This is a genomic window from Pseudomonas sp. IT-P395 (assembly GCF_949767675.1).
Taxonomy (GTDB): Bacteria; Pseudomonadota; Gammaproteobacteria; order Pseudomonadales; family Pseudomonadaceae; genus Aquipseudomonas.
The window spans coordinates 110617-166989 of the sequence record NZ_CATKPW010000033.1 but is presented as its reverse complement, the minus strand read 5'-3'; the positions used below and the strand labels follow the sequence as shown (position 1 = coordinate 166989).

General features: G+C 58.8%; 57 protein-coding genes (2 of these 57 cut by a window edge). 52 read left to right on the top strand and 5 right to left on the bottom strand.

Translation table 11 applies throughout. The features are described from left to right. A protein-coding gene (locus tag ACM6IN_RS19500) for a [protein-PII] uridylyltransferase (RefSeq protein WP_007908858.1) crosses the window boundary here: on the bottom strand, positions 1-700 show its start. Its footprint begins 2003 nt before the window's first position; 700 of the gene's 2703 nt are visible here — the first part of the coding sequence; its start codon is at positions 698-700; its stop codon lies off the left edge, out of view. Between the two features lie 41 nt (positions 701-741). Continuing rightward, positions 742-1524: a type I methionyl aminopeptidase gene (gene map, locus ACM6IN_RS19495; protein WP_007908857.1), complete on the bottom strand. Its 783-nt coding sequence runs from the start codon at positions 1522-1524 to the stop codon at positions 742-744. Positions 1525-1897: 373 nt separating this feature from the next. Between map and rpsB the strand changes: the two genes are divergently transcribed. From rpsB to ispD, 23 genes are all read left to right on the top strand, one after another. Continuing rightward, positions 1898-2635 (top strand): 30S ribosomal protein S2, encoded by a 738-nt coding sequence (rpsB, locus tag ACM6IN_RS19490; protein ID WP_003222119.1) that lies wholly within the window; start codon positions 1898-1900, stop codon positions 2633-2635. Positions 2636-2827: 192 nt separating this feature from the next. Next, positions 2828-3691 carry a translation elongation factor Ts gene (gene tsf, locus ACM6IN_RS19485; protein WP_007908856.1) on the top strand — a complete coding sequence of 288 codons (864 nt, stop codon included), beginning with the start codon at positions 2828-2830 and terminating at the stop codon, positions 3689-3691. Positions 3692-3900: 209 nt separating this feature from the next. Next, positions 3901-4644, top strand: a complete 744-nt coding sequence (pyrH, locus tag ACM6IN_RS19480) for a UMP kinase (RefSeq protein WP_003222124.1) — start codon at positions 3901-3903, stop codon at positions 4642-4644. Continuing rightward, the gene (gene frr, locus ACM6IN_RS19475; protein ID WP_007908855.1) at positions 4641-5198 is read left to right on the top strand and encodes a ribosome recycling factor; all 558 of its coding nucleotides are present in this window, start codon (positions 4641-4643) and stop codon (positions 5196-5198) included. The genes pyrH and frr overlap by 4 nt, the downstream gene beginning before the upstream one ends. A 14-nt stretch (positions 5199-5212) precedes the next feature. Then, complete coding sequence (gene uppS / locus ACM6IN_RS19470) at positions 5213-5968, top strand: polyprenyl diphosphate synthase (RefSeq protein ID WP_007908854.1); 756 nt, start codon at positions 5213-5215, stop codon at positions 5966-5968. Beyond that, complete coding sequence (locus ACM6IN_RS19465; RefSeq protein ID WP_095112516.1) at positions 5968-6774, top strand: phosphatidate cytidylyltransferase; 807 nt, start codon at positions 5968-5970, stop codon at positions 6772-6774. Before uppS ends, ACM6IN_RS19465 begins: the two co-directional genes overlap by 1 nt. Further along, on the top strand, positions 6771-7961 hold the full coding sequence (gene ispC / locus ACM6IN_RS19460) for a 1-deoxy-D-xylulose-5-phosphate reductoisomerase (RefSeq protein WP_007908852.1): 1191 nt from the start codon (positions 6771-6773) through the stop codon (positions 7959-7961). Before ACM6IN_RS19465 ends, ispC begins: the two co-directional genes overlap by 4 nt. Positions 7962-8015: 54 nt before the next feature. Then, positions 8016-9368, top strand: coding sequence for a sigma E protease regulator RseP (gene rseP / locus ACM6IN_RS19455; RefSeq protein WP_095112514.1), 1353 nt, complete (start codon positions 8016-8018; stop codon positions 9366-9368). Positions 9369-9442: 74 nt separating this feature from the next. After that, positions 9443-11818 carry an outer membrane protein assembly factor BamA gene (bamA, locus tag ACM6IN_RS19450; RefSeq protein ID WP_007908850.1) on the top strand — a complete coding sequence of 792 codons (2376 nt, stop codon included), beginning with the start codon at positions 9443-9445 and terminating at the stop codon, positions 11816-11818. Between the two features lie 45 nt (positions 11819-11863). Continuing rightward, a complete protein-coding gene (locus tag ACM6IN_RS19445) occupies positions 11864-12367 on the top strand; it encodes an OmpH family outer membrane protein (protein ID WP_007908849.1) in 504 nt (167 codons plus the stop codon). Positions 12368-12370: 3 nt separating this feature from the next. Then, on the top strand, positions 12371-13426 hold the full coding sequence (lpxD, locus tag ACM6IN_RS19440) for a UDP-3-O-(3-hydroxymyristoyl)glucosamine N-acyltransferase (protein WP_414916546.1): 1056 nt from the start codon (positions 12371-12373) through the stop codon (positions 13424-13426). Positions 13427-13532: 106 nt separating this feature from the next. Continuing rightward, entirely contained in the window at positions 13533-13973 is a 441-nt protein-coding gene (gene fabZ / locus ACM6IN_RS19435; protein ID WP_003222142.1) for a 3-hydroxyacyl-ACP dehydratase FabZ, read from the top strand. Continuing rightward, positions 13970-14746 carry an acyl-ACP--UDP-N-acetylglucosamine O-acyltransferase gene (gene lpxA, locus ACM6IN_RS19430; protein ID WP_007908847.1) on the top strand — a complete coding sequence of 259 codons (777 nt, stop codon included), beginning with the start codon at positions 13970-13972 and terminating at the stop codon, positions 14744-14746. Before fabZ ends, lpxA begins: the two co-directional genes overlap by 4 nt. 2 nt (positions 14747-14748) lie before the next feature. After that, entirely contained in the window at positions 14749-15879 is a 1131-nt protein-coding gene (gene lpxB / locus ACM6IN_RS19425) for a lipid-A-disaccharide synthase (RefSeq protein WP_123374595.1), read from the top strand. Positions 15880-15890: 11 nt separating this feature from the next. Continuing rightward, positions 15891-16517: a ribonuclease HII gene (rnhB, locus tag ACM6IN_RS19420; protein WP_007908845.1), complete on the top strand. Its 627-nt coding sequence runs from the start codon at positions 15891-15893 to the stop codon at positions 16515-16517. Between the two features lie 76 nt (positions 16518-16593). Further along, a complete protein-coding gene (gene dnaE / locus ACM6IN_RS19415) occupies positions 16594-20115 on the top strand; it encodes a DNA polymerase III subunit alpha (protein ID WP_007908844.1) in 3522 nt (1173 codons plus the stop codon). Positions 20116-20254: 139 nt separating this feature from the next. Then, complete coding sequence (locus ACM6IN_RS19410; RefSeq protein ID WP_007908843.1) at positions 20255-21202, top strand: acetyl-CoA carboxylase carboxyltransferase subunit alpha; 948 nt, start codon at positions 20255-20257, stop codon at positions 21200-21202. A gap of 132 nt (positions 21203-21334) precedes the next feature. Then, positions 21335-22663 carry a tRNA lysidine(34) synthetase TilS gene (gene tilS, locus ACM6IN_RS19405; protein ID WP_414916545.1) on the top strand — a complete coding sequence of 443 codons (1329 nt, stop codon included), beginning with the start codon at positions 21335-21337 and terminating at the stop codon, positions 22661-22663. A gap of 274 nt (positions 22664-22937) precedes the next feature. Then, the gene (locus tag ACM6IN_RS19400) at positions 22938-24569 is read left to right on the top strand and encodes a CTP synthase (RefSeq protein ID WP_007908841.1); all 1632 of its coding nucleotides are present in this window, start codon (positions 22938-22940) and stop codon (positions 24567-24569) included. 5 nt (positions 24570-24574) lie between these two features. Continuing rightward, positions 24575-25420, top strand: a complete 846-nt coding sequence (kdsA, locus tag ACM6IN_RS19395) for a 3-deoxy-8-phosphooctulonate synthase (protein ID WP_007908840.1) — start codon at positions 24575-24577, stop codon at positions 25418-25420. 157 nt (positions 25421-25577) lie between these two features. Then, complete coding sequence (gene eno / locus ACM6IN_RS19390; RefSeq protein WP_007908839.1) at positions 25578-26867, top strand: phosphopyruvate hydratase; 1290 nt, start codon at positions 25578-25580, stop codon at positions 26865-26867. 171 nt (positions 26868-27038) lie between these two features. Then, positions 27039-27317: a cell division protein FtsB gene (ftsB, locus tag ACM6IN_RS19385; protein ID WP_007908838.1), complete on the top strand. Its 279-nt coding sequence runs from the start codon at positions 27039-27041 to the stop codon at positions 27315-27317. Continuing rightward, positions 27314-28021: a 2-C-methyl-D-erythritol 4-phosphate cytidylyltransferase gene (gene ispD, locus ACM6IN_RS19380; protein ID WP_007908837.1), complete on the top strand. Its 708-nt coding sequence runs from the start codon at positions 27314-27316 to the stop codon at positions 28019-28021. The genes ftsB and ispD overlap by 4 nt, the downstream gene beginning before the upstream one ends. 87 nt (positions 28022-28108) lie before the next feature. On the opposite strand, the gene ACM6IN_RS19375 is transcribed toward ispD, so the two are convergent. Continuing rightward, the gene (locus tag ACM6IN_RS19375) at positions 28109-29005 is read right to left on the bottom strand and encodes a LysR substrate-binding domain-containing protein (protein WP_007908836.1); all 897 of its coding nucleotides are present in this window, start codon (positions 29003-29005) and stop codon (positions 28109-28111) included. 116 nt (positions 29006-29121) lie between these two features. On the opposite strand from ACM6IN_RS19375, the gene ACM6IN_RS19370 reads away from it, so the two are divergent. The 8 genes from ACM6IN_RS19370 to rpoS all read left to right on the top strand — a co-directional run bounded on the left by ACM6IN_RS19370 (position 29122) and on the right by rpoS (position 36340). Next, entirely contained in the window at positions 29122-30234 is a 1113-nt protein-coding gene (locus tag ACM6IN_RS19370; protein WP_007908835.1) for an S-(hydroxymethyl)glutathione dehydrogenase/class III alcohol dehydrogenase, read from the top strand. A 65-nt stretch (positions 30235-30299) separates the two neighbouring features. Further along, complete coding sequence (fghA, locus tag ACM6IN_RS19365) at positions 30300-31145, top strand: S-formylglutathione hydrolase (RefSeq protein ID WP_095112506.1); 846 nt, start codon at positions 30300-30302, stop codon at positions 31143-31145. Between the two features lie 44 nt (positions 31146-31189). Beyond that, on the top strand, positions 31190-31663 hold the full coding sequence (gene ispF, locus ACM6IN_RS19360) for a 2-C-methyl-D-erythritol 2,4-cyclodiphosphate synthase (protein WP_034149878.1): 474 nt from the start codon (positions 31190-31192) through the stop codon (positions 31661-31663). Beyond that, complete coding sequence (gene truD / locus ACM6IN_RS19355) at positions 31660-32718, top strand: tRNA pseudouridine(13) synthase TruD (protein WP_007908832.1); 1059 nt, start codon at positions 31660-31662, stop codon at positions 32716-32718. Before ispF ends, truD begins: the two co-directional genes overlap by 4 nt. Continuing rightward, on the top strand, positions 32706-33455 hold the full coding sequence (gene surE, locus ACM6IN_RS19350; RefSeq protein WP_007908831.1) for a 5'/3'-nucleotidase SurE: 750 nt from the start codon (positions 32706-32708) through the stop codon (positions 33453-33455). Before truD ends, surE begins: the two co-directional genes overlap by 13 nt. Positions 33456-33496: 41 nt before the next feature. Further along, entirely contained in the window at positions 33497-34132 is a 636-nt protein-coding gene (locus ACM6IN_RS19345) for a protein-L-isoaspartate(D-aspartate) O-methyltransferase (protein WP_171057346.1), read from the top strand. Between the two features lie 212 nt (positions 34133-34344). Then, the gene (locus ACM6IN_RS19340; RefSeq protein WP_007908829.1) at positions 34345-35226 is read left to right on the top strand and encodes a peptidoglycan DD-metalloendopeptidase family protein; all 882 of its coding nucleotides are present in this window, start codon (positions 34345-34347) and stop codon (positions 35224-35226) included. Between the two features lie 106 nt (positions 35227-35332). Further along, positions 35333-36340: an RNA polymerase sigma factor RpoS gene (gene rpoS / locus ACM6IN_RS19335; RefSeq protein WP_007908828.1), complete on the top strand. Its 1008-nt coding sequence runs from the start codon at positions 35333-35335 to the stop codon at positions 36338-36340. A 527-nt stretch (positions 36341-36867) separates the two neighbouring features. On the opposite strand, the gene fdxA is transcribed toward rpoS, so the two are convergent. Both fdxA and mutS read right to left on the bottom strand, forming a co-directional pair. Beyond that, complete coding sequence (fdxA, locus tag ACM6IN_RS19330) at positions 36868-37191, bottom strand: ferredoxin FdxA (RefSeq protein ID WP_007908827.1); 324 nt, start codon at positions 37189-37191, stop codon at positions 36868-36870. Positions 37192-37354: 163 nt separating this feature from the next. After that, positions 37355-39937 (bottom strand): DNA mismatch repair protein MutS, encoded by a 2583-nt coding sequence (mutS, locus tag ACM6IN_RS19325; RefSeq protein WP_405122229.1) that lies wholly within the window; start codon positions 39935-39937, stop codon positions 37355-37357. Positions 39938-40148: 211 nt separating this feature from the next. On the opposite strand from mutS, the gene ACM6IN_RS19320 reads away from it, so the two are divergent. The 21 genes from ACM6IN_RS19320 to ACM6IN_RS19220 form a co-directional block, all read left to right on the top strand. Next, the gene (locus tag ACM6IN_RS19320) at positions 40149-40883 is read left to right on the top strand and encodes an XRE family transcriptional regulator (protein ID WP_007908821.1); all 735 of its coding nucleotides are present in this window, start codon (positions 40149-40151) and stop codon (positions 40881-40883) included. 527 nt (positions 40884-41410) lie between these two features. Further along, complete coding sequence (locus ACM6IN_RS19315) at positions 41411-41839, top strand: tail fiber assembly protein (protein WP_093436539.1); 429 nt, start codon at positions 41411-41413, stop codon at positions 41837-41839. A 133-nt stretch (positions 41840-41972) separates the two neighbouring features. Then, a complete protein-coding gene (locus ACM6IN_RS19310; protein WP_038357950.1) occupies positions 41973-42311 on the top strand; it encodes a phage holin family protein in 339 nt (112 codons plus the stop codon). Between the two features lie 70 nt (positions 42312-42381). Then, a complete protein-coding gene (locus ACM6IN_RS19305) occupies positions 42382-42903 on the top strand; it encodes a hypothetical protein (protein ID WP_414916544.1) in 522 nt (173 codons plus the stop codon). Between the two features lie 3 nt (positions 42904-42906). Then, positions 42907-43515 carry a phage baseplate assembly protein V gene (locus ACM6IN_RS19300; RefSeq protein WP_007908815.1) on the top strand — a complete coding sequence of 203 codons (609 nt, stop codon included), beginning with the start codon at positions 42907-42909 and terminating at the stop codon, positions 43513-43515. A 14-nt stretch (positions 43516-43529) separates the two neighbouring features. Then, positions 43530-43862 carry a phage baseplate protein gene (locus ACM6IN_RS19295; protein ID WP_095112497.1) on the top strand — a complete coding sequence of 111 codons (333 nt, stop codon included), beginning with the start codon at positions 43530-43532 and terminating at the stop codon, positions 43860-43862. Further along, positions 43859-44854: a baseplate J/gp47 family protein gene (locus tag ACM6IN_RS19290; protein WP_007908813.1), complete on the top strand. Its 996-nt coding sequence runs from the start codon at positions 43859-43861 to the stop codon at positions 44852-44854. Before ACM6IN_RS19295 ends, ACM6IN_RS19290 begins: the two co-directional genes overlap by 4 nt. Continuing rightward, positions 44851-45486 carry a phage tail protein I gene (locus ACM6IN_RS19285; RefSeq protein ID WP_007908812.1) on the top strand — a complete coding sequence of 212 codons (636 nt, stop codon included), beginning with the start codon at positions 44851-44853 and terminating at the stop codon, positions 45484-45486. Before ACM6IN_RS19290 ends, ACM6IN_RS19285 begins: the two co-directional genes overlap by 4 nt. Continuing rightward, a complete protein-coding gene (locus ACM6IN_RS19280) occupies positions 45487-47103 on the top strand; it encodes a phage tail protein (protein WP_414916543.1) in 1617 nt (538 codons plus the stop codon). A gap of 9 nt (positions 47104-47112) precedes the next feature. Next, a complete protein-coding gene (locus tag ACM6IN_RS19275) occupies positions 47113-47691 on the top strand; it encodes a hypothetical protein (RefSeq protein ID WP_414916542.1) in 579 nt (192 codons plus the stop codon). Positions 47692-47849: 158 nt separating this feature from the next. After that, positions 47850-48035, top strand: a complete 186-nt coding sequence (locus tag ACM6IN_RS19270; protein ID WP_414916541.1) for a hypothetical protein — start codon at positions 47850-47852, stop codon at positions 48033-48035. A gap of 2 nt (positions 48036-48037) precedes the next feature. Next, positions 48038-49204, top strand: coding sequence for a tail protein (locus ACM6IN_RS19265; RefSeq protein ID WP_034154903.1), 1167 nt, complete (start codon positions 48038-48040; stop codon positions 49202-49204). Then, positions 49204-49710: a phage major tail tube protein gene (locus ACM6IN_RS19260; protein ID WP_007908799.1), complete on the top strand. Its 507-nt coding sequence runs from the start codon at positions 49204-49206 to the stop codon at positions 49708-49710. The genes ACM6IN_RS19265 and ACM6IN_RS19260 overlap by 1 nt, the downstream gene beginning before the upstream one ends. A 153-nt stretch (positions 49711-49863) precedes the next feature. Then, positions 49864-50445: a phage tail assembly protein gene (locus tag ACM6IN_RS19255; protein WP_007908797.1), complete on the top strand. Its 582-nt coding sequence runs from the start codon at positions 49864-49866 to the stop codon at positions 50443-50445. A gap of 152 nt (positions 50446-50597) precedes the next feature. Further along, positions 50598-52961 (top strand): phage tail tape measure protein, encoded by a 2364-nt coding sequence (locus ACM6IN_RS19250; protein ID WP_414916540.1) that lies wholly within the window; start codon positions 50598-50600, stop codon positions 52959-52961. After that, the gene (locus ACM6IN_RS19245; protein ID WP_007908793.1) at positions 52961-53344 is read left to right on the top strand and encodes a phage tail protein; all 384 of its coding nucleotides are present in this window, start codon (positions 52961-52963) and stop codon (positions 53342-53344) included. The genes ACM6IN_RS19250 and ACM6IN_RS19245 overlap by 1 nt, the downstream gene beginning before the upstream one ends. Further along, positions 53337-53549, top strand: a complete 213-nt coding sequence (locus tag ACM6IN_RS19240; RefSeq protein WP_064393145.1) for a tail protein X — start codon at positions 53337-53339, stop codon at positions 53547-53549. Before ACM6IN_RS19245 ends, ACM6IN_RS19240 begins: the two co-directional genes overlap by 8 nt. A gap of 9 nt (positions 53550-53558) precedes the next feature. Continuing rightward, positions 53559-54590, top strand: coding sequence for a phage late control D family protein (locus ACM6IN_RS19235; protein WP_414894647.1), 1032 nt, complete (start codon positions 53559-53561; stop codon positions 54588-54590). A 142-nt stretch (positions 54591-54732) separates the two neighbouring features. Beyond that, a complete protein-coding gene (locus ACM6IN_RS19230; RefSeq protein ID WP_414916539.1) occupies positions 54733-55317 on the top strand; it encodes a hypothetical protein in 585 nt (194 codons plus the stop codon). Further along, positions 55314-55493 (top strand): DUF2635 domain-containing protein, encoded by a 180-nt coding sequence (locus ACM6IN_RS19225; RefSeq protein WP_007908782.1) that lies wholly within the window; start codon positions 55314-55316, stop codon positions 55491-55493. The genes ACM6IN_RS19230 and ACM6IN_RS19225 overlap by 4 nt, the downstream gene beginning before the upstream one ends. Continuing rightward, positions 55493-56373 carry the 5' portion of a phage tail sheath subtilisin-like domain-containing protein gene (locus ACM6IN_RS19220; protein ID WP_095112479.1) on the top strand. Its footprint extends 616 nt past the window's final position, so 881 of the gene's 1497 nt are visible here — the first part of the coding sequence; the start codon lies at positions 55493-55495; the stop codon falls past the right edge of the window. The genes ACM6IN_RS19225 and ACM6IN_RS19220 overlap by 1 nt, the downstream gene beginning before the upstream one ends.

The window sequence follows — 56373 nt, the reverse complement described above, 5'->3', positions numbered from 1 at the left end:
TGCCGTACTGACGCCGGGCCACCCACAGAATCGTCTGGATATCCCGCAAGCCGCCGGGCGAGCCTTTGACGTTGGGTTCCAGATTGTATTCGGTGTCGTTGTACTTGTGGTGACGGGCCTTTTGCTCGGCACGCTTGGCCAGGAAGAACTCCTTGGCCGGCCACATGTGTGCGGTGCTGGTGACGTCGAGCATGCGCTGACGCAGACGCTCGGGGCCGCAGATGGTGCGGCTTTCCATCAGGTTGGTGACGACGGTCAGGTCGGCGCGGGCTTCTTCGGCGCATTCATCGACCGAGCGCACGCTCTGGCCGACTTCCAGGCCGATGTCCCACAGCAGCGTCAGAAAACGCTCGATAGAGTCACGGAAAACTTCGTGATCGGCGCTGTCCAGCAGGATCAGCAAATCAATGTCGGAATACGGGTGCAACTCACCGCGGCCGTAGCCGCCGACCGCGACCAGCGCGATGTCGGCGTCTTCGCTCCAGGTGAACTGCTCCCAGGCCTTTTGCAGGATGTTGTCGACGAACCAGGCACGGTCTTCGATCAGACGGCGAATGTCGCGGCCATTGCGAAAACGCGTGTCGAGTACTTCGCGAGCCTGGCGGATCGCCTTCTTGAACGCCGCGATGGGACTCGCTTTCAGGGCCAGTTCAGCCTGGAACTGGCCGCGGTCGAAGAGTTCGGGATCCACCTGCGGCATCGATTGGCTTTCCTTCTATAAGGCTGGGAGCGTTGTGTGGATCAGGCCGAGACGCGCGGGATGGTGTCATCGGCGCGCAGGGTGAAGATCTCGTAACCGGTGTCGGTGACCAGCAGGGTGTGCTCCCACTGGGCCGAGAGCTTGCGGTCTTTGGTGATCGCGGTCCAGCCGTCGCCCAATACTTTGGTGTCGGCCTTGCCCTGGTTGATCATCGGTTCGATGGTGAAGGTCATGCCGGCCTTCAGTTCCATGCCGGTGCCGGCACGGCCGTAGTGCAGGATCTGCGGTTCTTCGTGGAAGACCTTGCCGATGCCATGGCCGCAGAACTCGCGAACCACCGAGAAGCCGTTCTTCTCGGCGTGCTTCTGGATGACTTCGCCGATGTCGCCGAGGCGGCAGCCAGGTTTGACGATTTCGATCGCCTTGTACATGCATTCCTGAGTGATCTGCGACAGGCGCTCGGCCCACACCGGCACTTCACCGACGTGGAACATGCGGCTGGTGTCGCCGTGGTAACCGTCTTTGATCACGGTGACGTCGATGTTCAGGGTGTCACCGTTTTTCAGCGGTTTGTCGTTCGGGATGCCGTGGCAGACCACGTGGTTGATCGAGGTGCAGATCGACTTCGGGTAGCCCTTGTAGTTGAGCGGGGCAGGGATGGCTTGCTGCACGTTGACGATGTAGTCGTGGCAGATCTGGTTCAGCTCATCGGTGGTGACGCCCGGTTTGACATGTTCGGCAATCATTTCCAGCACATCGGCGGCCAGTTTGCCGGCGACACGCATGCCAGCGATGTCCTCGGGGGTTTTGAGGTTGACGGTCATACAGGCTCTCTCTGCGCTCGGCGGCGCTTGCTGATACGAATAGGGTGGCAGGTGTGCGTTTTGCGACCCTGAAAAACGCGATTCTAACAGACGCACGGCGCAATTCAGCGCCCGCGTGCATCGCTTCTCTCTATACAATGGTGCGTTCGGGGCCGATTCCAAGGGGGCTGCGCCCATGTCCTTGGTGCGAATACAGATTCCGGGTTCCGTTTCTGCGCACCCTGTGGTATAAAATGCGCCGCTTTCCGGGGATACCCCGAAAAGCTTAAATCCACACACGTGTCGACACGATGACCTGGGTGCTTTTGGCTTTATGCCACTGGTTGGTCATTGGGATACGTGGAGGCCAAACCCGACTTATTAAGGAACTATCATGTCCCAAGTCAATATGCGCGATATGCTGAAGGCCGGTGTGCACTTCGGTCACCAAACCCGTTACTGGAATCCGAAAATGGGTAAGTACATTTTCGGCGCGCGTAACAAGATTCACATCATCAACCTTGAAAAAACCCTGCCAATGTTCAACGAAGCTCTGACTTTCGTAGAGCGTCTGGCCCAGGGCAAAAACAAGATTCTGTTCGTCGGCACCAAGCGTTCCGCTGGCAAGATCGTTGCTGAAGAAGCAGCACGTTGCGGTTCGCCGTACGTCGATCACCGCTGGTTGGGCGGCATGCTGACCAACTTCAAAACCATTCGTGCTTCCATCAAGCGTCTGCGTGACCTTGAGGTTCAAGCCGAAGACGGTACTTTCGCCAAGCTGACCAAGAAAGAAGCGCTGATGCGCTCCCGTGATCTTGAGAAGCTGGATCGTTCGCTGGGCGGCATCAAGGACATGGGCGGTCTGCCAGACGCACTGTTCGTGATCGACGTTGACCACGAGCGCATCGCGATCACCGAAGCCAACAAGCTGGGCATCCCGGTAATCGGCGTTGTCGACACCAACAGCAGCCCGGAAGGCGTTGACTACATCATCCCAGGCAACGATGACGCAATCCGCGCTATCCAGCTGTACATGGGTTCGATGGCTGACGCAGTAATCCGTGGTCGCAACAATGTTGCTGGCGGCACTGTAGAATTCGCAGCTGAAGAAACTCAGGCTGCAGCTGAGTAATTAACGCCCTGGCGTTGACTCAGTAAGCAAAAAGGGGGCTTGGCCCCCTTTTTGCCACCTCGAAAACCATTTGTCGGCGGCGCAGCTACAGCTTCTGTAACGTGCAGCAGCTACAACGTGGGGTTTGGGACGAATTGAACGCCCGTTCGATCGGGTGGAATGGTTGAAAACCTATCCAAGAGGAATTTGAAAATGGCAGCAATTACTGCAGCGTTGGTTAAAGAACTGCGCGAGCGTACCGGCGAAGGCATGATGGATTGCAAGAAAGCCCTGGAAAAGGCTGATGGCGACATCGAAAAAGCCATTGATGACATGCGTGCTTCGGGCGCAATCAAGGCTGCCAAAAAAGCTGGCAACGTTGCCGCTGAAGGCGCCATCGCTCTGAAAGAAGACGGCAAATCTGCTGTTCTGCTGGAAGTGAACTCGCAGACCGACTTCCTGGCTCTGCAGGACGACTTCAAGGCATTCGTTGCTGAAAGCATTGAAAAAGCTTTCGCTGACAAGCTGACTGATGTTGCTCCGCTGATCGAAGCTCAAGAAGCTGCTCGCCTGGTACTGGTCGGCAAGGTTGGCGAAAACGTCAACATCCGTCGTCTGGTTCGCGTAGAAGGCGACGTTGTTGGTGGCTACCTGCACGGCAACAAGATCGGTGTTGCAGTTGTTCTGAAAGGCGGTAACGTTGAACTGGCCAAAGACATCGCTATGCACGTAGCGGCCAGCAACCCTGAGTTCCTGCTGCCATCGGAAGTTTCGGCTGAAGCTATCGAACGTGAAAAAGCTGTGTTCCTGCAGTTGAACGAAGAAAAAATCAAAGGCAAGCCAGAAAACATTGTTGAAAATATGGTCAAAGGCCGTATCAGCAAGTTCCTGGCTGAAGCAAGCCTGGTTGAGCAGGCGTTCGTCAAGAACCCTGAAATCAAGGTTGGCGAACTGGCCAAGAAAGCCGGTGCTGAAATCGTTTCCTTCACCTACTTCAAAGTAGGCGAGGGCATCGAGAAGCCGGTCGACAACTTCGCTGAAGAAGTTGCTGCCCAGCTGGCTGCCGCCAAGCAATAAGACGGTTTTTCAACTGTCGCCCGAAAGAGGCTGCCCGCTCACGCGCGCAGCCTCTTTTCAGATGGGGTTGCCAATTTTTTATTGGTTTCCACTTGGAACTGACTTACAAAGCCATGTTCCGATGGCGCTGAAGCAGCGCCAAGCTAGAGTGAACGCCAGCTGTAAACAGCTCGCAAAGAATTTTAAATACGCCGCAGGAGAGATTCGCAATGGCTCAGCAGGGCAGTGGTTATCAGGCTCGCTATAAACGCATTCTACTCAAGCTTAGCGGCGAGGCCCTGATGGGCTCGGAAGAGTTCGGGATCGATCCAAAAGTGCTGGATCGGATGGCACTGGAAGTCGGCCAGCTGGTCGGCATCGGCGTGCAGGTCGGTCTGGTGATCGGCGGTGGCAACCTGTTCCGTGGCGAAGCCTTGAGCAAAGCCGGTATGGATCGGGTGACAGGCGACCACATGGGCATGCTGGCCACTGTGATGAACGCCCTGGCCATGCGTGATGCGCTGGAACGTGCCAATATCTCGGCCATCGTGATGTCGGCCATTTCCATGGTTGGCGTGACCGATCACTATGATCGCCGCAAGGCCATGCGCCACCTGAACTCCAAGGACGTGGTGATTTTCGCGGCCGGTACCGGTAATCCGTTCTTTACCACGGATTCTGCAGCCTGCCTGCGCGCAATCGAGATCGATGCCGACGTCGTGCTCAAAGCGACCAAGGTCGATGGCGTCTACACCGCTGACCCGTTCAAAGACCCGCATGCCGAGAAGTTCGATCATCTGACTTATGATGAAGTGCTGGATCGCAAGCTGGGTGTAATGGATCTGACCGCTATTTGCCTGTGCCGCGACCACAAGATGCCGCTGCGCGTATTCAACATGAACAAGCCTGGTGCCCTGCTGAACATCGTCCATGGCGGCGCTGAAGGCACCCTGATCGAGGAAGGTCAACAATGATCAACGAAATCAAAAAAGACGCTCAAGAGCGCATGCAAAAATCCCTGGACTCTCTGGCCCATGCATTCGGCCAGATTCGTACCGGCAAGGCTCACCCAAGCATTCTGGGTAGCGTGATGGTGCCGTACTACGGCGCTGACACCTCCATCACCCAAGTGGCCAACATCACTGTAAAAGACTCGCGCACTCTGCAAGTCGTGGCCTTCGAGCGCAACATGCTCGCAGCGGTCGACAAGGCAATCCAGAGCGCTGGCCTGAACCTCAACCCGACCAACCTGGGCGAGTTGTTGCTGATTTCCATGCCTGCCCTGACTGAAGAAACCCGCAAGGGCTTCACCAAGCAGGCGCGCAGTGCTGCTGAAGACGCTCGTGTTGCCGTGCGCAACATCCGTCGTGACGCCTTGGGCGAGCTGAAGAAACTGGTCAAGGACAAAGAAATCAGCGAAGACGAAGAGCGTCGTGCCGCTGCCGATATTCAGAAGCTCACCGACAAGGCCGAGGCTGATATCGACACGGCTACCAAGCAAAAAGAAGCGGATCTGATGGCCGTATAAGGTTCGAGCTTTTAATGGACAAGACCAAGCAGACTGCGCCGTCCGCGGTGCCGCGCCATGTCGCGATCATCATGGATGGCAACAATCGCTGGGCGAAAAAACGCTTTATGCCGGGTGTCGCCGGGCATAAAGCGGGCGTGGATGCTGTGCGTGCCGTAATCGAGGTGTGCGCCGAGGCCAAGGTCGAAGTGCTCACCTTGTTCGCGTTTTCCAGTGAGAACTGGCAGCGCCCGGCCGATGAAGTCAGTGCCTTGATGGACCTGTTCTTCAAGGCCTTGCGTCGTGAGGCCAAGCGCCTCAACGACAACAACATCAGCCTGCGCATCATTGGCGATCGTTCGCGCTTTCATCCGGAGCTTCAGGCGGCAATGCGTGAAGCCGAGGCGATGACGGCGGGCGCCAACCGATTCATCCTGCAGATCGCTGCCAATTACGGCGGTCAGTGGGATATCGCACAAGCTGCGCAGCGTCTGGCGCGTGAAGTTCAGGCCGGGCACCTGCGTCCGGAAGACATCACCCCGGATCTGCTGCAAACCTGTCTGGCGACCGGCGATCTACCGTTGCCAGACCTGTGCATTCGTACCGGTGGCGAGCATCGCATCAGCAACTTCCTGCTGTGGCAACTGGCTTACGCCGAGTTGTACTTCTCCGACCTGTTCTGGCCGGACTTCAAACACGATGCCATGCGCAATGCGCTGGCCGATTTCGCTTCGCGCCAGCGTCGCTTCGGTAAAACGAGCGAACAGGTCGAAGCTGGAGCCCGGGTTTAATGCTTAAACAACGAATCATCACTGCACTGATCCTGCTGCCGATTGCCTTGTGCGGGTTTTTCCTGCTGGAAGGCTCCGGTTTTGCCTTGTTTATCGGTCTGGTCGTGACTTTGGGTGCGTGGGAATGGGCGCGTCTGGCAGGCTTCACCGGACAAACGTTCCGCGTGGGTTTTGCCGCCGTGGTCGCGTTCATGCTGTTTATCATGTACATCCTGCCCGGGCTTGCCCCATGGGTGCTGGGTGCTTCCGTGCTGTGGTGGGCGGTGGCAACCTGGCTGGTGCTGACCTATCCGCGGTCCAGCGTGCATTGGTCCAGTGCGGCAACCAAACTGGTCATCGGCCTGCTGATTCTGCTGCCGGCCTGGCAAGGTCTGGTGCAGATCAAACAGTATCCGCTGGGTAACTGGCTGATCATGGCCGTGATGGTGCTGGTCTGGGGGGCCGATATCGGTGCCTACTTCTCTGGTCGCAAATTCGGCAAGCGCAAGCTGGCCCCGCAAGTCAGCCCAGGCAAAAGCTGGGAAGGCGTCTATGGTGGTCTTGCGCTGAGTTTGGTGATTACTGCCATTGTCGCGTTTGTTCGCGACTGGACGGTCGCCGAGTTGCTTAAAGGCTTGATTGGCGCTGCGCTGATCGTCTTCATCTCCGTGGTTGGCGACCTGACCGAAAGCATGTTCAAGCGTCAGTCCGGCATCAAGGACAGCAGTAACCTGCTGCCTGGTCATGGCGGTGTGCTTGATCGTATCGACAGCCTGACAGCGGCCATCCCGGTGTTTGCCGTGCTGCTGTGGATGGCTGCACCGTGAGTCGCCCTCAACAGGTCACCGTTCTGGGGGCGACCGGCTCGATCGGTCTGAGTACGCTGGATGTCATTGGCCGCCATCCTGAGCGTTATCAGGTGTTCGCGCTGAGTGGTTTCACGCGCCTGAGCGAGCTTTTCGCCTTGTGCGTGCGTCACGTGCCGCAATTTGCCGTGGTGCCGGAAGCTGCCGCTGCGCGCGGTTTGCAGGATGATTTGCGTGCGGCCGGTTTACCCACCCGCGTGCTGGTGGGGGAGGAGGGCCTGTGCCAGGTCGCTGCTGCTCCTGAGGTCGATGCCGTGATGGCGGCAATCGTCGGTGCAGCAGGGCTGCGTCCGACCCTGGCGGCCGTCGAGGCCGGCAAGAAGATTCTCCTGGCCAATAAAGAGGCGCTGGTGATGTCCGGCGCCCTGTTCATGCAGGCAGTGCGCAAGAGCGGTTCGGTGCTGCTGCCGATCGACAGCGAACACAACGCGATTTTCCAGTGCATGCCACAGGATTTTGCCCGTGGATTGAGCTCGGTCGGTGTCCGTCGGATTTTACTCACAGCCTCTGGTGGTCCGTTCCGACAGACACCGATGAGTGAGTTGGCGCATGTTTCACCTGAGCAGGCGTGTGCTCACCCGAACTGGTCCATGGGGCGCAAGATTTCGGTCGATTCGGCCAGCATGATGAATAAAGGTCTCGAACTGATCGAGGCTTGTTGGTTGTTTGATGCCAAGCCCTCACAGGTCGAGGTGGTGATCCACCCGCAGAGCGTGATTCACTCGCTGGTCGATTATGTCGATGGCTCGGTGCTGGCGCAGTTGGGCAATCCCGACATGCGCACGCCGATTGCCAATGCCCTGGCCTGGCCGGAGCGCATTGATTCCGGCGTGGCACCGCTGGATCTGTTTGCTGTGGCGCGCCTGGACTTCGAGGCGCCGGATGAAGAACGCTTCCCTTGCCTGCGTCTGGCCCGGCAAGCTGCCGAAGCTGGCGACAGTGCTCCGGCGATGCTCAACGCAGCGAACGAAGTAGCGGTGGCAGCGTTTCTCGACGGACGGGTTCGTTACCTGGAAATCGCGAGTATCATCGAGGAGGTATTGAGCCTCGAACCGGTCGTAGCATTGGCAGACCTCGATGCCGTATTTACGGCAGACGCCAAGGCGAGAGTTCTGGCCGAGCAGTGGCTGAAGCGCCACGATCGATAGAATTTGCTACACAATGGCTACACGCGGCACTGAACAGGATTGCGGAGAAAATAGATGAGCGCGCTCTATATGATTGCCGGCACCCTGATCGCTTTGGGTGTGCTGGTCACCTTTCACGAATTCGGCCACTTCTGGGTCGCGCGTCGCTGTGGCGTCAAGGTTCTACGTTTTTCCGTAGGCTTTGGCATGCCGTTGTTGCGCTGGCACGACAAGCAAGGCACCGAGTTTGTGGTTGCCGCGATTCCGCTGGGCGGCTACGTCAAAATGCTCGACGAACGTGAGGGCGAAGTCCCGGTCGATCAGCTTGATCAGTCGTTCAACCGCAAATCCGTGCGTCAGCGTATCGCCATTGTTGCGGCCGGCCCCATTGCCAATTTTCTCTTGGCGCTGGTGTTCTTCTGGGTGTTGGCGATGCTCGGCAGCGAACAGGTGCGTCCGGTCATCGGTGCGGTTGAATCCGGCAGTATCGCCGCCAGTGCCGGTTTGAGCGCAGGTGAAGAGATCGTGGCGATCGATGGAGAGCCGACTACCGGTTGGGCGGCCGTCAATCTGCAGTTGGTCCGGCGCCTGGGCGAAAGCGGTTCTCTGCAGTTGCTGGTGCGTGAGCAGGGTTCGACAGCGGATTCGCCGCGTGAGCTGAAGCTGGATAACTGGCTTAAAGGTGCTGATGAGCCAGACCCGATCCGCTCTTTGGGTATTCGTCCGTGGCGCCCGGCTTTGCCACCGGTGCTTGCCGAGCTTGATCCGAAAGGCCCGGCTCAGGCTGCCGGTCTGAAGACGGGTGATCGCCTGCTGGCCCTTGACGGCCAGACGCTGAATGACTGGCAGCAAGTGGTCGATACCGTTCGTACGCGTCCTGATACCAAAATCATGCTGCGCATCGAGCGCGACAGTGCTCAAATCGACGTCCCTGTCACTCTGGCGGCGCGCGGTGAAAGCAAATCGCCAAGCGGATATCTGGGTGCAGGTGTAAAAGCTGTCGACTGGCCGCCGGAGATGATTCGCGAGGTCAGTTACGGGCCTCTTGCTGCCATTGGCGAGGGTGCCCGTCGCACTTGGACCATGAGCATTCTGACGCTCGATTCGCTAAAGAAAATGCTGTTCGGCGAGCTCTCGGTAAAAAACTTGAGTGGACCGATAACCATTGCTAAAGTGGCGGGCGCTTCTGCCCAGTCGGGCGTCGCTGATTTCCTGAATTTCCTTGCTTATCTGAGTATTAGCCTGGGGGTTCTGAATTTGCTGCCCATTCCTGTACTGGATGGGGGGCATTTGTTGTTTTATCTGATCGAGTGGGCGCGTGGTCGTCCCTTGTCGGATCGGGTGCAAGGTTGGGGGATACAGATCGGTATCAGTTTGGTGGTCGGGGTGATGTTGCTTGCTCTGGTCAACGATCTGGGTCGACTGTAACGCTTCGCTGAATTGCGAATCTGCCGCATTTTGCGGCAGTTTGTTTATTGCCAGTTGGAATAAGAAAGGACTTCATGAAACGTCTGCTGCTAACTGCGGTTCTCACCGTATTGATGATCGCCGAAGTTCACGCCGAGTCCTTCACTATCTCTGATATTCGCGTCAATGGCCTCCAGCGGGTCTCCGCGGGTAGCGTCTTTGGTGCCTTGCCGTTGAACGTCGGTGAGCAGGCGGATGATCGTCGCCTGGTGGAATCCACTCGTGCGTTGTTCAAAACCGGTTTCTTTCAAGATATCCAGCTGGGCCGCGAAGGCAACGTTCTGGTCATCACGGTCGTTGAACGCCCGTCGGTCGCCAGTATCGAGATCGAAGGCAACAAGGCGATCTCCACTGAAGACTTGATGAAAGGTCTCAAACAGTCTGGTCTGGCTGAAGGCGAGATCTTCCAGCGCGCCACCCTTGAGGGTGTGCGTAACGAACTGCAACGTCAGTACGTCGCGCAAGGCCGTTACTCGGCTACCGTTGATACCGAAGTGGTGTCGCAGCCGCGTAACCGCGTTGGTCTGAAAGTGAAGATCAACGAAGGCACCGTTGCGGCCATTCAGCACATCAACGTGGTGGGTAACACGGTTTTCCCTGAGGAAGACCTGACCGATCTGTTCGAGCTGAAAACCACCAACTGGCTGTCGTTCTTCAAGAACGATGACAAGTACGCCCGTGAAAAGCTTTCCGGTGACCTGGAGCGTCTGCGCTCCTACTACCTGGACCGTGGCTATATCAACATGGATATCGCTTCGACCCAGGTATCCATCACCCCGGACAAGAAGCACGTCTACATCACTGTCAACGTCAACGAAGGCGAGAAGTACACCGTTCGTGACGTCAAGCTCAGCGGTGATCTGAAAGTCCCTGAGGACCAAGTCAAATCCCTGCTGCTGGTGCAGAAGGGGCAGGTGTTCTCGCGCAAGCTGATGACCACCACGTCCGAACTGATCACCCGTCGACTGGGTAACGAGGGTTACACCTTCGCCAACGTCAACGGCGTACCTCAGCCGCACGATGATGATCACACTGTAGATATTCTGTTCGCCGTTGATCCGGGCAAGCGAGCCTATGTCAATCGCATCAACTTCCGTGGCAACACCAAGTCCGAGGACGAAGTGCTGCGTCGTGAAATGCGTCAGATGGAAGGCGGTTGGGCTTCGACTTACCTGATCGACCAATCCAAAACCCGTCTTGAGCGTCTGGGCTTCTTTAAAGAGGTCAACGTTGAAACCCCGGCCGTGCCAGGTGTCGACGACCAGGTTGACGTGAATTACGCCGTGGAAGAGCAGGCTTCCGGTTCGATTACCGCCAGTGTCGGTTTCGCCCAGAGTGCCGGTCTGATCCTCGGTGGTTCGATCACCCAGAACAACTTCCTCGGTACCGGTAACCGCGTCAGCGTCGGCCTGACCCGCAGTGAATACCAGAGCCGCTACAACTTCGGCTACGTTGACCCGTACTGGACCGCCGATGGTGTGAGCCTGGGTTACAACGCGTTCTATCGCACCACCGACTACAAAGACCTCGACGTCGACGTAGCAAGCTATGCGGTCGACAGCCTGGGTGCCGGCGTGAACGTTGGCTACCCGATCAGTGAGACTTCGCGTCTGACCTTTGGCCTGTCGGTTCAACAGGACGAGATCAAGACCGGTACCTACACCGTTGACGAGATTTTCGACTTCGTTAACAAGGAAGGCGACAAGTACCTGAACTTCAAGGCTTCGGCCGGTTGGTCCGAATCGACCCTGAACAAAGGCGTACTGCCGACCCGTGGTCGTTCCCAGAGTTTGACCCTGGAAACCACCGTGCCGGGCAGCGACCTGTCGTTCTACAAACTGGATTACCGCGGTCAGCTGTTCCAGCCGATCAGCGAGAACTACACCCTGCGTCTGCACACCGAGCTGGGTTATGGCGATGGATACGGCGGAACCGATGGCTTGCCATTCTATGAAAACTACTATGCTGGTGGTTTCAACTCGGTTCGTGGCTTCAAGGACAGCACCCTCGGCCCGCGCAGTACGCCGAGCCGTGGCACCAACCCGGGCACATTGGCTGACCCGGACCAGGATCCACTGCCGTTCGGTGGTAACGTCCTGATCCAGGGTGGTGTCGAGGTTCTGTTCCCGCTGCCGTTCGTGAAAGATCAACGTTCGCTGCGCACCTCTGTTTTCTGGGATGTGGGTAACGTATTTGACTCGCAGTGCAAGGACACTACCAATGCAAACGGCTCGACGTCGAACACCAAGTGCAACGACATCAGCCTGAGCAACATGGCCAGTTCCGTGGGTGTGGGTGTGACCTGGGTCACCGCACTGGGTCCTCTGAGCTTCGCGTTGGCCATGCCGATCAAGAAGCCGGATGAGGCTGAAACTCAAGTGTTCCAATTCTCCCTCGGCCAGACGTTCTAAGCGTCTGACCCAAGATAACGACAATGGATTTTGTAGGAGTGCATCGTGCGTAAGTTGACTCAATTGGTTCTCCTGGCCTCCTTGATGGTGGCAGGCCCGGCATTTGCCGACATGAAAATTGCCGTTCTGAACTATCAGATGGCCTTGCTGGAATCCGACGCTGCGAAGAAGTACGCCGTGGATGCCGAGAAGAAGTTCGGTCCGCAACTGACCAAGCTGAAAACGCTGGAAAGCAGCGCCAAGGGTATTCAGGATCGTCTGATGGCCGGTGGCGACAAAATGCAGCAGGGTGAGCGTGAGCGTCTGGAGCTGGAATTCAAGCAAAAGGCCCGTGACTTCCAGTTCCAGTCCAAGGAGCTGAACGAAGCCAAAGCCGTTGCTGACCGCGAAATGCTCAAGCAACTGAAGCCGAAGCTGGATAGCGCAGTGGAAGAAGTCATCAAGAAAGGTGGTTTTGATCTGGTGTTCGAGCGTGGTGCAGTGATCGATGTCAAACCTCAGTACGACATCACGCGCCAGGTTATCGAGCGCATGAATCAGCTGAAGTAACCCATGACCGTGAATATCAAGCTCGGCCAATTGGCCGAGTTCCTCGGCGCCACCCTGCGTGGCGACCCTGAGACGAAAATTACTGGGCTAGCCACTTTGCAAGAGGCTGGCCCAGCTCAGTTGAGCTTTCTGGCAAACCCTCAATATCGCAAATACCTCGCCGGCTCGCAGGCGGCAGCACTGCTGCTCAAAGAAGCCGATGCCGAAGGTTTTGCCGGTAATGCGTTGGTGGTGCCGGATCCTTACCTGGCTTACGCGCGAATCTCGCATCTGTTCGATCCCAAGCCAAAAGCCACTGCGGGTATCCATCCGTCGGCGGTCATTGCGCCTGAGGCAGTGGTTGATCCAGCCGCCAGCATCGGCCCATTCGTGGTGATCGAGGCCGGTGCGCGGATCGCGGCAAACGTGACACTGGGCGCGCATTGCTTCATCGGCGCGCGCAGTGAAATTGGCGAAGGCGGCTGGCTCGCGCCACGCGTGACGCTGTATCACGACGTGCGCATCGGCAAGCGTGTGGTTATCCAGTCTGGTGCCGTGCTCGGCGGCGAAGGTTTCGGTTTCGCCAATGAAAAAGGCATCTGGCAGAAAATCGCCCAGATCGGTGGTGTGACCATCGGCGACGATGTCGAGATTGGCGTGAACACCGCCATCGACCGCGGCGCGTTGGCCGATACCGTGATCGGCAATGGCGTTAAGCTCGATAACCAGATCCAGATCGCCCACAACGTTCAGGTCGGCGATCACACCGCCATGGCGGCGTGTGTCGGCATTTCCGGCAGCACCAAAATCGGCAAGCACTGCATGCTCGCCGGCGGTGTTGGCCTGGTCGGCCACATTGAAATTTGCGACAACGTTTTCCTCACCGGGATGACCATGGTGACCCACTCGATTACCGAGCCGGGTGCCTATTCTTCCGGTACAGCCATGCAACCGGCGGCCGAATGGCGCAAAAGCGCGGCCCGCATCCGTCAGCTCGATGACATCGCGCGACGTTTGAAACAGCTGGAAAAGCGCGTAGGGGAAGTGACCCCTGACGGCAATGCTTCATCAGATGGCTGATACCATTTCCATATCAAGTGTGCACAGCCTCTAGACTGCCTCCTTGATTTGCTAGAGGAGTGCGCGTCAGTCGCGCTCCCAATCTTTACATAGGCTTCCCCCCGAAATGATGGACATCAACGAGATTCGCGAATACCTGCCTCACCGTTACCCGTTCCTGCTGGTGGACCGGGTGGTGGAACTGGACACTGAAGGCAAGCGCATTCGCGCCTACAAGAATGTCAGCATCAATGAACCGTTCTTCAATGGTCACTTCCCTGCGCATCCAATCATGCCGGGCGTGCTGATCATCGAAGCGATGGCTCAGGCTGCCGGGATCCTCGGTTTCAAAATGCTTGACGTGAAGCCTGCCGACGGCACGCTTTACTACTTCGTCGGTTCCGACAAGCTGCGCTTCCGTCAGCCGGTGTTGCCGGGCGATCAGCTTATCCTCGAAGCTAAGTTCATCAGTTGCAAGCGCCAGATCTGGAAGTTCGAATGCCAGGCTTCGGTTGATGGCAAGCCGGTCTGCTCGGCTGAAATCATCTGCGCGGAACGCAAGCTATGAGTTTGATTGACCCTCGCGCAATCATCGATCCATCGGCCGTTCTGGCTGATGGCGTCGAGGTCGGCCCGTGGTCGATCATCGGCGCAGGTGTGGAAATCGGCGAGGGTACCGTGATCGGGCCGCATGTAATCCTCAAAGGCCCGACCCGCATCGGCAAACACAATCGCATCTACCAGTTTTCCTCGGTAGGCGAAGACACGCCCGATCTGAAGTACAAGGGTGAAGAAACCCGTCTGGTGATCGGTGACCACAACGTCATCCGCGAAGGCGTGACGATTCACCGTGGCACCGTGCAGGACCGTTCGGAAACCACGCTGGGCGATCACAACCTGATCATGGCCTATGCCCACATCGGCCACGACAGCGTTATCGGCAACCACTGCATTCTGGTCAACAACACGGCTTTGGCCGGCCATGTGCATGTGGATGACTGGGCGATCCTCTCCGGGTTCACCCTTGTTCACCAGTATTGCCACATTGGCGCCCACAGCTTTTCCGGCATGGGCACCGCCATCGGCAAGGACGTTCCGGCGTTCGTCACCGTGTTCGGCAACCCGGCCGAAGCGCGCAGCATGAACTTCGAAGGCATGCGCCGTCGCGGTTTCAGCGAGGACGCGATCCACACCCTGCGTCGCGCTTACAAAACCGTCTATCGTCAGGGCCTCACGGTCGAACAGGCGCTGGCCGAGCTGGCCGAACCTGCAGCGCAGTTCCCGGAAGTCGCGATATTCCGCGACTCCATCCAGTCGTCGACTCGCGGCATCACTCGCTGATCATGGCCAATCTGCGTATCGCGCTGGTAGCGGGTGAAGCTTCCGGTGACATTCTCGGCGCCGGTCTTATGCGCGCCCTCAAGGCGCAGCATCCGGCGGTCGAGTTCATCGGCGTCGGTGGCCCGTTGATGCAGGCCGAAGGCCTGACCTCCTATTTTCCCATGGAGCGCTTGTCGGTCATGGGCCTGGTGGAAGTGCTCGGGCGCCTGCGCGAATTGCTTAAGCGCCGCAAGGACCTGATCGCCACGCTGATCGCCGAGAAACCGGATGTGTTCATCGGTATCGACGCGCCGGACTTCAATCTCAATATCGAACTCAAGCTGCGTCAGGCCGGGATCAAAACCGTGCATTACGTCAGCCCTTCGGTGTGGGCATGGCGACAGAAGCGCGTGCTGAAGATCCGCGAAGGTTGCGATCTGATGCTGACACTGCTGCCGTTCGAAGCAAAATTCTACGAAGAGAAAGGCGTGCCGGTGCGGTTCGTTGGCCACACACTGGCCGACACCATCCCGCTGGAGGCCGACCGCTCTGCGGCGCGTGCCGAGTTGGGCTTGCCCGACGGCCCGCTGGTGGCGTTGATGCCCGGCAGCCGTGGCGGCGAAGTCTCCCGTCTCGGTGCGCTGTTCCTCGATACTGCTGAACGCCTGCGCGCGATGCGCCCGGGTTTGCGCTTTGTCATCCCGTGCGCCAATCCGGAGCGCCGCGCGCAGCTTGAAGAGTTGCTTGCGGGGCGTGATCTGCCGGTAACCCTGCTCGACGGCAAATCCCATCTGGCACTGGCTGCGTGCAACGCCGTGCTGATCGCCTCCGGCACCGCGACCCTCGAAGCGCTGTTGTACAAGCGGCCGATGGTGGTGGCGTACCGCTTGGCACCGCTGACGTTCTGGATTCTCAAACGCATGGTCAAGAGCCCGTACGTGTCCTTGCCGAATCTGCTGGCCCAGCGTCTGCTGGTTCCAGAATTGTTGCAGGATGATGCGACGGTCGAAGCATTGGCGCAGACCCTGTCGCCGCTGATCGAAGGCGGCGAAGAACAGACCCGCGGGTTCGACGAGATCCACCGCACACTGCGGCTGGATGCTTCTAATCAGGCGGCGGACGCCGTCCTCAACCTGATCGGTCAGACACGATGAGCAAGGCAAGCATGCAGATGGGCCTGGATTTCACCCTGGTCGCCGAAGTCGAAGAACTGGTCGCCGGCGTCGATGAAGTCGGTCGTGGTCCGTTGTGCGGTGCAGTGGTCACGGCAGCGGTGATCCTCGATCCGAATCGGCCGATTCTCGGCCTCAACGATTCGAAGAAGCTCACCGAAGCCAAGCGCGAAAAGCTCTACGACGAAATCATCGAGAAATCCCTGAGCTGGTGCATTGCCCGCGCCGAAGTCGAAGAAATCGACGAGCTGAATATTTTGCACGCGACCATGCTGGCCATGCAGCGCGCAGTCGCCGGCCTGCACATTCAGCCGAAGCTGGCGATGATCGACGGCAATCGCTGTCCGCAATTGCCGATGCGCGCCGAAGCGGTGGTGCAGGGCGACGGCAAGGTGCCGGCCATTGCTGCGGCGTCGATTCTGGCCAAAGTCAGTCGCGACCGTGAAATGGCTGCATTCGAATTGATCTACCCGGGTTACGGCATCGGCGGCCATAAAGGCTACCCGACGCCCGTTCATCTGGAAGCCTTGGTGCGCCTTGGCCCGACGCCGATTCACCGGCGCTCGTTCGCCCCGGTGCGTCAGGCTTATGAAGCGCTGGAAGGTCTGACGCAGGTTTAGTCGCAAGGCTGATGTTTTGTTCGAGGCCCGGTACAATCCGGGCCTTGTTGTCTCTATGTAACTGGACAGGATCACTATGCCGGCTTCATTCGTTCATCTACGCCTGCACACTGAATACTCCCTGGTCGACGGGCTGGTGCGGATCAAGCCGCTGGTCAAGGCGCTGACCGCCATGAACATGCCGGCGGTCGCGGTCACCGACCAGAACAACATGTGTTCTCTGGTCAAATTCTATAAAAACACCATGGGCGCCGGCATCAAGCCGATTTGCGGCGCCGACCTGTGGCTGTCGAACAAAGACCCGGATGCACCGCTGAGTCGCATCAGCCTGTTGGTGATGAACGCCAAGGGCTATCGCAACCTCACCGAGTTGATCTCGCGCGGCTTCATCGAAGGCCAGCGCAACGGCATGATCATTGTCGAGCGTGAGTGGGTTGCCGAAGCCAACGAAGGCCTGATCATGCTGTCCGCCGCCAAAGAAGGCGAGATCGGCATGGCCATGATCGGCGGCAATCCGGCCGAAGCCGAAGCCCTGACGCGCGAATGGATGGCGGTGTTCCCGGATCGTTTCTATCTGGAAATCCAGCGCACCAATCGTCCTAACGATGAAGAGCAACTGCACGGTGCCGTAGCGCTTGCCGACAAACTGGGCGCGCCGCTGGTGGCAACCAACGACGTGCGCTTCATCAAGCAGGAAGACTTCGCCGCCCACGAAACCCGCGTGTGCATCGGTGAGGGCCGTGCCCTCGACGATCCGCGCCGTTCGAAGAATTACAGCGATCAGCAATACCTGAAAAGCGCCGAGGAAATGATCGAGCTGTTCAGCGATATTCCCGACGCGATTGAAAACACCGTCGAGATCGCCAAGCGCTGCAACATCGAAGTGAAGCTGGGCACGCACTTTTTGCCCAACTTCCCGATCCCCGATGGCATGACCATCGATGAGTATTTCCGCAAAGTGTCCTTCGACGGTCTCGAAGAACGCCTGGCGGTACTGCTGCCCAAAGACACCACCGAAGACTACGAAGCCAAGCGCCAGGTCTATGTCGATCGCTTGAATTTCGAGCTGGATATCATCATCCAGATGGGCTTCCCCGGTTACTTCCTGATCGTTATGGACTTTATCCAGTGGGCCAAGAATAACGGCGTACCGGTAGGTCCTGGCCGGGGGTCGGGTGCCGGTTCGCTGGTGGCCTACGTGCAGAAGATCACCGACCTCGATCCGCTGGAATACGACCTGCTGTTCGAACGTTTCCTTAACCCGGAACGGGTCTCCATGCCCGACTTCGACGTCGACTTCTGCATGGACGGTCGTGACCGCGTGATTGATTACGTGGCCGAAAAATACGGCCGCAACGCGGTAAGCCAGATCATCACCTTCGGTTCCATGGCCGCCAAGGCTGTGGTGCGTGACGTGGCGCGGGTACAGGGCAAGTCTTACGGTCTGGCCGATCGTCTGTCGAAGATGATTCCGTTCGAAGTCGGCATGACCCTGGAAAAAGCCTACGAACAGGAAGAGATCCTGCGTGACTTCATCAAGGTCGATGAAGAGGCGGCGGAAATCTGGGAGATGGCGCGCAAGCTCGAAGGCGTTGTGCGTAACGTCGGTAAACACGCCGGTGGTGTGGTTATCGCGCCGACCAAGCTGACTGACTTCTCGCCGATCTATTGCGACGAGGCCGGTGACGGTCTGGTAACCCAGTTCGACAAGGACGATGTTGAAGCGGCCGGTCTGGTGAAGTTCGACTTCCTCGGTCTGCGGACCCTGACAATCATCGACTGGGCGCTGAAAACGATTAACCGCGACCGCGCCAAGGTCAACGAGCCGCCGCTGGATATCGCGTTTATCCCGCTGGACGACAAACCGACGTACTCGTTGTTGCAGAAAGCTGAGACCACTGCGGTATTCCAGCTTGAATCGCGCGGCATGAAAGAGCTGATCAAAAAGCTCAAGCCCGACTGCCTGGAAGACCTGATCGCACTGGTGGCCCTGTTCCGTCCAGGCCCGCTGCAGTCCGGCATGGTGGACGACTTTATCAACCGTAAGCACGGTCGCGCCGAACTGGCGTACCCGCACTCGGATTACCAGTACGAAGGGTTGAAGCCGGTTCTGGCGCCGACTTACGGCATCATCCTGTATCAGGAACAGGTGATGCAGATTGCCCAGGTTATGGCCGGTTACACCCTCGGTGGTGCGGACATGCTCCGTCGGGCGATGGGTAAGAAAAAGCCTGAGGAAATGGCCAAGCAGCGCGGCGGTTTCATTGAAGGTTGCGCGACCAACAATATTGACGCCGACCTCGCCGGTAACATTTTCGACCTGGTTGAAAAATTCGCCGGTTACGGCTTCAACAAATCCCACTCCGCCGCCTACGGCCTGGTCTCGTACCAGACTGCGTGGCTGAAAGCTCACTACCCGGCGCCGTTCATGGCCGCGGTACTGTCGGCGGATATGCACAACACCGACAAGGTCGTGACCTTGATCGAAGAAATTCGCACCATGAAGCTGCGTCTCGACGCGCCGGATGTGAATACTTCGGAGTTCAAGTTCACGGTGAACGACGATGGCCGCATCGTCTATGGCCTCGGCGCGATCAAAGGCGTCGGCGAAGGCCCGGTTGAGGCGATCACCGAAGCGCGTCAGGCCGGTCCGTTCAAGGATCTGTTCGACTTCTGCGCCCGTGTCGACCTCAAGCGCATCAACAAACGTACGCTGGACGGCCTGATCCGCAGCGGTGCGCTGGATCGTCTGGGCCCGTACTTCCACGACGAGCAAAAGGCTTACCAGGCCAATATCGACCGTAACCGTGCCGTGCTGCTGGCGGCGATGGAAGAGGCGATCAAGGCGGCCGAACAAACCGCGCGCACCCACGACAGCGGCCATGCCGACCTGTTCGGCGGGCTGTTTGTCGAGGAAGACGCCGATGTTTATGCGTCCCATCGCAAGGCCAAGGAGCTGACCCTCAAGGAACGTCTCAAAGGTGAGAAAGACACCTTGGGACTGTACCTGACCGGTCACCCGATCGACGAATACGAAGGTGAAATTCGCCGTTTCGCCCGCCAGCGCATCATCGACCTGAAACCGGCGCGCGACACGCAGACCGTGGCCGGGATGATCATTGCCCTGCGCGTGATGAAGAACAAGAAGGGCGACAAGATGGGCTTCATCACCCTCGACGACCGCTCAGGGCGGATCGAGGCTTCCTTGTTTGCGGATGCGTTCCACTCTGCGCAATCGTTGTTGCAGACCGACGCGATGGTGGTGGTCGAAGGCGAAGTCAGCAACGATGACTTCTCCGGTGGTCTGCGCCTGCGGGTCAAGCGCGTGATGAGCATGGAAGATGCGCGCACCAACCTCGCCGAGAGCCTGCGCCTGAAGCTGCAAACCCAGGACCTGAAAGGCGATCAGCTACGCTGGTTGGGTGATTTGCTCAAGCGTCATCGCGGCGCGTGCCCGATCACCATGGAGTACACCAGCCCGGATGCGAAGACCTTGCTGCAGTTCGGCGAGACCTGGCGAATTGATCCGGCGGATGCGTTGATTCAAGCCCTGCGTGACCAGTTCGGGCGAGACAACGTCTTCCTCCAATACCGTTGACCGGCAAGTGCCATCATTGCGCTTGCCCGCAACCTGAATTTTTAATCTCGACCTCAGCGCGCCTCTCCCTTAAGGTAGGGCGCGAATAGACAACCGGCCGGCCCAAGCTCATTTGGGACACGACCCAAGACGGACGCCTATGAACCCGAATTTTCTAGATTTCGAACAGCCGATCGCCGACCTGCAAGCCAAGATCGAAGAGTTGCGCTTGGTCGGTAATGACAATTCGCTGAATATCGGCGATGAGATCTCCCGCCTGCAGGACAAAAGCAAAACGCTGACCGAAGACATCTTCGGCAAGCTGACCAGCTGGCAGATCGCACGCCTGGCGCGTCACCCGAAACGCCCGTACACCCTCGACTACATCGAGCACATCTTCACCGAGTTCGACGAACTGCACGGCGACCGTCACTTCTCTGACGACGCGGCCATCGTTGGCGGCATCGCCCGTCTGGAAGACCAGCCGGTGATGGTCATCGGTCACCAGAAGGGCCGTGAAGTGCGCGAGAAGGTACGCCGCAACTTCGGTATGCCGCGTCCGGAAGGCTACCGCAAGGCTTGCCGCCTGATGGAAATGGCCGAGCGTTTCAAAATGCCGATCCTGACCTTCATCGACACCCCGGGCGCCTACCCGGGTATCGACGCTGAAGAGCGCAACCAGAGCGAAGCAATTGCCTGGAACCTGCGCGTGATGTCGCGCCTGAAAACGCCGATCATCGCTACCGTTATCGGTGAGGGTGGTTCCGGTGGTGCACTGGCGATCGGCGTCTGCGATCAGCTGAACATGCTGCAATACTCGACCTACGCGGTGATCTCGCCGGAAGGTTGCGCTTCGATTCTGTGGAAAACCGCGGAAAAGGCGCCGGATGCGGCTGAAGCGATGGGCATTACTGCCGAGCGTCTGAAAGGTCTGGGCATTGTCGACAAGGTGATTGGCGAGCCACTGGGCGGCGCTCACCGTGACCCGGCGGCTGCGGCGGCTTCGATCCGTGCCGAACTGAGCTCGCAACTGGCGATGCTGAAGAAGTTCGATAACGAAGCGCTGTTGAAGCGTCGTTATGATCGACTGATGAGCTACGGTCTCTAAGTCGAACGCAGTCCCCCTGTAGGAGTGAGCCTGCTCGCGATCGCGGTGTAACATTCAACCAATGTGTTGGCTGTCACTCCGCGATCGCGAGCAGGCTCACTCCTGCATTTGTTTTGGGGCAAAGAGTTAGATATGGGTCCGTCCATGATTGATTTGCCTTCCCGGCTGTTGCTCAACCTTGAGCCTTGGCGCAATGCCGCTCATTGGCGCATCGCCTTCTCTGGTGGTCTCGATTCCACCGTCCTGCTGCATCTGCTTGCCTCTCTGGCAAAATCTGAATCCCTCCCTGCGCTAAGCGCTGTTCATATCCATCACGGCCTACAGGCTGCGGCTGATGCGTGGCCACAACACTGCCAGTCTGTCTGCGATGCGCTGGGGGTGCAGTTGCTGATTGAACGCGTGACGGTGCAAGCGGGCGCAAGCTTGGAGCGCGTGGCCCGGGATGCGCGGTACGCCGTGTTCGGTTCACTGACGCAAGCCAATGACGTGTTGCTTACTGGCCAGCATCGCGATGATCAGGCGGAAACGCTGCTGTTCCGGTTATTACGTGGCGCCGGTGTGCGCGGATTGTCCGGGATGCCGACGCGGCGGCCAGTGGGGCAGGGCACGCTGGTTCGTCCGTTGCTGGAAATCTCCCGGGCCGAACTGGAAGCGTATGCGCAGGCTCATCAATTGCGCTGGATTGAAGACCCATCGAATGAGGATCGGCAATTCTCGCGCAACTATCTGCGCCATCAGGTCATGCCGCTGCTGACCGGGCGCTGGCCGCAAGCGCAGGCGAGCATGGCCCGCAGCGCTGCGCATCTGCGAGAGGCGCAGGGGCTGCTCGACGAACTGGCGCAGATCGATCTGGCGCCAGCCGCGACTGCTCATGATTTTGCATGGCTGGGTTTGCCGTCGCTGGAACTGGCACCCCTCGCCGCACTGTCCGCGGCCCGCCAACGAAACGCGATCAGCCATTGGCTCGAGCCCTCCACACAACTGCCCGATAGTGACCATTGGTCGGGATGGACGGATCTGTGCGCGGCCGCTCACGATGCTTCACCCGTCTGGCGGCTGGCTGAGGGCGAGCTGCACCGTAGCGCCGGTCGAGTGTGGTGGCTGAGCGGCAACTGGTTGCGCACGCCAGTGATCGGTGCCGACTGGCAAGCGCCGTCGTCAGCGCTACGCTTGGCCGATAATGGCCGTGTCATGTTCAGCGGGCAGGCGCCTTCCGGGCCTTTGCAGATTCGCTATCGTCAGGGCGGCGAAGTCATGCACCTGGCGGATCGCGGTCACCGCGATCTCAAGCGCCTGCTCAATGAGCGCGCGGTGCCGGGCTTCGTCCGTGGCAGATTGCCGCTGCTGTTTCGCGGTGATGAATTGCTCGCGGTGGCGAACCTGCCGGGACTTGATGGACCTGTGCAGGGCGGCTGGAAATTGCATTGGCTGCCAACAGACGAAGATCAAGGTTTGAGCTGAAAGGAGCATTCCGGTAGACTACGCTCCCTTCTTGATACAACTTCTGTGGATTCGCCTGAATTGCAGGAGTTGCCGATTACCAAGCAGTCTTTGCTGGGCGATTCCAAAAAATGTGTAGCGAGCAACGTACCGGTGTTTCACCTGCCGGTCTGTCCCAACGCGGCGGTTTTTTTGAAAGGTGCACTGTGATTAATGCAGGTGATCGGGGGCTTCGGCCTTCCTTCGCTTTCCCCGGCGGCTCGTACCGCTTTAACGCAGACTTCTAGGGTTTTTCATGACGCGCTACATATTCGTCACGGGCGGTGTTGTTTCTTCATTGGGGAAAGGCATTGCATCGGCTTCATTGGCAGCCATCCTGGAGGCGCGGGGACTTAAGGTCACCATGCTGAAGCTGGATCCGTACATCAACGTCGATCCGGGCACGATGAGCCCGTTCCAGCACGGTGAAGTGTTCGTCACCCACGACGGCGCCGAGACCGACCTGGACCTGGGCCACTACGAGCGGTTCATCCGCACGACCATGACCCAGAACAACAACTTCACCACCGGCCGTGTCTACGAACACGTGCTGCGCAAAGAGCGCCGTGGTGACTACCTGGGTGCGACCATCCAGGTGATCCCGCACATCACTGACGAAATCAAGCGCCGCATCATCAAAGGTGCCGGTGACGCTGACGTGGCGATGGTTGAAATCGGTGGCACCGTCGGTGACATCGAGTCGCAACCGTTCCTCGAAGCCATCCGTCAACTGCGTTTCGAAGTCGGCGCCAAGCGCGCGATGCTGATGCACCTGACGCTGGTGCCGTACATCGCCACCGCTGGCGAAACCAAGACCAAACCAACTCAGCACTCGGTAAAAGAGCTGCGTTCGATCGGTCTGCAGCCGGACGTGCTGGTGTGCCGTTCCGATCACCCGATCGACATCTCGTCGCGTCGCAAGATCGCCCAGTTCACCAACGTTGAAGAGCGTGCGGTAATTGCGCTGGAAGACGCCGACACCATCTACAAGATCCCGGGCATCCTGCACTCGCAGGGTCTGGACGATTTCGTCGTTGAGCGTTTCGGTCTGCAATGCGGTAGCGCTGATCTGTCCGAGTGGGAAGCGGTGGTTGATGCCAAGCTGAACCCGGAACACGAAGTGACCATCGCCATGGTCGGCAAGTACATGGAGCTGCTGGACGCCTACAAATCGCTGATCGAAGCGATGAGTCATGCCGGCATCAGCAACCGCACCAAGGTCAACCTGCGCTACATCGACTCCGAAGACATCGAAAACCAGGGCACTGCGCTGCTCGAAGGTGTCGACGCGATCCTCGTACCGGGCGGCTTCGGTCTGCGTGGCGTGGAAGGCAAGATCACTGCCGTTCAGTACGCTCGCGAAAACAAGGTTCCATACCTGGGTATCTGCCTCGGTATGCAAGTGGCGGTCATCGAGTTCGCCCGTAACGTGATGGGCTGGAAAGACGCCAACTCCACCGAGTTCGATCGCGCCAGCGGTCATCCGGTTGTCGGTCTGATCACCGAGTGGGAAGACGCGACCGGTGCCGTTGAAGTGCGTACCGAATCGTCTGATCTGGGCGGCACCATGCGTCTCGGCGCTCAGGACTGCCTGCTCGAAGCCGGCTCCAAGGTGCACGACTGCTACGGCAAGGATGTGATCGTCGAGCGTCACCGTCACCGTTACGAAGTGAACAACAACCTGCTGCCACAACTGATCGAAGCCGGCCTGAAAATCTCCGGTCGCTCCGCTGACGCGGCGCTGGTTGAAGTGGTTGAAGCGGCCGATCACCCTTGGTTCGTCGCTTGCCAGTTCCACCCTGAGTTCACCTCGACACCACGCGATGGCCATCCGCTGTTCAGCGGTTTTGTCAAAGCAGCGTTGGCTCAACACCAGAAGAAGGCTTAATCCCGATGGCACAGAAGATCATCCGCGTCGGCGACATCGAAATTGCCAACGACAAACCCATGGTGCTGTTCGGCGGCATGAACGTGCTGGAAAGCCGTGACATGGCCATGCAGGTTTGCGAAGAGTACGTGAAAGTCACCGAGAAACTCGGTATCCCTTACGTGTTCAAGGCCAGTTTCGACAAGGCCAACCGTTCTTCTGTGACCTCCTATCGCGGTCCTGGCCTGGAAGAGGGCATGCGCATCTTCCAGGACATCAAACAAGCCTTTGGCGTACCGATCATCACCGACGTCCACGAGCCTGAACAGGCCGCGGTCGTCGCTGAGGTCTGCGACATCATCCAGCTACCGGCCTTCCTGTCGCGCCAGACCGATCTGGTCGTCGCGATGGCCAAGACCAATGCTGTGATCAACATCAAGAAAGCCCAGTTCCTCGCGCCTCAGGAAATGAAACACATCCTGAACAAGTGCGTGGAAGCGGGTAACGATCAATTGATCCTCTGCGAGCGTGGTTCGAGCTTCGGCTACAACAACCTCGTGGTCGACATGCTCGGCTTCGGCATCATGAAGCAGTTCGAGTACCCGGTATTCTTCGACGTGACCCACGCGCTGCAAATGCCGGGTGGTCGTGCCGACTCCGCAGGCGGTCGCCGTGCACAGGTTCTGGATCTGGCCAAGGCGGGCATGAGCCAGTCGCTGGCGGGTCTGTTCCTCGAAGCGCATCCGGATCCGGACAACGCCAAATGCGACGGCCCTTGCGCCTTGCGTCTGGACAAACTGGAGCCATTCCTGGCCCAGCTCAAAGCTTTGGACGAACTGGTGAAGAGTTTTCCGACGGTAGAAACCGCGTAAGCCTCAATTCTCCGGTAAAGTACCGCACGATTTGTCGCTCATGCCCTCGGGCATGAGCGTTATCGTCTGCAAGTCTGCCCGCTGCACACCCCTTGCCGACGGTAAAAAGATTTCCTCTAGCTGCGTCGTTTTCGTCAACTTTGGAGTGTTTACAACAATGGCAAAAATCGTCGACATCAAAGGTCGTGAAGTTCTCGACTCCCGTGGCAATCCCACCGTGGAAGCGGACGTGCTTCTCGACAACGGCATCATCGGCAGCGCTTGCGCGCCGTCCGGTGCATCCACTGGCTCGCGTGAAGCGCTCGAGCTGCGTGATGGCGACAAGAGCCGTTACCTGGGCAAGGGCGTGCTCAAAGCGGTAGCCAACATCAACGGTCCGATCCGCGATCTGCTGCTGGGCACCGACCCAAGCGACCAGAAAGCCCTGGATCACGCGATGATCAAGCTCGACGGTACCGAAAACAAGGCAACTCTGGGCGCCAACGCCATCCTCGCTGTGTCTCTGGCTGCGGCCAAGGCTGCTGCGCAGGACCAGGACCTGCCGCTGTACGCACACATCGCCAACCTCAACGGCACCCCGGGTGTTTACTCGATGCCGGTACCGATGATGAACATCATCAACGGTGGCGAGCACGCCGATAACAACGTCGACATCCAGGAATTCATGGTGCAGCCGGTTGGCGCCAAGTCGTTCTCGGAAGGTCTGCGCATGGGCACCGAGATTTTCCATCACTTGAAAGCTGTGCTGAAGGCTCGTGGCCTGAGCACTGCCGTTGGCGACGAAGGCGGTTTCGCACCGAACCTGGCGTCCAACGAAGACGCGCTGAAAGTAATCTCCGAAGCTGTGGCCAATGCCGGTTACAAACTGGGCACCGACGTGACTCTGGCCCTGGACTGCGCGGCCAGCGAATTCTACGAAGACGGCAAGTACAACCTGTCCGGCGAAGGCCAAGTGTTCACCGCTGAAGGTTTCGCTGACTACCTGAAAGGCCTGACTGAACGTTACCCGATCATCTCGATCGAAGACGGTCTGGACGAGTCTGACTGGGCTGGCTGGAAAATCCTCACCGACAAGATCGGCGAGAAGGTTCAATTGGTGGGCGACGACCTGTTCGTGACCAACACCAAGATCCTGAAAGAGGGCATCGATAAAAACATCGCCAACTCGATCCTGATCAAGTTCAACCAGATCGGCACCCTGACCGAAACCCTTGAAGCCATCCAGATGGCCAAGGCAGCCGGCTACACCGCAGTGATCTCGCACCGTTCCGGCGAAACCGAAGATTCGACCATTGCCGACCTGGCTGTGGGTACTTCGGCTGGCCAGATCAAGACCGGTTCGCTGTGCCGTTCCGACCGCGTTTCCAAGTACAACCAACTGCTGCGTATCGAAGAGCAGTTGAATGGCAAGGCCAAGTACAACGGTCGCAGCGAGTTTCGCGGCTAAGTACAAATCGATGGAAGGACACCGGATTGTGTCGAAAAAGTCGTGACAGCGATGGATTTGCCACTAATCTGATGCCTTAACAGCACAAGCCTGGGTCTTCCAGGCTTCGTGCTATCAGATGCTTCAAAGTTTTGGCGTGGCTGTCTTTTTTCACTGGATACCTGATATTCGATGCGCAGTCCTTACTGGTTGTTTCTCGTTTTGCTCTTGCTACTGGCCGGTCTGCAATATCGCCTGTGGGTGGGCAATGGCAGTCTGGCGCAAGTTGCCGAGCTGAATCAGCAGATTGCTGATCAACATGCCGAGAACGAAGGTTTGCTGGAGCGTAATCGCGTGATGGACGCTGAAGTCAGTGAGTTGAAAAAGGGCATGGAGACCGTTGAAGAGCGGGCTCGTCACGAACTGGGCATGGTCAAGGACGGCGAAACCCTTTACCAGTTGGCCCAATGATCAATTCCCTGCCGGCCTTCTGGGCCGTGATTCCTGCCGCGGGCGTCGGTGCCCGAATGGCCGCGGACCGTCCCAAGCAATATCTGCAATTGGGCGGGCGCACAATTCTCGAACACAGCCTCGGCTGTTTCCTCGATCACCCAAGCCTTAAAGGACTGGTGGTCAGTCTTGCGGTTGATGATCCTTACTGGCCGAACCTGGCGTGCGTCAGCGATCCGCGCATTCAGCGGGTTGAAGGCGGGGCCGAGCGTTCTGGTTCGGTGCTCAATGCCTTGCTGCACTTGCATGCGCAGGGTGCCGATGATGAAGATTGGGTGCTGGTGCACGATGCGGCACGACCGAATCTGAGTCGCGAAGATCTCGACAAGTTACTCGATGAACTGGCGGATGATCCGGTCGGCGGTTTGCTCGCCGTCCCTGCGCGCGACACGTTGAAGCGCGTCGACAAGCACGGTCGGGTGCTGGAAACCGTCGATCGCAGCGTGATCTGGCAGGCGTATACGCCGCAGATGTTTCGCCTCGGCGCGTTGCATCGGGCGTTGGCGGACAGTCTGGTGGCGGATGCGCTGATTACTGATGAAGCTTCGGCGATGGAGTGGGCCGGTCTCAAGCCGCGACTGATTGAAGGGCGGGCGGATAACCTCAAGGTGACCCGGCCTGAAGATCTCGAATGGTTGCGTCAGCGTTGGGCTAACCGCCGCTAAAAGATCAAAAGATCGCAGCCTTCGGCAGCTCCTACATGGGTTCGCATGCCTTTGTAGGAGCTGCCGAAGGCTGCGATCTTTTGCTTTTCAACCTCGATATTCCGGCCGCTCAGCCAATCCCTCCTTCAAAAAATCCACCAACTTGCGCACCTTCGGCGACAAATGCCGCTGCTGCGGATACAGCGCCCACACCGCCGTGTTCGGTGGCTGGTGCGCCTCCAGCAAGGAAATCAACGCGCCACTGTGCAGATGCTCCAGCACGTAATAGTCCGGCAACTGACACAGCCCAACCCCCTGCAACGCCGCATCCAGCACTGCTTGCCCACTGTTGCAGCGCCAGTTGCCCTGCACCCGTTGGGAAAACTCCCGGCCGTTTTGCTCAAGCTGCCAGATGTCCGAGCTGCCGATCAGGCAATTATGTCGGCTCAATTCCGACAGGCTGTGTGGGCGGCCGTACCGCTCAACGTAGGACGGTGAAGCGCAGAGAAACATTCGCCGTGGCGCCAGGCGTGTCGCGACCAGCCGCGAGTCCTGCAAGCGACCGAGACGAATCGCCAAGTCCAATCCTTCATGCACCAGGTCGAGTTGGCGATTGCTCAGTTCGATATCGATGCGCAGCTGCGGATAAAGCCCCATGAACCGCGTTACCAGCGGCACGATAAAGCGTTCGCCGTAAGCCACGGCACAGGTCATGCGCAGCATGCCTTTCGGCTCACTGGTCAGGTCGCCCACCGCACGCAGGGCTTCTTCGCGACCATCCTGCAAGCGTTGGCAATGTTGCAGAAAGGTCTGCCCGGCCTCGGTCAGTGTCACGCGCCGGGTACTGCGATAGAGCAGGCGCGTCTGCAAACGCTCTTCGAGTCGGACGATTTGGCGACTGATGTGCGAGGACGAAACCCCAAGACGTTCGGCAGCGGCGGTGAACTGGCTGCATTCGGCGACGGCGACGAACTCGTCGATGCCTTCCCAGCGGTTTTCGGACATGGGGATTATCCCTGTATGGCAATAATGTTTTGCTTTTGTCCGGATTATTCATCGTAAAGCCATGTATTACACTTCTTGTCTGGTTTTTTATTCATTGGATTCACTGGAGAGTCAGCATGATCAAGTCGCGCGCCGCCGTTGCCTTCGAGGCCAAGAAGCCGCTGGAAATCGTAGAAGTCGATGTCGCCATGCCCAAGGCCGGCGAAGTGTTGCTGCGCGTGGTGGCTTCCGGGGTTTGCCACACTGACGCCTACACCCTGTCCGGTGCTGATCCGGAAGGCATCTTTCCGTCGATCCTTGGCCACGAAGGTGGCGCGATCGTTGAAGCCATCGGCGAGGGCGTAACCTCGGTTGCGGTGGGCGATCACGTGATTCCGCTGTACACCCCGGAATGCGGCCAGTGCAAATTCTGTAAGTCGGGCAAGACCAACCTGTGTCAGGCAATTCGCGCGACTCAGGGTAAAGGTTTGATGCCGGACGGCACTTCGCGCTTTTCCTACAAGGGCGAAACGATTTTCCACTACATGGGCACTTCGACGTTCTCGGAATACACCGTGTTGCCGGAAATATCCGTGGCCAAGATCTCCAAGGACGCGCCACTGGAAAAGGTTTGCCTGCTGGGCTGCGGCGTCACCACCGGTATCGGCGCAGTGCTCAACACCGCCAAGGTCAAACCGGGTGACACCGTGGCCATCTTCGGTCTCGGCGGCATCGGTCTGTCAGCGGTGATCGGCGCGGTGAAAGCCAAGGCTGCGCGCATCATTGCCATCGACATCAATCCGGCCAAGTTCGAAATCGCCAAGCAACTCGGTGCAACCGACTGCGTAAACCCGAAAGACTTCGATCGTCCGATCCAGGAAGTGATCGTCGACATGACCGATGGCGGCGTCGACTTCTCCTTCGAATGCATCGGCAACGTGCAACTGATGCGCGCCGCCCTTGAGTGCTGCCACAAAGGTTGGGGTGAGTCGGTGATCATCGGTGTGGCCGGTGCCGGCCAGGAAATCGCGACCCGTCCGTTCCAGTTGGTGACCGGTCGCGTCTGGCGCGGTTCGGCGTTCGGCGGCGTGCGCGGTCGTACCGAGTTGCCAAGCTACGTCGACATGGCCCAGAGCGGCGAGATCCCGCTGGATACGTTCATCACCCACACCATGGGCCTGGAAGACATCAACAAAGCGTTCGATCTGATGCACGAAGGCAAGAGCATTCGTACCGTCATTCATTTCTGATCAATCGTGGCGACATGGCTACAAGTCTTGAAGGCTTGTGGTCGTGATCACGTAGGAGTCTTCATATGAATCTGGAAAACATCTCCTGTCAGAAGAGTTTCGGCGGTTGGCACAAGCGCTATCGCCATCGCTCTGACGTGCTCGGTTGCGACATGGTGTTCGCCGTCTACCTGCCACCGCAGGCTGAGCAGGGCGGCAAGCTGCCAGTGCTGTATTGGTTGTCAGGCCTGACCTGCACCGATGAGAACTTCATGCAGAAGGCCGGCGCGATGCGCATGGCTGCCGAACTGGGTTTGATCATTGTTGCGCCGGACACCAGCCCGCGCGGCCCCGATGTCCCGGGTGATCCGGACAACGCTTGGGATTTCGGCCTTGGCGCCGGGTTCTATCTGAATGCCACCCAGGAACCTTGGTCGCGCCACTATCGGATGCATGACTATGTCGTGCAGGAATTGCCTTCACTGGTTGAAGCGCATTTCCCCGCTTCGGACAAACGCAGCATCAGCGGCCACTCCATGGGCGGTCACGGTGCGTTGGTCTGCGCATTGCGAAACCCGGGTCGCTATCAATCGGTGTCGGCGTTCTCGCCGATCAACAACCCGATGGATTGCCCATGGGGGCAAAAGGCGTTCTCCCGTTACCTGGGCGAAGATCGTTCGAAGTGGAAAGAGTGGGATGCCTGTGCGCTGATCGCCGAGGCCCACGAAAAACTGCCGCTGCTGGTCGATCAGGGTGATCGCGACGACTTCCTCGCCACTCAGCTCAAACCCGAAGCCTTGCAACAAGCAGCAAAACAAGCGGGCCATCCGCTGACATTGCGTCTGCAACCGGGCTACGACCACAGCTATTTCTTCATCTCAAGCTTTATAGACGACCACTTGCAGCATCACGCACGCGCCCTGCGCGGTTAATGCAGGTAGAATCACGCCCTGACAAAAATCGGGGCGTTTTTTTTATGCGTATTGGCCACGGCTATGATGTGCACCGTTTCGCTGAAGGCGATTTCATTACTCTGGGCGGCGTGCGTATCGCACACAGCTTCGGGCTGCTCGCTCATTCCGACGGTGACGTTTTGCTGCACGCCTTGAGCGATGCCTTGCTCGGCGCTGCGGCGCTGGGTGATATCGGCAAACACTTCCCGGACACCGACCCGCAATTCAAGGGCGCCGACAGCCGTGCGCTGCTGCGTCATGTGGTCGCGCTGATCCATGCCAAGGGCTGGAAAGTCGGCAACGTCGACAACACCATCGTTGCCCAGGCGCCGAAAATGGCCCCGCATATCGAATCGATGCGCGCGCTGATCGCGGCGGATCTTCAAGTTGAGTTGGATCAAGTGAACGTGAAAGCTACCACCACCGAAAAGCTTGGCTTTGTCGGTCGCGAAGAAGGCATCGCCGTGCACTCCGTTGCCTTGTTGCTGCGCGCATGAATGAACTGCAATTGCTCGGCCCGCGTGCCTATGGCGAAGCTCTCGGCAGCGCGATACTAAAAGCCATCGCCGAAGATTTTCAGGTCGATGAAGTGCTCGACATCCCGTTCAGCGGCGACGGCGAGCACTTGTGGATCTGGGTCGAAAAACGCGGCCTCAACACTGAAGAAGCCGCACGGCGTATTGCCAAGGCTGCCGGCGTGCCGTTGCGCACCGTCAGCTATGCCGGGCTGAAGGATCGTCAGGCGCTGACCCGTCAGTGGTTCAGCGTGCAACTGCCGGGCAAGGCCGATCCGGATCTGTCAGCGGCGGAAAACGACACGCTGAAGATCCTCAAGACCACCCGGCACAAGCGCAAGCTGCAACGCGGTGCGCATTCGGCCAACGGTTTCACCTTGCGCCTGACTCAGTTCACTGGCGACAAAGACGCGATTGAACAGCGTCTGCAACTGATCGCCAAACAGGGCATTCCCAATTATTTCGGCGCCCAGCGTTTCGGCCATGACGGCGGCAACGTCGTTGATGCGCGTGCGTGGGCGGCGCGCAAGGCTTTGCCGGAGCAGCGCAATGTGCGCTCGCGCCTGCTCTCGACCGCGCGCAGTTTTCTGTTCAACAAAGTGCTGGCGGCGCGTGTTGCCGATGGTACTTGGCAAAAAGCTCAGGTCGGCGATCTGCTGGCGTTCACCGACAGCCGCAGTTTTTTCCCGGCCGGAGAAGCTGAATGCAGCGACCCGCGTCTGGCGATTCTCGATCTGCATCCGACCGGTCCACAGTGGGGCGAAGGTGACTCGCCGACCGCAGGCGTTGTCCATGAACTGGAGCAGGGGATCGCCGCCGATGAAGCAGAGCTGCGCGATTGGTTGGTTCATGCCGGCATGAGCCACGAACGTCGCATCCTGCGGCTGCCCATTGGCGGGTTGACGTGGCATTATCCCCAGCCTGACATTCTGCAACTGGAATTCGTCCTCCCGGCCGGATGCTTCGCCACCGTATTGGTGCGCGAACTCGTTGATCTGGTGCCGGTGGGGCAGACGGACAGCCCATGCGTATTCTGATTTCTAACGACGATGGGGTAACCGCACCCGGTCTTGCCGCGCTCTATGCTGCGCTGGCGGATTACACCGAGTGCGTGGTTATCGCCCCGGAGCAGGACAAAAGCGGCGCCAGCAGTTCGCTGACGCTCGACCGTCCGCTGCACCCGCAATACCTTGCCAACGGCTTTATCAGCCTCAACGGCACACCGACCGACTGCGTGCACCTGGGCCTGAACGGCCTGCTGGAACGTGAGGCGGACATGGTGGTTTCCGGCATCAACCTCGGCGCCAACCTTGGCGATGACGTGCTGTATTCCGGGACAGTGGCGGCCGCTCTTGAGGGACGTTTCCTCGAGCGTCCGTCGTTTGCTTTTTCGCTGGTCTCACGGCAGGTGGATAATCTGCCGACGGCGGCGTACTTTGCGCGCAAACTGGTTGAAGCCCATGCCGGGCTCGACCTGCCGCCGCGCACGGTGCTCAACGTGAACATTCCCAACCTGCCCATCGATCACATTCGTGGCATCCAGCTGACCCGACTCGGCCATCGCGCCCGCGCGGCGGCGCCGATGAAAGTGGTCGATCCGCGTGGCAAGGCCGGTTACTGGATTGCTGCCGCCGGCGATGCCGAGGATGGCGGCCCCGGCACCGACTTTCATGCGGTGATGCAAGGTTATGTCTCCATCACGCCGTTGCAGCTTGATCGCACCTTCAATGATGCCTTCAGAAGTCTCGATGGCTGGCTGGAGGGACTGCGCTGATGGCCCGTGAACACGAAGACAGGCTGCGCAGCGGCATCGGTATGACCTCGCAGCGTACCCGTGAACGTCTGATCCAGCGCCTGTACGAAGAGGGCGTGTCCAACGCCAAGGTGCTGGAAGTGATTCGGCGTACGCCGCGTCATCTGTTCGTCGATGAAGCGCTGGCACATCGCGCTTACGAGGACACGGCGCTGCCGATCGGCAATAACCAGACCATTTCCCAGCCTTATATGGTGGCGCGCATGAGCGAGCTGCTGTTGGAGGCGGGACCGCTGGATAAAGTGCTGGAGATCGGCACCGGTTCCGGTTACCAGACCGCGGTGTTGTCACAACTGGTGGAGCGAGTGTTCTCGGTCGAGCGGATCAAGGTGCTGCAGGACCGCGCCAAGGAACGCCTGGTCGAACTTAACCTGCGCAATGTGGTGTTCCGCTGGGGCGATGGCTGGGAAGGCTGGCCGGCGCTGGCGCCGTATAACGGCATTATCGTCACCGCCGTGGCCACCGATGTTCCGCAAGCCTTGCTCGACCAATTGGCTCCGGGCGGGCGCATGGTGATCCCGGTGGGCTCGGGAGAAGTGCAGCAATTGTTGCTGATCGTGCGTGAGGAAAACGGCTTTTCCCGGCATGTTCTGGGGGCTGTTCGTTTCGTGCCGTTGCTCAATGGGCCGCTGGCCTGAGCATTTGTTTACGCACGCTGAATTCCTTTCGTTCGCCTGTGTCTTACTCCGGCAGCGATGGTTTAAACGCAGCAGATTGTCAGCTTGCAAACGTGTGCGCGAAGCGATTTCGCTTCATTAAAGGTAAAGCCGATCCGGCCCGTTATACTTGCGACACCTCATGCCGACATCCGGCATTTCACATTTTTCAGCCACCACAAAGGGAGCGGCGGGTGAGTCTCACAGTCATTGCGCAGCGTATGGGTAACACGAGCTTTCAGCGCCTGGTGACTGGCCTTGTCTTGAGCACCTTGCTGGTCGGTTGCTCCAGCACCAAATCGAGCAATGTGCGGGTGGTCGATCGCAATAATGCGGTGGCCCAGCGTCCTACCGTGACGACCGGACAGTATGTAGTCCGTCCCGGCGATACGATGTTTTCGATCGCGTTTCGCTACGGCTGGGACTACAAAGCCCTCGCGGCCCGGAACAATATTCCTACGCCGTACACGATCCATCCGGGTCAGACGATTCGCTTCGATGGCCGCACCGGTTCAACGCCGACGGCGGTGGTCGGCAACAGCAGTTCTTCGCCTTCTTCTTCGAGTAAAACCACGGTAATCCGGCGCCAGGCAAATGGCACGACGACCACCACAACCACCGGTTCTACTGGCGGTTCTGCGGGTGTTGCACCGTCCGTCGCCAACAAGCAAGCGCCCGCACCACTGCCTCCGGCAGGCCCGGCCCCGACCGGCTGGGGATGGCCATCTAATGGCATTCTGATTGGAAAATTCTCTTCAAACGGTAGTTTGAATAAAGGAATTGATATCGCCGGAGATTTGGGACAGCCTGTTTTAGCTGCGTCTGATGGGACGGTGGTATACGCCGGGAGTGGCTTAAGGGGCTACGGCGAATTAGTCATCATCAAACACAGCGAAACCTACGTCAGTGCCTACGGACATAACCGCAGGCTGTTGGTTCGGGAGGGACAGCAGGTCAAGGTCGGACAGACAATTGCCGAAATGGGGTCAACGGGTACAGACCGGGTGAAACTGCATTTTGAGATTCGCCGCCAAGGTAAACCTGTGGATCCGCTGCAGTTCCTGCCAAGACGTTGATTTGTAAGCCAGCCTGTTCCGTCACGTAGAGGGGACAGGCTCCAGCGCTGCCAAGGATAAAGGCGTCGCTTGAGCTTGGGGTCGAACTCACCAAAGGACTATAACAATGGCTCTCAGTAAAGAAGTGCCGGAGTTTGACATCGACGATGAGGTTCTCCTTATGGAGACCGGCATCGATTCGGATTCGATGTCGAATGATGAAGGGGCTGCTCCACCTTCCGTTCGTTCCAAATCCAAACACTCCGCTTCACTTAAACAACATAAGTACATCGACTACACGCGTGCACTTGATGCCACGCAGTTGTATCTCAACGAAATCGGCTTTTCCCCATTGCTCTCCCCGGAGGAAGAAGTTCATTTTGCGCGCTTGTCGCAAAGTGGCGATCCGGCCGGGCGCAAGCGCATGATTGAAAGTAACCTGCGGCTGGTGGTCAAAATCGCCCGGCGTTACGTCAATCGGGGGCTGTCGCTGCTGGATCTGATCGAAGAGGGCAACCTCGGGCTGATCCGGGCGGTGGAAAAGTTCGATCCCGAGCGCGGCTTCCGCTTCTCGACCTATGCAACCTGGTGGATTCGTCAGACCATCGAGCGCGCGATCATGAATCAGACCCGGACCATCCGGTTGCCGATCCATGTGGTCAAGGAGCTCAACGTGTACCTGCGGGCTGCACGGGAGCTGACGCAAAAGCTCGACCACGAACCTTCACCCGAAGAAATCGCCAACCTGCTGGAAAAACCGGTGGGCGAGGTCAAGCGCATGCTGGGCCTGAACGAGCGGGTTTCTTCGGTCGACGTCTCGCTGGGTCCGGATTCGGATAAAACCCTGCTGGACACCCTCACCGATGATCGTCCGACCGATCCGTGCGAACTGCTGCAGGATGACGACCTGTCGCAAAGCATCGATCAATGGCTGTCGGAGCTGACCGACAAGCAGCGCGAGGTGGTTGTACGCCGCTTCGGCTTGCGCGGTCACGAGAGCAGCACGCTGGAAGACGTAGGCCTGGAGATCGGTCTGACCCGGGAACGGGTGCGGCAGATTCAGGTAGAAGGCCTCAAGCGCCTTCGTGAAATTCTTGAGAAGAATGGCCTGTCGAGCGAGTCGCTGTTCCAGTAAGCGCCTCTCACGTCCGCCCGCAGAAAGCCCCGACTGGTTCGGGGCTTTTTGTTGGCCTGGATTTGGTGGCTGTCCCTTACAACGCTGTTGATTGCCGGACGTACGGTTGGCAATTCCATCGTTTGTAGTCTCGCGGTGTAAGCCTTGGCTTACTCTTTCGTAGGTGTTCACTATTTTTACAAGACGGCAGACGTCGATTATCCTCGGCGTGATTATTTAACTTATTGATTTATATATTTATTTCTTAATGTGAAGTGCTTATTACAGCGCTTTTGCGGTCTCAGGGGCGATTGCTCTCACCGGGGAATTCTCTAGTATCTGGGTTGTGTCGACGGACAGACACGCCCTTCAAGGAAGAGGGGAATGGACATCGCAGGACGCGATTCATCAGGACGATGAAAAGGAATACAGGGAATAGGGAAAAAATGTGGGCGGGTCATACCGCCCCTTTTTTTTGCCCGCAAAAAAGTAAACGCAGGACAGCAAAAAGGCCCGCGAGGGGCCTTTTCATTCGAGCGCGCGACAGATCAGCGTTCGAGGTCTTTGATCTTGCCTTTGACACCATCCCACTCTTCGGCATCCGGCAGCGATTCTTTCTTCTCGGTGATGTTCGGCCAGATTTCAGCCAGCTCAACGTTGAGTTGAATGAATTCCTGCATCTCTTCCGGAACTTCGTCCTCGGAGAAGATGGCTACAGCCGGGCATTCCGGTTCGCACAGGGCGCAGTCGATGCACTCATCCGGGTGAATCACCAGGAAGTTCGGGCCTTCGTAAAAGCAGTCCACCGGACAGACTTCTACGCAGTCGGTGTACTTGCACTTGATGCAGTTGTCGGTGACGACGAAGGTCATTTCTAATTTTCTCCTCAGGCGGCGGCAGCGTTGCCCCTTCACGGTTGGGGTCGCCAGGTTCGGGAGCGATACCTGCTGGCCAGGCTATTAGCCAGCAGCATCCCAAACCGCGCGAGATTCTAACAGCTTGAAGCCGTTTGCGTTATATCCGCTTCTTCAGTGCTTATATCCGGTTCTTCAATGCATAGAGCATTTCGAGCGCACGACGCGGGGTCAGGTCATCCAGATCCAGTTTAGCCAGCTCATCGAGTACCGGATGCGGCAGGCTGGCGAACATGTCGCTTTGCTGTGGCGTCGCCGGTTTGCCCTTGGCCGCAGGTTTCGGCGCTTCATGCGGCAACGCGGTTTCTTCCAGTCGGCTCAAGTGCTCGCGGGCACGCACGATCACTTCACTCGGCACGCCGGCCAACTGCGCCACTGCCAAGCCATAACTCTGGCTGGCAGGGCCGGGCAGCACGTGGTGCAGGAACACGATGCGTTCGTTGTGCTCGGTGGCGTTGAGGTGGACGTTGGCCACCAATGGCTCGGCTTCCGGCAACACGGTCAGTTCAAAGTAGTGTGTAGCGAACAGTGTGTAGGCGCGCAAATGAGCCAGGCGCTCCGCCGCAGCCCACGCCAGCGACAGACCGTCGAAGGTGCTGGTGCCGCGACCGACTTCGTCCATCAGCACCAGGCTGCGCTCGGTGGCGTTGTGCAGGATGTTGGCGGTCTCGCTCATTTCAACCATGAAGGTCGAACGGCCGCCCGCGAGGTCATCGCTGGAACCGATGCGGGTGAAAATGCGATCGACCAGCGACAGTTCGCAACTGGCGGCCGGCACGAAGCTGCCGATATGCGCCAGCAGCACGATCAGTGCGGTTTGGCGCATGTAGGTGGATTTACCGCCCATGTTCGGGCCGGTGATCACCAGCATGCGCGTGTTGTCATCCAGACTGAGGTCGTTGGCCACGAACGGCGTGGTCAGCACCTGCTCGACCACCGGGTGACGACCCTGGGAGATGCGCATGCACGGCTCGCTGACGAAACGTGGGCAGTTCAGGTCGAGGTTCAGCGCGCGCTCGGCGAGGTTGCTCAACACGTCGAGTTCGGCCAGTGCGCCAGCGGTGTCCTGCAACGGTGGCAATTGGCTGATCAGGTCTTCCAGCAGCGCTTCGTAAAGCATCTTCTCGCGTGCGAGGGCGCGGCTCTTGGCCGACAGCGCCTTGTCTTCGAATTCTTTCAGTTCCGGCGTAATAAAGCGTTCGGCGCCTTTCAGCGTCTGCCGACGAATGTAATCCGCTGGCGCCGATTCGGCCTGCTTGCTCGGCAGTTCGATGAAGTAGCCGTGAATGCGGTTATAGCCAACTTTCAGGTGGCTCAGGCCGGTGCGGGCTTTCTCGCGGGCTTCCAGATCGATGAGGAACTGACCGGCGTTTTCGCTCAGCGACTGCAGTTCATCGAGTTCGCTGTCGTAACCGGTTTTCAGCACGCCGCCGTCACGGATGACCGCAGGCGGGTTGTCGATAATGGCTTTTTCCAGCAGCGCCGCCAGTTCCGGGTAAGTGCTGGTGGTGGTCGCCAGACCTTGCAGGTGCGGCGCTTCCAGGTCGGTCATGGCCACTTGCAGTTCAGGCAGTGCGCCAAGGGCGTCGCGCAGCCGTGCGAGATCACGAGGACGCGCGTTGCGCAGGCCGATCCGCGCGAGAATCCGCTCGATGTCGCCGATTTCCTTGAGCTGCGGTTGCAGTTTTTCGAAACGGTAGCGATCGAGCAGGCAAGTGATCGAAGTCTGGCGCGCCAGCAGCACGGTCAGATCGCGCAGCGGACGATTCAACCAACGAGTCAGCAAACGGCTGCCCATGGCGGTCTGGCAGCGATCGACCACCGATTGCAGGGTGTTGTCGCGGCCACCGGCCAGGTTGGTGTCGAGTTCAAGATTGCGGCGGCTCGCACCGTCCAGCACCACGGTGTCATCGAGACGTTCGTGGCGCAGGCTGCGCAGGTGGGGCAGGGCGGTGCGCTGGGTTTCCTTGGCATACGCCAACAGGCAACCGGCAGCGCCGATGGCCAGGGTCAGGTTCTCGCAACCAAAGCCCTTCAGGTCTTGGGTGGAGAATTGCTGGCAAAGGCTTTTCAGCGCCGAGTCGCGCTCGAAATCCCACGGTGCACGCCGACTGACGCCACGGCGTTTTTCCGCTGGCAGGTCCCTTGGCCAGTCGTCCGGGATCAGCAATTCCACCGGGTTGATCCGCTCCAGTTCCGCCAGCAGATTTTCCCAGCCTTTGATTTCCGACACGCTGAAGCTGCCGCTGGTGATGTCCAGCACGGCCAGACCGAACAGACGCTCATCACCCAACAGCGCAGCGATCAGGTTGTCGCGGCGCTCGTCGAGCAGCGCCTCATCACTGACCGTACCCGGCGTGAGGATTCGTACGACCTGACGTTCAACCGGGCCTTTGCTGGTCGCTGGATCGCCGACCTGCTCGCAGATCACCACCGATTCGCCGAGCTTGACCAGTTTCGCCAGATAGCCTTCCGCCGCGTGATAAGGAATCCCGCACATCGGAATCGCCTGTCCCGCCGACTGCCCGCGCGCGGTCAGGGTGATGTCGAGCAACTTGGCAGCCTTCTTTGCGTCTTCGTAGAAGATCTCGTAGAAGTCGCCCATGCGGTAGAACATCAGCTGATCCGGGTGCTGATTCTTCAGGCGCCAGTACTGCTGCATCATCGGAGTGTGGGAGGACAGGTCGGAGACGGCTTTATTCATCGGATTGTCAGGCAACTCGTTAAAAGATGTAGGGCAAAAGCGGGGGCATCGGCCAGGCTTTCGCGCGATGGGCGCAAGGTTACCATGGGCAGTCTGCCGGACGCAGGCATCGCAGCCGGGTAACGGTTTTCTTCGCCGAAAGGTGTAGTTATGCACGATTTATGCAAATCAGCATTTGTCTTCATTAAAAACTTCAAGCACTATGCGCGTTATGCAAAAACGCAACGTAGCCTCCGTCTTAAGAGCACTGCTCGACCAGCACGGGATCTCCCCCACGGAGCTCCACCGTCGCACCGGCGTGCCTCAATCCACTCTCTCGCGGATTCTCAGCGGGAAGATCGTCGATCCCTCGGATAAACATATCTCGAAGATCGCCGAGTACTTCGCCGTGAGCACCGATCAGTTGCGCGGGCGCGCGGATGTCGCGCCGTCGGCCGGTGCCGCGCGTGATGATGTACACGCGGAACTCAAGGACATAATGCTGTGGGACGACGATACGCCGGTCGATGATGACGAAGTATCGGTGCCGTTCCTTCGCGAGGTTGAATTGGCTGCTGGATCAGGAAGATTCGTCATCGAAGAGAGCGAGCGCTCTAGCCTGCGCTTCGGCAAGCGCAGCCTGCGCCATAACGGTGTGCAGTTCGACCAGGCCAAATGTGTGACGGTACGCGGCAACAGCATGTTGCCGGTCTTGCGTGATGGTGCCACCGTCGGCGTCAATGCGGGCAAGTGCGGCATCGGCGACATCATCGATGGCGACCTGTACGCGATCAATCACAACGGCCAATTGCGCGTGAAGCAGCTTTATCGCTTGCCTACCGGCATTCGTCTGCGCAGCTTCAATCGCGATGAGCATCCAGACGAGGACTACAGCTTCCAGGAAATCCAGGAAGAGCAGATCGTCATCCTCGGTCACGTCTTCTGGTGGGGCATGTACGCCCGCTAGCCAGACATCTTCCAGATAAACCCGCCTTCGTTGGCGGGTTTTTTTTCGCCTGGATAAAACCACCAAACCCTTTCGCTGCGGGGCTTTCATGCGTTTGCGCATTTCTAATGCATAAATAAATGCATTTGCGCATTGACTGGATATGCATACATGCATATTCTTGCCACCAAGCCGCTCGACAAAGCGGCTGGCAAGAAAGCTCTTTAGTTCCACAAGAACAGGCAGCGATGAACCGGCCTCAACGGTTCAGAGGGTTGGCAACTGACCCGGGTGTGCAGCGTAAAGCACCAGAAGCAGTTATCCGGCGGGCAGGGGCCGCGGTCGGAAAAACAATTTGAATGGACTCGTACCGCGCCAGTAGCGCCGAAAAGTCAGCTTCCTTCTTGAACACAGGATTTGAAGGAAGGCGAAGGAGCGCATTACTGAAAAGCCCGGCTTCAGCGCCGGGCTTTTTGGAATGCCTGCCTGGCTTCGATCTGATCGAACCGCCAACCCCCAGGTGTTGTAAATCTAAAAAGGAGAAATGCATGAATCGATACGTTTTTATCGCACTGTTCAACCTGAAGGTTTATCAAATTCTGGATACCGATGAAGCGATGCCGGTGAACCCTCCAGATGGTGTGTGGGGAGAATGGGCGGATGCCACGGGTAACACGACAGTTCAGGTCGGATGGAATGCTTTCAGGGTCAGTGATCATTGGGAGTTTGTCGCGCCTACTTATGACCAGCTAGTGCGCGAAGGTCAGGTGATGGCGGCCATGCTGCTGGCAGACACGCAAAAATGGCTGCTGCTCAATCCATTTGATTACAAGGTGGATCTGGGCGTCGCAACGCCTGCCGAAGAAGCAGCGTTACTGGCTTTCAAGCAATACGTTGTCGCCGTGAGCGAATACAAAAATCAACCTGATTTCCCGTACACCATTACTTGGCCAGCGATCCCTTTCCCTTTCGTTTAAATCAGCTGTGCGGTTTTCCGGGCCGCATTACTGAAAAGCCCGGAGACTGCCGGGCTTTTTGGAATGCCTACCTCAAGAGATAACGATTGAACCCAACACACATCACTCATCAATCACCCCCGGGAGGCGTGACATGACAAGCGAGCAACAAGCGTTGGCGGACATGCCGATCTGGCTGGTCATCCTCCTTGCCGTCGTCGGCGGAGTTTCCGGCGAAATGTGGCGCGCCGACAAGGAAGGTGCCCGTGGCTGGTCACTGCTGCGACGCCTGGCCCTGCGCTCCGGCGCCTGCATGATCTGCGGCGTGTCGGCGATCATGCTGCTGTATGCCGCTGGACTTTCGATCTGGGCCGCCGGTGCGTTCGGTTGCCTGACAGCGATGGCCGGCGCCGACGTCGCCATCGGGTTGTACGAACGCTGGGCGGCCAAGCGCATTGGTGTCTGCGAAGTTCCGCCTCGCGACCAACCTTAACCTGAGTACTTCTCCGTGCCGCCATTTTGGCGGCAGGGTTTCGCGTGGACGATTGAAAAGGAGGTCATGTATGCCCACACCGATTCAGCAGCCGTCGCAACTGTTCACAGCTATCGCGACGACGCTGCGCAACACTGCCGGACTCAACCTCAACGTCGGCAATCACGATGATTTCGCTGCGCCGGGCGATCAGGCCTGGGTGTTGATCAACTTCGACCGCAATGGACCGGGAGTGCGTGCCGCTGACGGGCGAATTGCTCATGTCATGACGGTCTCCCTGCAAGTCATCCCGGCCCTTGCCGCCAGCGCATTTGCAGCGTGCGATCTGATCGCGGTGCTGAAAAACCTGATTACTGACAACCGCTGGAACCTGCCCGGCGATCAATGCGATCTGCCGATGAATATTGATGGCTTGCCGTCATTGCTCATCCGCGGCGATCAGCAATACAAAGCCTGGACCCTGACGTTCAACCAGACCCTCTACCTCGGCCCGACCTTGCTGGACGATCCACTGGGTACGCCGAAATTCGCTCGCACCTGGGAGGTCAGCAATATCGACGACCCGGACCAATACACCGCGCTGGAGGCCTGACCGATGTTCGACGCATTACTGCGCATGCAACTCGGCCCGATCATCGAGCGCCTGGCCGAAATGGAAGCGGAAATCGACGACCTGCACCGCCGTGCCGAGAGCTTCTGCCGCATCGGCATTTGCCAGACCGTCGACGCCGCGAGCAACACCTGTCAGGTCAGTCACGGCGGCTTGCTCACGCCAGCCATCAAGTTCTTCAATCCCAGCGCTGGCGCGCAGAGTGAATCGCGGATTCCGACGGTGGGCGAGCAGTGTCTGCTGTTCAACTACGGCAGCGGCGAAAGCGGTGCACAAAGCGTGGCGTTGTTCGGTTTGAACAGTGACCGTTTTCCGCCAGCCTCTACGATCCCGACGCTGACCCGTCGCGTGCATCAGGACGGTAGCGAAAGCGGCTACGACGATGCTTCACACACCCTGCACTGGCAAAACGGCCCGGCAGCTTTCAACGGTTCTCGTGAATCGCTGGAGCTGAGCATCGGCCCGGCACGACTGGCAATGACACCGCAACTGATCACCCTGCAACTGGGTGCAGTCGGCCTGACCATTGACGCTTCGGGCGTGCACTTCAGCGGCCCATTGGTCGATCACCAGGGCCGTGTCATCAGCCCCTGAATCAAGAGCCTTCCATGATCGGAATCGATAGAGACAGCGGGGCCACGGTCGACGACTGGCTGCAATTTGTGCAGCGCGCGACCCGGGCCCTGACTACGCCGCTGGGTACCCGGCAAAAAAGGCCCTTGTACGGATCGCTGATCCCCTCGTTGTTGGGGCAGAACCTCGGCGACGACGTCCTGCTTCTGGCCCAGAGCCACGCGGCGCAAGCGTTCTACAACACGCAGAACGGGATCAGCGATTTTCAGCCGCAAGTGATCGTCGCCAGCCGTCAGGGCGCCGGTCTGCTGCTGCGTTTCGCCGGCACCTGGAAAAACCGTCAACAAACCTTCGAGGTCGTGACATGAGCATGTTGATCCCCGGCCAGAACCAATTGGCCGAACCCGCGCTGATCACCGTTGAAGCCTTCGAAGACTTGCTCGCTGAGTTCAAGACTTTCGTCGTCGAATATGTCGGGGCGCGTTCGCCGGACAGTGCTGCGAAACTCAAGACCAGCCTGGAAAACGAAAGTGAACTGCTGACCCTGGCGCTGGAAGCTTTCTGCGTGCGGCTGCAAACCCACGAGCGCAAATACAACGCTCGCATCAAACAGATGCTGGCGTGGTGGGCGACGGGCAGCAACCTCGATGCACGGCTGGCGGACATGGGCCTTGAGCGGCAGTTGCTTGATCCAGGTGATCCGGCAGCATTTCCACCGGTGCCGGCGATTTACGAAAGCGACGACGATGCTCGCTTGCGTTATTACCTGGCACCGCATGCACCGGCAGCGGGCTCACGGATGCAATATCGCCGCGAAGTCTTCACCCTCGGCGAGCGGCCAACGGTGAAGGTCGAATCCACCGATGCCGGTGTGGTGAGTGTCACTTACACCTTCAACCCCGATGGTCTCGCCGCGCAAGTCAAGGATGGCAACGGTCGACGCACCGCGCCCGGTGAAGTGCAGGTCACGGTGCTGTCGCGAGAGGGTGATGGGACGCCATCTGAAGGATTGCTTGAAGGCGTGCGTGAACACTTCGCCCGGCCAGATGTGCGACCGGAAACCGACCTCGTCACCGTCAAGGCTGCCGACATTCAGCGCTACAAGATTCGCGTCGTCGCCAAGATCAATTCCGGCCCCGATTCGGGCCTGACCAAAGTCGCCGCGCAACAGCAACTACAGGCCTACGCCGACAGTTGTCATCGCCTCGAAGGCCGGGTCGATCCGAGCTGGATCGACTACACGCTGCACAGCGCCGGTGCCGTGCAACTGCAGATTCTTGAACCGCTGGCGCCGATCGTGACCACGGCGTTTCAAGCGCCGTATTGCACTGCGGTCGAAGTCGAGGTGCTGACGCTATGAGTGAAAAAACTCAGCGCCCAACACTGCTGCCGGCCAACAGTTCGGCACTTGAACGAGGTCTGGATCTCGGCTTTGGCGCCTTGCTTGATCGCATCGCGCCGCCGTTCCCGGAACTGATGAACCCAGCAGAAACACCAGTCGCCTTCCTGCCATATCTGGCAGCGGATCGCGGTGTTGCTGAATGGAGCACCGCCGCACCGGAAGCAGAAAAGCGCCTGACCGTTGAACTGGCCTGGCCCACCGCGCGCCAGGCCGGCACTCGCAAGGCGCTGGAAAACGCCGCCAAGGGTTTGCAACTGCGCCCGGAAATCCGCGCCTGGTACGAACAGACACCGCCCGGTGCGCCGTACAGCTTTTCCGTTCGCGCCTTCAGCGACCAACCCTACAGCGAAGAAATCGATGCCCGTCTCGACCGACGCCTGGCGGATGCCAAGAGCGAGCGCGATGTGCTGACGGTCTCCGTTGGCTTGAGCGCTTTCGGCAATCACGTCATCGGCGCCGCGACGTTCTGCGGCGAGCTGACCACGGTTTATCCGGTGTTCATCGAAGGGCTCGAAACCTCGGGAGAGGCGTTCATGGCTGCCGGCATGTACACCGTCGAAACATCCACTATTTATCCTCAGGGGGCCTGAATGGCTGACTATTACACCCTGCTCACCAACGCAGGGATTGCCTACGAAACGGCGTGCAAGGCCGCGGGCACGCCGATCAAGTTGACGCAGATTTCCGTCGGTGACGGCGGCGGCTCGGTCTACAACCCGGCCGCGACCGCCACGGCACTGAAACGCGAAGTCTGGCGCGGGCCGCTCAATGCGCTGTTCCAGGACGAGAAGAATCCGAGCTGGCTGCTCGCCGAAGTGACCATTCCGCCGGATGTTGGCGGCTGGTATGTGCGAGAGGCGGGGCTGTGGACTGATACCGGGATTCTCTACGCCATCGTCAAATATCCGGAGTCGTTCAAACCGGTATTGGCCACGTCGGGTTCAGGTAAAGAGTTTTATATCCGCTCGATTTTCGAGACCAGCAATGCGTCCTTGGTGACGTTGCTGATCGACGACACCGTCGTCAAAGCCACGCGTGCCTGGGTCATGAGTTACCTTGCCGAAGAACTCGGCAAGCTGGATGGTAAGCAGTCGGTGCGTGTTGCGGCATCCACCAACATCGTATTGAACGGTGCGCAGCAAATTGACGGTGTCGCAGTGATTGCTGGCGACCGCGTGCTTGTTGCGAACCAGACCCTGGCCAAGGACAACGGACTGTGGATCGTTGCCAATGGCGACTGGGTACGGGCGAGCGATGCCAACAGTAACGCCAAGGTCACGCCGGGCCTGACGGTCATGGTGGAGGAGGGTACGGCGAACGGAGATTCGCTGTGGCACCTGACCACCAATGCGCCGATCACCCTCGGCACTACCGCGCTGACGTTCAAGATGTTGGCCGGGCGAACCGGGATTGCTGCCGGGACTTACAAGAGTCTGACGGTGGATGAATATGGCCGTGCGACTGCGGGTGCCAACCCCAATACGTTGGCGGGGTTCGGGATCACTGATGCCCTTGGAATCAACGCAACGGCAGTCGCGTCTCGAAAGCTTGAAACACCTCGGAGTATTTCCGTCTCCGGCGCGGCGAGCGGTAGCGCGTCGTTTGACGGATCGGCAAATGCCAACATATCCATAGCGTTTGCCGACTCAGGCGCTGCTGCCGGTACTTACACAAAGGTTACCGTTAACACCAAAGGTTTGGTGACAGGGGGAGCAGCACTTTCCGCGACAGACATCCCGTTCCTTGACTGGTCGAAAATCGGCTCCGGCAAGCCGGCTACTCTCGCGGGTTACGGGATAACCGATGCCTACACCACAGCGGGTACCCAGGGCCTCGTCAATCAGGCCATTGCCGACTTCTCGACAACTAAAAACCTGGCCGCTCCGGCTTTTCTGAACGGGTTCTACGACGCGAACACTTCGCGCTATTGGACGGCTAACGGCAACTTGTATGTCTCAATCGACTTTGCCCGTGGAACCGCGATTGGTGGTCAATCAACTCTTTTGTGTGTTCTACCGCCCGGAGCAAGGCCTCGATTCAGGTGTTGTGGTACCGGGGATTGGGTTACGTCGTCACCTTTGGCGTTTGGTTACCTCTCCTGGTCACTTGAAACCAACGGGAACCTCAGCATCGACCTGTCAGTGGGGGCGTCGGCTGGAGCTAGCGCCTACCAAGCTCAAATTCACCTCTGCACTCAACTAGCGTGAAGGCAAGCCATGTATTACATCCTGGATTCAAAAGGCGGATTTCTCTACTCAGACGCCAGTAATAAAAATTACTCTGACTGGACGCTCATTCCACTTCCCCAGCCTTGCTGGAACCCGCGATTTACCGGAGCACGAGACAAGGAAACTGGGGAATGGACTGGCATGTGGGTGCAGGACGGAGAGCCAGTGCCAACCGCCGACGAGATTTGTTTGCGGATAGACACCTATGCTGACGAAATTCGGCGGCTCGTTGCCGGCGACCCATTGCGTGCAGTTGAGTATGAACGTGCTACTGCTGAGGCTCAGCAGTTCAAGGATGATGGCTATCCGGGTAATGCAGTGCCGCGCACGGTTGCTGCTTGGGCGATCACAGGTCGAACGCCACGTGAAGCCGCCGACAGTATGCTGGCTGAGGCCAGCCAATATGTGCAGGTGTTAAACCTTATCCGCGAGAATCGCCTGCAGGCGAAGGAGCAGATCAAACAGAAGATCGCAACGGGGGCCACTATGGAGGCCAAGCAGATTGCTGATGAAGCAATCATTGCGATTCAAGCAGCGGCGGCCGACGTTAGACCCGCAATAGGTTAACCATGAACTCCTGGTGGTCTATTCACGGGCCATCCTAGATAGCGCAGCGCTCCAATAAATGCCCTGAATCCGGGGTGTTTTTTTTCAACCTAAAAAGCACTCAACACCCGCCAAGCCCCTCCCCACGAGGGGCTTTCCCGTTTATGGAGAAACGAAAAATGGCAACCCGCCAAACCTACACCGTACTCGTCCCATTCCCCACCGGCGGTGGGCACTGGTCGAGCATCGGTCAAGAACTCGATCTGCTCGACGTCGAGGCCAGTGCTTTGCACTTCGCCGGTCGACTGGAACTGAAAACCCCCTCCACCCAGGCCAAAAAGGCCGCTGCCAAGAAGGCTGACTGAATATGGCTGAGGTTCTGAACTTCGAGCACAACGGCATTACCGTCAATGCCACCGAATCCCCCGAGGCCATGGGTGGCCTGGGTGACAACGTCATCGGTCTGGTCGGCACCGCGCCGAAAGCCGATCCGCTGATTCCGCGCAACGCACCGTTCCGCATCAACAGCTTCACCACCCACGCGCTGCTTGATCCGACCGGTTCGGAAGAGGGCACTCTGTATCACGCCGTTTACCAGATCCTAAAAGTGGTCAAGGTTCCCGTGTACGTAGTGATCGTCGAAGCGGGCGCGACCCCGGCCGACACCGTCAACAATGTGATCGGCGGTGTTGATCCACTGACCGGCCGCAAGCTCGGTCTGGCTGCGCTGGGCAGCGTTCCGGAAGACCTGACCATCATCGGTGCGCCGGGCTTCACCGGCACCAAAGCGGTGGCCAGCGAGTTCGCCTCGTTCGGCAAGCGCATCAAGGCCCGTGTGGTGCTGGACGGCAAGGACGCCTCGGTCGCCGATCAAGTGCTGTACAGCCAGGAACTCGGCGGCGCCGATCTCGGTTTCGACCGCTGCCTGGTGGTGCACAACATGCCTGCCGTGTATTCGAAAGCGGCGAAGAAAAACGTCTTCCTGTCGCCTTCCAGCCTGGCGATTGCTGCACTGGCGAAGGTCAAGCAGTGGGAAAGCCCGGGCAACCAGGTGACCTACGCCGAGGACGTGTCGCGAGTCGTCGAATACAACATCCTCGACACCTCCACCGAAGGCGATTTGCTCAACCGCTACGGCGTGAGCTACTACGCCCGCACCGTGCTCGGCGGCTTCTCGCTGCTGGGTAACCGCTCGATCACCGGCAAGTTCATCAGCTATGTCGGCCTCGAAGATGCGATCAGCCGCAAGCTGGTCAAGGCCGGCCAGAAAGCCATGGCCAAAAACCTCACCAAGTCCTTCATGGATCAAGAGGTCAAGCGCATCAACGACTGGCTGCAAACCCTGGTCGCCGACGAAACCATCCCTGGCGGCAGCGTGTATCTGCACCCGGAACTGAACAGCGTCGAGAAGTACAAGAACGGCACCTGGTACGTGGTTATCGACTACGGCCGCTACGCGCCGAACGAACACATGGTTTATCAACTCAACGCCCGCGATGAAATCATCGAGCAGTTCCTGGAGGACGTTCTCTAATGTTTACCAACCGCGTAAGACAGGCCATCGCGGCCACTCTGCAAGGCCTGCCGTTGTCGGCGACCGTTGAAGAATTCACCCCGCCGAAAATCGATTTCGACATGGAAAACATGACGGGCGGACGCTTCATCGTTGAGGAAATGGCCAAGAGTGCCAAGCCGCTGAATGCTCAGATCAAGCTGCAGGGTACGGGCGCCGAAGTGTTGCTCGCCATGGGTGTGAAATTGGGCGATGACATTCTGCTGAACGTGCGTGAAGCCGGTCAGGATCAGGACGGAAACACCTGGTTCACCTATCACACCATCGGCGGCAAGCTCAAAACCATGGGGGAGGACGCCATCAAAATGGGTGGCAAAGCCCTGACGACGCTGGACTTCTCGTGCCGTACCTACAACCGCCTGGAAAACGGCATTCCGGTGATCGACATCGACGTGCGCACCCAGAAGTTCGTGCTCAACGGCGTCGACATCCTCGGTGATGCGCGTCGTGCGGTGCTGATGCCGTAACCCTCCCATCACCACAAAACCCTGTAGGAGTGAGCCTGCTCGCGATGGGCCAGCACATTCAACATCAATGTGCCTGAAAGACCGCTATCGCGAGCAGGCTCACTCCTACAAGGGAATTGCTACACCCCTCAAGAATCACCAAGGAATTCATTCATGTCGTGGATGCCACCCCAGCATGACCTGCTGTCGCCGATCACCGGCGATGATGGTTCGCAGATCGAAACGATCCAGCTCAAGCCGCTGTTCTACGCCGCGCAAAAAGACGCGCTGGAGCGCGCCGGCGATGACGAAGACGATCAGTTCTTCGAACTGGCGCTGCTCGCCACCGGCCTCTCGGTCAAGGAACTCGACCAGCTCAAGCGCCCGGATTACGTGAGCATCGCCCAGTACGTGCACGAGATGTCGACACGCCCTGCGTCGTACTTTCTCGATCAGGTCGAAGACGCGGAAAAATCCGCCGATCCCGACCAGGTGCAGTTGCTGCAACCGCTCGCCGTGACCGGCCGCACCGTAACCTCGCTGTCGCTGGAAATGCCGGCACTGCGCGCGACCAAAGTGATGAAGAAACTGAAAACGGCCAAGGAACGCGCCGAGTTCATCACCGCCCATTGCACCGGCCTGATGATCCCCGATCTGGCCCTGATGACCGTCCCGGACTGGACGCAATTGCAGGTGCGCATCGACGATTTTTTAAACCAGCCGGCGGCCTACTTTCGGAACGCGACATCGAAGTAATCCTCGATATCGTCCCGCTCATTTACCCGGTAAGTGAAGCGGAGATTCTGGAATGGGACGCCGAAAAGGCGTTGCGCCGCTACGACATAGCGATCACTCGCCTTGGCGTGAAACAGGAGTAGAGCGGCATGGCAGAAACAAGGTATTCGCCAATGCTGGCCAGCGCGAACAGCAGCGTCGGGTTCAGCAACACTGGCTTGGCAGGTGAGAGGTCTGCATTCGATGTTATCGCCCATCCGCTGGCGGAGTTGAAGCTGGCGGTCGTGGCCGCCAGTCAGGACATCCGGTTGTTGATCAAGGAGCAGATCAAGCTCCGGGAAGTCATGGTCGCGCTGCAATCGCTGTCGAAGGCCAGTTCGCCGACGTCGGCGCCAGTAAGTGCGCCGAAGTCAAAACTCACGGCCGAGATCGAACAGCGTCAGCCTCCCGCGTTTCTGCAGCCGACCATGGCGCTTCAAACGGCCATGGCCAGGCTAAAACAAGTGCCGGGCATGGACGGCGATCTCAAGAGCATGGAGATCGCCAACCTGGCAATGGCCAGCGAAAAAGCGGTGGCGGGCAGTGGTGCGACCGCGGTTAGCCTGGCCGAGGTCGAATATGCCGCGGGCAAATCCGGGGTAGGCGCCAATCTCACTGGCGACGCAAAGGAAAAGGAACTGCTGGATCTCGGCCGTGATGCCGCCACGAACGCGACAGCGTTTGGCATTGAGCTGAAAGCTGCTGGAGAAATGCTGACGGTCTGGAGAACCTCGCTCAAGCTTGATCGCGCGCAGGCTCAAAGCTTGGCCGACGCCAGTATTCATCTCGGGAAGAATTCGCTGAAAGCGACCGCAGCCGACATCGGCTCGGTGGTACAGAGTTCTGGCGAAACAGGAGTCGCGGCGGGTATTGCACCTGAGCAACTGGCTGCTCTTGCGGCCGCTTTGCTCAACGCAGATGTGAACACGTCTGGCGCCGCTACATCGGTGAAAAGCATCAGCGCTGCGTTGGCCAAAGGTACCAAAGGCTCTGTCGCCGAGCGTGCCGCTTGGGCAACACTTGGACTCCAGCCGGACAAGCTCACCGAGAATGTTCCGCAAACCGTTTTCAAAGCACTCGAGGCTCTTAAACAAAAGCCTGCGAGCGAACAATCGGCACTGATCAAGACGTTGTTCAACGGTGATGAAGGCGTCAGCAAACTGCTGGAGAAACCGCAGGATGTCGAAAAGACATTTGCGTTGCTGACCGCGAGAAAACCGCTTGATCCACAGACCGAGTTGCTGAAGACGTTGTCGACCGGCAGCGACGGTTTGCATCAGTTGATGGCGAAACCTGCTGATACGCCGGTCTCGCCGGTTCCCCTACAAGGACCGACCCAAAGCATCGAGCCGCAGTACAAAGGTGCGGTGCAAAGGTCAGCCGATCCGACAGGCGGGAGTCCTCAGCAGAGCTGGAATGCTTTGGAGGCCAGTAGAAATCGTTTGGCGACAGCGGTAGCTCCGGATGCACAAACGCTGGACTCGCTTACCAATACATTGAACTGGGCGGCGGAAAAAGCCGAGGCAAACCCGAAAGGCGCCACGTCTCTGACTATTGCGGCGGCGGGGATTACGGCGTTTGTGGGGGCATTGCTGGCAAAGGCCGCCGATAATTTCGTTGGCAAGCTTGTGAAGGGTATCGCAACGAAACTGCCGAAGGGACTTGGCAAATGGATTGCGGATATCGATGTTGCCGGCGATAGCGGCAAACCCGTTGAAAATTCGCCTTTGGATGAGCCAAACCCGAAAAAGCCTTCCCTGAAAAAGGGTAGAGGCCTGAAACCACGCAGGGTGAGCCTCGGTTCTTTGACCCAACGAAAGAGCCATCAACCACTGATAAGCTCCGGCAGCTCTGCAGCTCGCAATCCTCTCATTCGCCAGATCTCAGCGTGGCCGGCAAGCATGACGGCATTCGCCGGTTCATCGAGCGCCAGCCCAATGCACGCCGCGCCGCTGTCCGGCTCCTACGCCAAGGCCGGCGCGCTGCTGGCCAAAAAAGCGCCGCCGCTGCGCCTGCTCAGCGCAGGTTATGAACTGGTCAATGGTGTGAGGCACGGGGACACGCGTTCAGTGGTGTCATCCGGTGCTTCGTTGGCCGGGGCTTCAGCGGGCGCTGCTGTCGGTGCCGCGCTTGGCACGTTGATTCTGCCTGGCGTGGGCACTGCAATTGGCGGGTGGCTCGGAAGCATGGCGGGGGGAGCCATCGGTGAGTCGCTGGGCGACAAGCTGGGGACCCAAGTCGATCGTCTTGGCGCGCCTGCTCAGGTCAGCAAGGATCTGATCACGACCTCGGCGACCTCGGCGATCCCAGCCACCACAGCCGCCAGCCAGCCTGTCACGTTCAACTCAACAATACAGATCAATGGCCAGGATCTGGCCAGCGCCCAGGCGCTCGCCAATCTGGTGGTCCAAACAACCATGGGGCAGTTGGGGCAGATCATGCCAACCAACCCCCTCGCCACCCGCCGTGACGCAGCCCTGACCGATGGAGTCGCCTGATGAAACAACAAATGGCACTGGGCAATTTCATCTTCGGCCTCTCGCGTCAATTTGCGTACCACCAGTTGTTGCGCAAGTCCGATGGCGGCTGGAGCGAAATACAGATCCTCACCAGCAAACCGAAATCCAGCCAGACCGGCCAGAAGTCGGAAACCCTGACCATCACCGGCAGGTCGATGTACGCCGTGGCCATGGATCGGCTCGATGAACTGCGCGCCTTGCAGGCACTGCGCATACCGCTGCCATTGATTGACGGCATTGGTCGCAACTGGGGTCTTTGGCGGATCAACAACGTTCAGGAAACCCAGACCCAGATCATCGATGACGGTACGGCGATGGTGGTCGATTGGGTCATCGAATTGGCGGAGTTCAACAATGCGTAAGGTTCGAAGCGTGGCCGGTGATTCGGTGAATTTGCTGCTCTACCGCGAAACCGGGCGCAGCGACGATGCCGCTGAAGAAGCCCTGTGGAAACTCAATCCGACCCTGGCCGAACACGGCCCGGTTCTGCCCGCTGGCATCTGGGTCGTGCTGCCTGAACTCGACAGCAAACCTGCTGCGATCAAAGCGCTCACGGCCTGGGATTAAGGAGGTTGTATGGCATTGGGTTTTACCCCGGTCGTGCAGATTTATGGCGCAAACGCGGATCTTCTCAACCAGCGTCTGATCAGTTGGGAGCACATCGATGCCGCCGGCATCGAGTCGGATCAACTGACCCTGACCATTGATCTGGAGGGCCTCGAAGGGCTGCCGAGCCTCGGCGGGAAAATCGGCCTGCTGGTGGGTTACCTGGAAATGGAAGAAATGGTCGATAAGGGCCAGTTCAAAGTCACTCGCCTGACACCGACGCTGTTTCCGTTTCGCCTGACCCTGGTGGCCACTGCAGCGCCGTTCAGCAAGGATGATGAAACCGGCTTCAAGCAGCGCCGCACCGCCAGTCATGGACCGACGACGCTCGGTCAACTGTTTAGCAAACTGGTGTCGCAGCACGGTTTTTCATCGCGTGTCGCTGCGGACGTGTCGATGATCAAGATCGCCCACGTCGACCAGTCCAATGAAACCGATATGGGCTTTCTGACGCGGCTGGCGAAGAAGTACAACCTGGTCGCCAAACCTTATGGCGATGCGTATGTGCTGGCGCGACCCGGGCAGATCAAATCAATCTCGGGGCAGAAACTGCAGGATGTGACGTTGTCGGTCACCCATGACAATCGTCCCGGCGATCACGCCTTCATCAGCGCCACGCTGGAAGAGGCCGCCCGCGAACAGGCAAAGGGCTGCAAGACCTGTTTTGTCGATGCTGTTACAGGCGTTTTGCATTGGGTCGAGACGGGACTCGCGCCGTTCAAGACCATCCGCCAGAAGCAACCCAATGAAGCGGATGCCATCGCCGTCGGCGAGGGCGAAGTGCGCAAAATGCTCCGGCAGAAGTACAAGGTGAAGATCACCTGCCCAGGCGATCCACGATTGGCCGCCGAAGGCTTGGTGTTGCTCGATGAGACCTGGCCGGACTTCATGCGCGGGCGCTGGTCGATCGACAAGGTCACCGCCAGTGGCAATCGCGAGAACAGCTATCGCTGCCTGATCGATGCGTCGTGCCTCGACCCCAAAGCCGAGTCCAAAGACTGACCCACGAGCCCCCCCTGTAGGAGTGAGCTTGCTCGCGATGGCGGTGCCACATTCAAAACCAACGCGCCTGACACACCGCTATCGCGAGCAGGCTCACTCCTACAGGGGCCTGCGGTAACTCCCACTATTTTGGAACACCCCCATGAAGATCACCCCGATCCTCACGCAACTGCGTGGGCAATGCCCTGGCCTTGCCAATCACATTTCGGTGGGCCTCGATCTGGCCTTGCTGCAAGGCAACCCGGATCTGCCAACACCTTCGGCCCACGTGCTGCCAAGCGCCGATCTGGCCAGCAACAGCACCACACAAAACCTCATCACCCAACCGATCCGCGACCGCTTCGAAGTCGTCCTGGTGCTTGACGCCAGCGACGCTACAAAAGCGCTGGATCTGTTGCACGACCTGCGCGCCGAACTGTGGCGCGCGGTGGTGGGGTTCAAGCCCGATTCCGACTACAGCGCCATCGTTTACGACGGCGGCGAGATGGTCTCGATCAACAGCAGCCGCGCCTTCTACCGGCTGCGCTTTTTTGCCGAGTTCCAGCTCGGCCGCAATCTGCCAAGTCAGCCTGCGGAGAGTTGGCACGAACGCGAACTGGACGGTTTGTCGTCCTTTACCGGGGCCACCGTGCGGGTCGATGCGATCGACCCGGCCGACCCCAACCTGAAACGCCCGGGCCCCGATGGGCGCGTGGAAATGACTTTCTCTGGAGACGTAACCCCATGAGCAATCGCATCACCGTACTGCCGGCCGAAGGCCGCGTTGTACCTGACCCGGAGGCCGGCGATCTGCTGCCGCTGGAAGGCCGTGAAGTGCTGGACAGCGCCTGGTGGCGCCGACGTCTGGCCGACGGCGATATCACCCTCAAAACCGCACCAGCCAAACAAAAGGGAGCCAAATAATGGCGATCGGATTCAGCAACATCCCCGCGGACATTCGTGTACCGCTGTTCTATGCCGAAATGGACAACTCGGCCGCCAATAGCGCGAGCTCGACCCTGCGTCGTTTGATCGTCGCTCAGGTCAACGACAACATCGCCCCGACCGAAGTCGGCAAACTGGTGTTGGTCTCCAGCGTTGCGCTGGCCAAAAGCATCGGTGGTCAGGGCTCGATGCTCGCCTCGATGTACGAGACCTTCCGCAAGGCCGACCCGATCGGTGAGATCTGGTGCCTGCCGCTGCACAACACCGAAGGCGCGATCGCCAAAGGCGTGCTGACCCTGACCGGCACTGCCACTCAGGCTGGCGTGCTCAATCTGTATGTCGGCGGCGTGCGTGTGCAAGCCACCGTGGTCAACGGTGCCACTGCTGCGCAAGCAGCCACCGCACTGGCACAGAAAATCAACGCTACCGCCGACCTGCCGGTCAGCGCTGCTGCTGCCGAAGGTGTGGTCACCCTGAGCGCCAAATGGACTGGCGACAGCGGTAACGACATCAGCCTGCAATTCAATCGCCTGGGCAAGAGCAACGGCGAAGATACCCCGGCCGGCCTGACCACTGCGATCACCGCCATGACTGGCGGCGCCGGTGTGCCGGATCAGGTGGCGGCAATTGCCGCGCTGGGTGACGAGCCGTTCGAATTCATCGCACTGCCATGGTCCGATCTGTCGACCCTCAACACCTGGCAAGCAGTGATGGATGACAGCACCGGTCGCTGGTCCTGGGCCAAGCAATTGTTCGGTCACGTCTACAGCGCCAAGCGCGGCACCGTCGGCACACTGGTTGCCGCCGGCCAGGCGCGCAACGATCAGCACATGACCATTCAGGCGCTAGAGCCGGGTGT

What these genes read in the sequence shown, in the direction of transcription:
- map (WP_007908857.1), bottom strand. Translation starts at nt 1,524, where the DNA reads ATGACCGTCAACCTCAAAACCCCCGAGGACATCGCTGGCATGCGTGTC.
- rpsB (WP_003222119.1), top strand. Translation starts at nt 1,898, where the DNA reads ATGTCCCAAGTCAATATGCGCGATATGCTGAAGGCCGGTGTGCACTTC.
- tsf (WP_007908856.1), top strand. Translation starts at nt 2,828, where the DNA reads ATGGCAGCAATTACTGCAGCGTTGGTTAAAGAACTGCGCGAGCGTACC.
- pyrH (WP_003222124.1), top strand. Translation starts at nt 3,901, where the DNA reads ATGGCTCAGCAGGGCAGTGGTTATCAGGCTCGCTATAAACGCATTCTA.
- frr (WP_007908855.1), top strand. Translation starts at nt 4,641, where the DNA reads ATGATCAACGAAATCAAAAAAGACGCTCAAGAGCGCATGCAAAAATCC.
- uppS (WP_007908854.1), top strand. Translation starts at nt 5,213, where the DNA reads ATGGACAAGACCAAGCAGACTGCGCCGTCCGCGGTGCCGCGCCATGTC.
- ACM6IN_RS19465 (WP_095112516.1), top strand. Translation starts at nt 5,968, where the DNA reads ATGCTTAAACAACGAATCATCACTGCACTGATCCTGCTGCCGATTGCC.
- rseP (WP_095112514.1), top strand. Translation starts at nt 8,016, where the DNA reads ATGAGCGCGCTCTATATGATTGCCGGCACCCTGATCGCTTTGGGTGTG.
- bamA (WP_007908850.1), top strand. Translation starts at nt 9,443, where the DNA reads ATGAAACGTCTGCTGCTAACTGCGGTTCTCACCGTATTGATGATCGCC.
- lpxD (WP_414916546.1), top strand. Translation starts at nt 12,371, where the DNA reads ATGACCGTGAATATCAAGCTCGGCCAATTGGCCGAGTTCCTCGGCGCC.
- fabZ (WP_003222142.1), top strand. Translation starts at nt 13,533, where the DNA reads ATGATGGACATCAACGAGATTCGCGAATACCTGCCTCACCGTTACCCG.
- lpxA (WP_007908847.1), top strand. Translation starts at nt 13,970, where the DNA reads ATGAGTTTGATTGACCCTCGCGCAATCATCGATCCATCGGCCGTTCTG.
- lpxB (WP_123374595.1), top strand. Translation starts at nt 14,749, where the DNA reads ATGGCCAATCTGCGTATCGCGCTGGTAGCGGGTGAAGCTTCCGGTGAC.
- rnhB (WP_007908845.1), top strand. Translation starts at nt 15,891, where the DNA reads ATGCAGATGGGCCTGGATTTCACCCTGGTCGCCGAAGTCGAAGAACTG.
- dnaE (WP_007908844.1), top strand. Translation starts at nt 16,594, where the DNA reads ATGCCGGCTTCATTCGTTCATCTACGCCTGCACACTGAATACTCCCTG.
- ACM6IN_RS19410 (WP_007908843.1), top strand. Translation starts at nt 20,255, where the DNA reads ATGAACCCGAATTTTCTAGATTTCGAACAGCCGATCGCCGACCTGCAA.
- tilS (WP_414916545.1), top strand. Translation starts at nt 21,335, where the DNA reads ATGGGTCCGTCCATGATTGATTTGCCTTCCCGGCTGTTGCTCAACCTT.
- ACM6IN_RS19400 (WP_007908841.1), top strand. Translation starts at nt 22,938, where the DNA reads ATGACGCGCTACATATTCGTCACGGGCGGTGTTGTTTCTTCATTGGGG.
- kdsA (WP_007908840.1), top strand. Translation starts at nt 24,575, where the DNA reads ATGGCACAGAAGATCATCCGCGTCGGCGACATCGAAATTGCCAACGAC.
- eno (WP_007908839.1), top strand. Translation starts at nt 25,578, where the DNA reads ATGGCAAAAATCGTCGACATCAAAGGTCGTGAAGTTCTCGACTCCCGT.
- ftsB (WP_007908838.1), top strand. Translation starts at nt 27,039, where the DNA reads ATGCGCAGTCCTTACTGGTTGTTTCTCGTTTTGCTCTTGCTACTGGCC.
- ispD (WP_007908837.1), top strand. Translation starts at nt 27,314, where the DNA reads ATGATCAATTCCCTGCCGGCCTTCTGGGCCGTGATTCCTGCCGCGGGC.
- ACM6IN_RS19375 (WP_007908836.1), bottom strand. Translation starts at nt 29,005, where the DNA reads ATGTCCGAAAACCGCTGGGAAGGCATCGACGAGTTCGTCGCCGTCGCC.
- ACM6IN_RS19370 (WP_007908835.1), top strand. Translation starts at nt 29,122, where the DNA reads ATGATCAAGTCGCGCGCCGCCGTTGCCTTCGAGGCCAAGAAGCCGCTG.
- fghA (WP_095112506.1), top strand. Translation starts at nt 30,300, where the DNA reads ATGAATCTGGAAAACATCTCCTGTCAGAAGAGTTTCGGCGGTTGGCAC.
- ispF (WP_034149878.1), top strand. Translation starts at nt 31,190, where the DNA reads ATGCGTATTGGCCACGGCTATGATGTGCACCGTTTCGCTGAAGGCGAT.
- truD (WP_007908832.1), top strand. Translation starts at nt 31,660, where the DNA reads ATGAATGAACTGCAATTGCTCGGCCCGCGTGCCTATGGCGAAGCTCTC.
- surE (WP_007908831.1), top strand. Translation starts at nt 32,706, where the DNA reads ATGCGTATTCTGATTTCTAACGACGATGGGGTAACCGCACCCGGTCTT.
- ACM6IN_RS19345 (WP_171057346.1), top strand. Translation starts at nt 33,497, where the DNA reads ATGACCTCGCAGCGTACCCGTGAACGTCTGATCCAGCGCCTGTACGAA.
- rpoS (WP_007908828.1), top strand. Translation starts at nt 35,333, where the DNA reads ATGGCTCTCAGTAAAGAAGTGCCGGAGTTTGACATCGACGATGAGGTT.
- fdxA (WP_007908827.1), bottom strand. Translation starts at nt 37,191, where the DNA reads ATGACCTTCGTCGTCACCGACAACTGCATCAAGTGCAAGTACACCGAC.
- mutS (WP_405122229.1), bottom strand. Translation starts at nt 39,937, where the DNA reads ATGAATAAAGCCGTCTCCGACCTGTCCTCCCACACTCCGATGATGCAG.
- ACM6IN_RS19320 (WP_007908821.1), top strand. Translation starts at nt 40,149, where the DNA reads ATGCAAAAACGCAACGTAGCCTCCGTCTTAAGAGCACTGCTCGACCAG.
- ACM6IN_RS19315 (WP_093436539.1), top strand. Translation starts at nt 41,411, where the DNA reads ATGAATCGATACGTTTTTATCGCACTGTTCAACCTGAAGGTTTATCAA.
- ACM6IN_RS19310 (WP_038357950.1), top strand. Translation starts at nt 41,973, where the DNA reads ATGACAAGCGAGCAACAAGCGTTGGCGGACATGCCGATCTGGCTGGTC.
- ACM6IN_RS19305 (WP_414916544.1), top strand. Translation starts at nt 42,382, where the DNA reads ATGCCCACACCGATTCAGCAGCCGTCGCAACTGTTCACAGCTATCGCG.
- ACM6IN_RS19300 (WP_007908815.1), top strand. Translation starts at nt 42,907, where the DNA reads ATGTTCGACGCATTACTGCGCATGCAACTCGGCCCGATCATCGAGCGC.
- ACM6IN_RS19295 (WP_095112497.1), top strand. Translation starts at nt 43,530, where the DNA reads ATGATCGGAATCGATAGAGACAGCGGGGCCACGGTCGACGACTGGCTG.
- ACM6IN_RS19290 (WP_007908813.1), top strand. Translation starts at nt 43,859, where the DNA reads ATGAGCATGTTGATCCCCGGCCAGAACCAATTGGCCGAACCCGCGCTG.
- ACM6IN_RS19285 (WP_007908812.1), top strand. Translation starts at nt 44,851, where the DNA reads ATGAGTGAAAAAACTCAGCGCCCAACACTGCTGCCGGCCAACAGTTCG.
- ACM6IN_RS19280 (WP_414916543.1), top strand. Translation starts at nt 45,487, where the DNA reads ATGGCTGACTATTACACCCTGCTCACCAACGCAGGGATTGCCTACGAA.
- ACM6IN_RS19275 (WP_414916542.1), top strand. Translation starts at nt 47,113, where the DNA reads ATGTATTACATCCTGGATTCAAAAGGCGGATTTCTCTACTCAGACGCC.
- ACM6IN_RS19270 (WP_414916541.1), top strand. Translation starts at nt 47,850, where the DNA reads ATGGCAACCCGCCAAACCTACACCGTACTCGTCCCATTCCCCACCGGC.
- ACM6IN_RS19265 (WP_034154903.1), top strand. Translation starts at nt 48,038, where the DNA reads ATGGCTGAGGTTCTGAACTTCGAGCACAACGGCATTACCGTCAATGCC.
- ACM6IN_RS19260 (WP_007908799.1), top strand. Translation starts at nt 49,204, where the DNA reads ATGTTTACCAACCGCGTAAGACAGGCCATCGCGGCCACTCTGCAAGGC.
- ACM6IN_RS19255 (WP_007908797.1), top strand. Translation starts at nt 49,864, where the DNA reads ATGTCGTGGATGCCACCCCAGCATGACCTGCTGTCGCCGATCACCGGC.
- ACM6IN_RS19250 (WP_414916540.1), top strand. Translation starts at nt 50,598, where the DNA reads ATGCTGGCCAGCGCGAACAGCAGCGTCGGGTTCAGCAACACTGGCTTG.
- ACM6IN_RS19245 (WP_007908793.1), top strand. Translation starts at nt 52,961, where the DNA reads ATGAAACAACAAATGGCACTGGGCAATTTCATCTTCGGCCTCTCGCGT.
- ACM6IN_RS19240 (WP_064393145.1), top strand. Translation starts at nt 53,337, where the DNA reads ATGCGTAAGGTTCGAAGCGTGGCCGGTGATTCGGTGAATTTGCTGCTC.
- ACM6IN_RS19235 (WP_414894647.1), top strand. Translation starts at nt 53,559, where the DNA reads ATGGCATTGGGTTTTACCCCGGTCGTGCAGATTTATGGCGCAAACGCG.
- ACM6IN_RS19230 (WP_414916539.1), top strand. Translation starts at nt 54,733, where the DNA reads ATGAAGATCACCCCGATCCTCACGCAACTGCGTGGGCAATGCCCTGGC.
- ACM6IN_RS19225 (WP_007908782.1), top strand. Translation starts at nt 55,314, where the DNA reads ATGAGCAATCGCATCACCGTACTGCCGGCCGAAGGCCGCGTTGTACCT.